Annotated in this window: 47 protein-coding genes (2 of these 47 only partly in view); 17 read left to right on the plus strand and 30 right to left on the minus strand. The window is 63.3% G+C overall.

The features are described from left to right. Positions 1-146 carry the 3' end of a PAS domain-containing sensor histidine kinase gene (locus tag NHH73_23130; GenBank protein USX25447.1) on the plus strand. Its footprint begins 1045 nt before the window's first position, so 146 of the gene's 1191 nt are visible here — the last part of the coding sequence; its start codon lies off the left edge, out of view; it ends in the stop codon at positions 144-146. Here the strand turns inward: NHH73_23130 and NHH73_23135 are convergent. The 3 genes from NHH73_23135 to NHH73_23145 form a co-directional block, all read right to left on the minus strand. Then, the gene (locus NHH73_23135) at positions 143-1207 is read right to left on the minus strand and encodes a porin (GenBank protein ID USX29684.1); all 1065 of its coding nucleotides are present in this window, start codon (positions 1205-1207) and stop codon (positions 143-145) included. The genes NHH73_23130 and NHH73_23135 overlap by 4 nt on opposite strands. 184 nt (positions 1208-1391) lie before the next feature. Next, positions 1392-2045, minus strand: a complete 654-nt coding sequence (locus NHH73_23140) for a class I SAM-dependent methyltransferase (GenBank protein USX25448.1) — start codon at positions 2043-2045, stop codon at positions 1392-1394. Between the two features lie 15 nt (positions 2046-2060). After that, on the minus strand, positions 2061-3002 hold the full coding sequence (locus NHH73_23145) for a CysB family HTH-type transcriptional regulator (protein ID USX25449.1): 942 nt from the start codon (positions 3000-3002) through the stop codon (positions 2061-2063). A 152-nt stretch (positions 3003-3154) separates the two neighbouring features. Here NHH73_23145 and NHH73_23150 point away from each other — a divergent pair, with 152 nt between their 5' ends. Genes NHH73_23150 through NHH73_23185 form a run of 8 tightly spaced genes read left to right on the plus strand, consistent with a single transcriptional unit; the run spans position 3155 to position 10851 of the window. Then, on the plus strand, positions 3155-4855 hold the full coding sequence (locus NHH73_23150; GenBank protein ID USX25450.1) for a nitrite/sulfite reductase: 1701 nt from the start codon (positions 3155-3157) through the stop codon (positions 4853-4855). Beyond that, on the plus strand, positions 4848-5447 hold the full coding sequence (locus NHH73_23155) for a DUF934 domain-containing protein (protein ID USX25451.1): 600 nt from the start codon (positions 4848-4850) through the stop codon (positions 5445-5447). The genes NHH73_23150 and NHH73_23155 overlap by 8 nt, the downstream gene beginning before the upstream one ends. A gap of 19 nt (positions 5448-5466) precedes the next feature. Next, positions 5467-6222 (plus strand): phosphoadenylyl-sulfate reductase, encoded by a 756-nt coding sequence (locus NHH73_23160; GenBank protein ID USX25452.1) that lies wholly within the window; start codon positions 5467-5469, stop codon positions 6220-6222. A 4-nt stretch (positions 6223-6226) separates the two neighbouring features. Continuing rightward, the gene (gene cysD / locus NHH73_23165; GenBank protein ID USX25453.1) at positions 6227-7159 is read left to right on the plus strand and encodes a sulfate adenylyltransferase subunit CysD; all 933 of its coding nucleotides are present in this window, start codon (positions 6227-6229) and stop codon (positions 7157-7159) included. Beyond that, a complete protein-coding gene (locus tag NHH73_23170) occupies positions 7159-8475 on the plus strand; it encodes a GTP-binding protein (GenBank protein ID USX25454.1) in 1317 nt (438 codons plus the stop codon). Before cysD ends, NHH73_23170 begins: the two co-directional genes overlap by 1 nt. Positions 8476-8496: 21 nt before the next feature. Beyond that, positions 8497-9258 (plus strand): uroporphyrinogen-III C-methyltransferase, encoded by a 762-nt coding sequence (cobA, locus tag NHH73_23175; protein ID USX25455.1) that lies wholly within the window; start codon positions 8497-8499, stop codon positions 9256-9258. Between the two features lie 49 nt (positions 9259-9307). Then, a complete protein-coding gene (locus tag NHH73_23180) occupies positions 9308-10036 on the plus strand; it encodes a hypothetical protein (GenBank protein ID USX25456.1) in 729 nt (242 codons plus the stop codon). A gap of 14 nt (positions 10037-10050) precedes the next feature. Beyond that, positions 10051-10851 carry a glutaminyl-peptide cyclotransferase gene (locus NHH73_23185; protein ID USX25457.1) on the plus strand — a complete coding sequence of 267 codons (801 nt, stop codon included), beginning with the start codon at positions 10051-10053 and terminating at the stop codon, positions 10849-10851. Here NHH73_23185 and NHH73_23190 read toward each other — a convergent pair. Genes NHH73_23190 through lptF form a run of 3 tightly spaced genes read right to left on the minus strand, consistent with a single transcriptional unit; the run spans position 10829 to position 13524 of the window. Then, on the minus strand, positions 10829-11230 hold the full coding sequence (locus tag NHH73_23190) for a CbiX/SirB N-terminal domain-containing protein (protein USX25458.1): 402 nt from the start codon (positions 11228-11230) through the stop codon (positions 10829-10831). The genes NHH73_23185 and NHH73_23190 overlap by 23 nt on opposite strands. Before the next feature lie 12 nt (positions 11231-11242). Next, on the minus strand, positions 11243-12412 hold the full coding sequence (gene lptG / locus NHH73_23195) for an LPS export ABC transporter permease LptG (GenBank protein USX25459.1): 1170 nt from the start codon (positions 12410-12412) through the stop codon (positions 11243-11245). Beyond that, positions 12409-13524, minus strand: coding sequence for an LPS export ABC transporter permease LptF (gene lptF / locus NHH73_23200; GenBank protein USX25460.1), 1116 nt, complete (start codon positions 13522-13524; stop codon positions 12409-12411). The genes lptG and lptF overlap by 4 nt, the downstream gene beginning before the upstream one ends. Before the next feature lie 140 nt (positions 13525-13664). On the opposite strand from lptF, the gene NHH73_23205 reads away from it, so the two are divergent. Next, positions 13665-15164 carry a leucyl aminopeptidase gene (locus NHH73_23205; protein USX25461.1) on the plus strand — a complete coding sequence of 500 codons (1500 nt, stop codon included), beginning with the start codon at positions 13665-13667 and terminating at the stop codon, positions 15162-15164. An 86-nt stretch (positions 15165-15250) separates the two neighbouring features. On the opposite strand, the gene NHH73_23210 is transcribed toward NHH73_23205, so the two are convergent. The 3 genes from NHH73_23210 to NHH73_23220 are packed head-to-tail and all read right to left on the minus strand — an operon-like array spanning position 15251 to position 16402. After that, entirely contained in the window at positions 15251-15709 is a 459-nt protein-coding gene (locus NHH73_23210; protein USX25462.1) for a hypothetical protein, read from the minus strand. Positions 15710-15768: 59 nt separating this feature from the next. Further along, positions 15769-15960: a DUF1653 domain-containing protein gene (locus tag NHH73_23215; GenBank protein USX25463.1), complete on the minus strand. Its 192-nt coding sequence runs from the start codon at positions 15958-15960 to the stop codon at positions 15769-15771. A gap of 13 nt (positions 15961-15973) precedes the next feature. Beyond that, positions 15974-16402: a hypothetical protein gene (locus NHH73_23220; GenBank protein USX25464.1), complete on the minus strand. Its 429-nt coding sequence runs from the start codon at positions 16400-16402 to the stop codon at positions 15974-15976. 417 nt (positions 16403-16819) lie between these two features. Here NHH73_23220 and xth point away from each other — a divergent pair, with 417 nt between their 5' ends. Next, positions 16820-17584, plus strand: coding sequence for an exodeoxyribonuclease III (gene xth / locus NHH73_23225; protein ID USX25465.1), 765 nt, complete (start codon positions 16820-16822; stop codon positions 17582-17584). Between the two features lie 26 nt (positions 17585-17610). Here xth and NHH73_23230 read toward each other — a convergent pair whose 3' ends face one another. From NHH73_23230 to prpB, 5 genes are all read right to left on the minus strand, one after another. Next, positions 17611-20883, minus strand: a complete 3273-nt coding sequence (locus NHH73_23230) for an EAL domain-containing protein (GenBank protein ID USX25466.1) — start codon at positions 20881-20883, stop codon at positions 17611-17613. Between the two features lie 189 nt (positions 20884-21072). Beyond that, positions 21073-22269 (minus strand): 2-methylaconitate cis-trans isomerase PrpF, encoded by a 1197-nt coding sequence (gene prpF / locus NHH73_23235; GenBank protein USX25467.1) that lies wholly within the window; start codon positions 22267-22269, stop codon positions 21073-21075. A gap of 2 nt (positions 22270-22271) precedes the next feature. Next, positions 22272-24869 carry a Fe/S-dependent 2-methylisocitrate dehydratase AcnD gene (gene acnD, locus NHH73_23240; GenBank protein USX25468.1) on the minus strand — a complete coding sequence of 866 codons (2598 nt, stop codon included), beginning with the start codon at positions 24867-24869 and terminating at the stop codon, positions 22272-22274. After that, positions 24870-26015: a 2-methylcitrate synthase gene (prpC, locus tag NHH73_23245; protein ID USX25469.1), complete on the minus strand. Its 1146-nt coding sequence runs from the start codon at positions 26013-26015 to the stop codon at positions 24870-24872. It lies immediately after the preceding gene. Positions 26016-26028: 13 nt separating this feature from the next. Continuing rightward, positions 26029-26940: a methylisocitrate lyase gene (prpB, locus tag NHH73_23250; GenBank protein ID USX25470.1), complete on the minus strand. Its 912-nt coding sequence runs from the start codon at positions 26938-26940 to the stop codon at positions 26029-26031. 163 nt (positions 26941-27103) lie between these two features. Between prpB and prpR the strand changes: the two genes are divergently transcribed. Next, positions 27104-28759, plus strand: a complete 1656-nt coding sequence (gene prpR / locus NHH73_23255) for a propionate catabolism operon regulatory protein PrpR (protein ID USX25471.1) — start codon at positions 27104-27106, stop codon at positions 28757-28759. Between the two features lie 271 nt (positions 28760-29030). Here prpR and NHH73_23260 read toward each other — a convergent pair whose 3' ends face one another. The 6 genes from NHH73_23260 to clpS all read right to left on the minus strand — a co-directional run bounded on the left by NHH73_23260 (position 29031) and on the right by clpS (position 43366). Then, a complete protein-coding gene (locus NHH73_23260) occupies positions 29031-31475 on the minus strand; it encodes an ABC transporter permease (GenBank protein USX25472.1) in 2445 nt (814 codons plus the stop codon). 142 nt (positions 31476-31617) lie between these two features. Continuing rightward, a complete protein-coding gene (locus tag NHH73_23265; protein ID USX25473.1) occupies positions 31618-34926 on the minus strand; it encodes a PDZ domain-containing protein in 3309 nt (1102 codons plus the stop codon). A gap of 10 nt (positions 34927-34936) precedes the next feature. After that, positions 34937-38269 (minus strand): S41 family peptidase, encoded by a 3333-nt coding sequence (locus tag NHH73_23270; GenBank protein ID USX25474.1) that lies wholly within the window; start codon positions 38267-38269, stop codon positions 34937-34939. Between the two features lie 144 nt (positions 38270-38413). Beyond that, on the minus strand, positions 38414-40528 hold the full coding sequence (locus NHH73_23275; protein ID USX25475.1) for a M4 family metallopeptidase: 2115 nt from the start codon (positions 40526-40528) through the stop codon (positions 38414-38416). 232 nt (positions 40529-40760) lie between these two features. Then, positions 40761-43067: an ATP-dependent Clp protease ATP-binding subunit ClpA gene (clpA, locus tag NHH73_23280; protein ID USX25476.1), complete on the minus strand. Its 2307-nt coding sequence runs from the start codon at positions 43065-43067 to the stop codon at positions 40761-40763. Next, positions 43064-43366 carry an ATP-dependent Clp protease adapter ClpS gene (clpS, locus tag NHH73_23285; protein USX25477.1) on the minus strand — a complete coding sequence of 101 codons (303 nt, stop codon included), beginning with the start codon at positions 43364-43366 and terminating at the stop codon, positions 43064-43066. The genes clpA and clpS overlap by 4 nt, the downstream gene beginning before the upstream one ends. 324 nt (positions 43367-43690) lie before the next feature. On the opposite strand from clpS, the gene NHH73_23290 reads away from it, so the two are divergent. Both NHH73_23290 and NHH73_23295 read left to right on the plus strand, forming a co-directional pair. Continuing rightward, entirely contained in the window at positions 43691-43894 is a 204-nt protein-coding gene (locus tag NHH73_23290) for a cold-shock protein (GenBank protein USX25478.1), read from the plus strand. A gap of 120 nt (positions 43895-44014) precedes the next feature. Next, positions 44015-45835, plus strand: coding sequence for a beta-lactamase family protein (locus tag NHH73_23295; protein ID USX25479.1), 1821 nt, complete (start codon positions 44015-44017; stop codon positions 45833-45835). A gap of 174 nt (positions 45836-46009) precedes the next feature. Here the strand turns inward: NHH73_23295 and icd are convergent, their stop codons facing one another. Beyond that, positions 46010-47269, minus strand: coding sequence for an NADP-dependent isocitrate dehydrogenase (gene icd, locus NHH73_23300; protein ID USX25480.1), 1260 nt, complete (start codon positions 47267-47269; stop codon positions 46010-46012). Positions 47270-47479: 210 nt separating this feature from the next. Between icd and NHH73_23305 the strand changes: the two genes are divergently transcribed. After that, positions 47480-48043, plus strand: coding sequence for a pseudouridine synthase (locus NHH73_23305; protein ID USX25481.1), 564 nt, complete (start codon positions 47480-47482; stop codon positions 48041-48043). An 89-nt stretch (positions 48044-48132) separates the two neighbouring features. Continuing rightward, on the plus strand, positions 48133-49302 hold the full coding sequence (locus NHH73_23310) for an acyltransferase (protein ID USX25482.1): 1170 nt from the start codon (positions 48133-48135) through the stop codon (positions 49300-49302). Between the two features lie 171 nt (positions 49303-49473). On the opposite strand, the gene rpsT is transcribed toward NHH73_23310, so the two are convergent. Continuing rightward, positions 49474-49740: a 30S ribosomal protein S20 gene (rpsT, locus tag NHH73_23315; GenBank protein ID USX25483.1), complete on the minus strand. Its 267-nt coding sequence runs from the start codon at positions 49738-49740 to the stop codon at positions 49474-49476. A 192-nt stretch (positions 49741-49932) separates the two neighbouring features. On the opposite strand from rpsT, the gene murJ reads away from it, so the two are divergent. Next, the gene (murJ, locus tag NHH73_23320; protein ID USX25484.1) at positions 49933-51477 is read left to right on the plus strand and encodes a murein biosynthesis integral membrane protein MurJ; all 1545 of its coding nucleotides are present in this window, start codon (positions 49933-49935) and stop codon (positions 51475-51477) included. A gap of 90 nt (positions 51478-51567) precedes the next feature. On the opposite strand, the gene NHH73_23325 is transcribed toward murJ, so the two are convergent. The 8 genes in view from NHH73_23325 to NHH73_23360 are tightly spaced (at most 16 nt apart) and all read right to left on the minus strand, a layout consistent with a single transcriptional unit that may run on beyond the window. Next, positions 51568-52275, minus strand: coding sequence for a type II secretion system GspH family protein (locus NHH73_23325; GenBank protein ID USX25485.1), 708 nt, complete (start codon positions 52273-52275; stop codon positions 51568-51570). After that, positions 52275-52655 (minus strand): type II secretion system GspH family protein, encoded by a 381-nt coding sequence (locus NHH73_23330; protein ID USX25486.1) that lies wholly within the window; start codon positions 52653-52655, stop codon positions 52275-52277. The genes NHH73_23325 and NHH73_23330 overlap by 1 nt, the downstream gene beginning before the upstream one ends. After that, a complete protein-coding gene (locus NHH73_23335) occupies positions 52649-53119 on the minus strand; it encodes a type II secretion system GspH family protein (GenBank protein ID USX29685.1) in 471 nt (156 codons plus the stop codon). Before NHH73_23335 ends, NHH73_23330 begins: the two co-directional genes overlap by 7 nt. A gap of 16 nt (positions 53120-53135) precedes the next feature. Then, on the minus strand, positions 53136-55175 hold the full coding sequence (locus NHH73_23340; GenBank protein USX25487.1) for a general secretion pathway protein GspD: 2040 nt from the start codon (positions 55173-55175) through the stop codon (positions 53136-53138). Continuing rightward, positions 55175-55732: a hypothetical protein gene (locus NHH73_23345; GenBank protein ID USX25488.1), complete on the minus strand. Its 558-nt coding sequence runs from the start codon at positions 55730-55732 to the stop codon at positions 55175-55177. Before NHH73_23345 ends, NHH73_23340 begins: the two co-directional genes overlap by 1 nt. Next, the gene (locus tag NHH73_23350; protein ID USX25489.1) at positions 55729-56292 is read right to left on the minus strand and encodes a hypothetical protein; all 564 of its coding nucleotides are present in this window, start codon (positions 56290-56292) and stop codon (positions 55729-55731) included. The genes NHH73_23345 and NHH73_23350 overlap by 4 nt, the downstream gene beginning before the upstream one ends. Next, complete coding sequence (locus tag NHH73_23355) at positions 56277-56828, minus strand: hypothetical protein (GenBank protein USX25490.1); 552 nt, start codon at positions 56826-56828, stop codon at positions 56277-56279. The genes NHH73_23350 and NHH73_23355 overlap by 16 nt, the downstream gene beginning before the upstream one ends. Next, a protein-coding gene (locus NHH73_23360; GenBank protein ID USX25491.1) for a hypothetical protein crosses the window boundary here: on the minus strand, positions 56825-57671 show its 3' portion. It continues 29 nt past the right edge of the window; the window shows 847 of its 876 coding nt (coding positions 30-876); the start codon falls outside the window, past its right edge; its stop codon occupies positions 56825-56827. Before NHH73_23360 ends, NHH73_23355 begins: the two co-directional genes overlap by 4 nt.

A 57671-nucleotide genomic window follows, 5' to 3' on the forward strand; every position in this document is an offset into this window, starting at 1 on the left:
ACAAGGCATCGTCCTTCGGCCTGATCGGGATGCGCGAACGGGTCTGGGCACTGCAAGGCGACATTTCCATCCTCAGCGATGGCGGCACCCGGATCATCATCCGGTTGCCGCTGCGGTCTCAGGAAAGCGCCTTCGATCCTGCTTAGAACGAGTGACGCACGCCAACGTTGAAGGCTTTGTCGCCCGTACCGGCTTCGTTGTTGTTACCCACGGTGTAGCCGGCGCCGTTCTTGTTCTTGATCTTGGCGTAGGCGATGTACGCGCCGGTACGCTTCGACAGCGCATGCAGGTAACCCACGGCCCACTGATCGGCATCCTGGTTGAAGCGGGTCTTGTCGTTCTTGCGGATCGCCGACGCCATGATGGTGCCGCTGCCGACCGGCACTTGTACGCCGATCAGAATGTCGTTGCTGTCCAGGCTGGCGCGTGGCGCGACAGCGTAGCCATAGGCGTTGGCCACCGGCAGCGCGGCGCTGTTCAGGCCCTTGTCGGCGCCGTAGGCGAAGTAAGCCTTGACGACCTGGAAGTCGTAATTGGCGGCGAACAGGGTGTTGCGGCCCGAGTCGCGGTTCGCTGCCGGGGTGGTGCCGACGGCGACGGTGTCGTTGTTACGGTTGTTGTAGACCAGACGCGCGTTCAGCGGGCCTTGTCCGTAGTTCAGGCCCAGGCCGAACTGACGGCCCGCTTCGTTGCTGCCGGCCTGCTCGCCCAGCGCGTACAGCGCTTCGGCGCTGAAGCCCGCGAACACCGGGGTGGCGTAGACGACGGCGTTGCTGACGCGGGTGTTGGCGCCGGCGGCCGGGAACAAGTTCTTGATCGAGCCAGCGTAGCCGGCGCCGAACGGGTCGGCCACCTGGCTCATGGCGTTGTACAGCATGGTGTACTGGCGGCCCAGGGTCAGGGTACCGGCTTCCTTGCTGCGCAGACCGACGAAAGCCTGACGGTTGAACAGTGCGTTGTTGGCATTGTCCAGGGTGCCATCATCGACTTTCAGGCCGGTTTCGATCTGGAAGATCGCCGACAGGCCATTGCCCAGGTCTTCGGTGCCGCGGAAACCCAGACGCGACTGGCTGCCGATACCGCTGGTGACTTTGGTCACGCTGCCGGCCGAGCCGCCGCGCTCGCTGACGATACCGGCATCGACGATACCGTAGATCGTGACGTTCGATTGAGCTTGCGCCTGCGCTGCGAAACCGCCGATGATCATTGCTGCCAGAGTAAGTTTTTTCACTTGATGTTCTCTACTGAAGGTTGAAAGAAAGCTGCACGGGGCGAATCATGCCTATCAATTACTTCAACAATGTGACAACACCAATTTGTTGTAAATCAACATCACTCATGAAAAAAAAGGTAACGCGGCAGCGTTGATCCCCTATCTACCTTCGAACCGCTTATTTCAGCTTGCAGCTCAGCAGGTAGTAGTACTGCAGACGCTCGATGCGGATCTGCTTGGCCGACGCCGCGAAGCGCTTGCGCAGGGTGCTGTCGGTCAGGTAGTTGTGCATCACCTCGTAGCGCTGGCCGTCGTCCGCCGTCAGGATCTGGAAGGTATTGCCTTCCAAGTCGGTGCGGGCGAACACCATCGTATCGCCATCGACATACGATTCGTCGAGCAACACCAGCATCACATCCTTGCCCAGCTTGGCGCGCAGGGTCTTCAGGTATTTCTCCTGGTCTTCGCGCTTGACGTGGGTCCACAGCCCGGCGGCGAACACGGCGGTATATTTTCCTTCCAGGTCGTCGGGCAGATTGAACGCGTCCATCACGCCGAAGGTCACGACGTCCTCGTCCAGGCCGCGCGTCTCGGCCAGCGCGATCATTTCCGGGAGCAGATCCGTGGCGTGGACGGAATCGGCCACCTCGGCGATCAAATCGGTCCAATAGGCGGTGCCGCAGGCCAGTTCCAGCACCTTGTGGCCCTGGAACAGCTCGGCGACCATTTCCTGCAGGTCGTCCAGATCGTCGAAGCGCTCTTCGCGCGCGTAGACCTGGTCGTAGTTGTCGGCATTGACGGCATAAAATTGTGCCAACTGATTGGTAATCATGGTAGTGCTTTCTAGTTACAGTTCGTAGTGCTCTTTTTCACCGCTCATGGCCTGCTCGATCAACTTGCGGTTGAGCGTGGGGGCCAGCAGTTCAATAAAGGTGTATATATAGCTGCGCAGATAGGCGCCCTGCTTGACCGCCACCCGCGACACATTCATGCCGAACAGATGGCCGACAGGGATGGCGCGCAGGTTCTTGTCGCGCTCGGCGTCATAGGCCATACCCGCTATGATACCAATCCCCATGCCCAACTCCACGTAGGTCTTGATCACATCGGCGTCTATGGCTTCCAGCAACACGTCCAGCTTCAGCCCGCGCAGGGAAAACGCGTGGTCTATCTTGCTGCGGCCGGCGAAGGCGCCATCGTACGTGATGATGGGGAATGCGGCAATTTCTTCCAAGGTCACCTGCTTCGATTTAAGCAAAGGATGGTCCGGCGCCACCACCACCACGTGTTCCCATTGATAACAAGGCAACGTTATCAGGCCGGTAATGCCGGCGATGGATTCGGTGGCGATCGCCAGGTCGGCCTGGTCGCGCTGGACCATTTCGGCGATCTGCTGCGGATTGCCTTGCAATAAAGACAAGCGCACCTTCGGAAACTTCAGCATGAAGGCCTGCACCACCTTCGGCAAGGTGTAGCGCGCCTGCGTGTGCGTGGTGGCGATGGTGAAGCTGCCGCTGTCCTGGGCCGCGTATTCCTTGCCGATTCGCTTGAGGCTGTCGATTTCCTGCATAATCAACTCCACCGACTGCAACACCAGCCGTCCCGGCTCGGTCAGGCCGCGGATGCGCTTGCCGTGGCGGGTGAAGATATCGACGCCGAGCTCCTCCTCCAGCTCGATAATCGCCTTCGAGACGCCGGGCTGCGACGTAAACAGGGCCTTGGCGGCGTCGGTCAGGTTGTAGTTCTGGCGTACGGCCTCGCGCACGAAGCGCAATTGGTGAAGGTTCATCTAGTCTTGGCCCATCTTAAAATTATTAGCGTCCATGCTTATGCCCAATCCTTATATAAGCAAATAAAGACTAAGTCGTTTGGAATAAAGACGAAGTTTATTACTATTAGCGCTAGTGTGGGGATTCTAGCAAGCTACTATCTAGGAAGAATATGTATCAATACGACCAGTACGACCATCTTATCGTGCGTGAACGCATCGCACAGTACCGCGACCAGGTACGGCGCCGCCTCTCCGATGAGCTGACGGAAGCCGAATTCGTGCCGCTGCGCCTGCAGAACGGCCTGTACATGCAACGTCACGCCTACATGCTGCGCATCGCCGTGCCCTACGGTTTATTGTCGTCCAAGCAAATGCGCATGTTCGCCCACATTGCCCGCAAGTACGACCGCGGCTATGGCCACTTCACCACCCGCCAGAACATCCAGTTTAACTGGGTCGAGCTGGAACAGACCCCGGACATCCTGAGCGACCTGGCCTCGGTGGAGATGCACGCCATCCAGACCTCGGGCAACTGCATCCGCAACACCACGTCCGATCCGTACGCCGGCGTCGCCGCCGACGAGATCATCGATCCGCGCCCCTACGCGGAAGTGCTGCGCCAGTGGTCGACCTTCCACCCCGAATTCATCGCCCTGCCCCGTAAGTTCAAGGTCGCCATCAACGGCGCCGTCGAAGACCGCGCCGCCATCGCCGTGCACGACATCGGCCTGACCGTGGTGCGCAACGAGGCCGGCGAGATCGGCTTCAAGTTCATGGCCGGCGGCGGCATGGGCCGCACCCCGATTCTGGGCAGCGTGATCCGCGAATTCCTGCCGTGGCAGCACCTGCTGACCTACACCGAAGCCGTGATGCGCGTGTATAACCAGTACGGCCGCCGCGACAACAAGTACAAGGCCCGCATCAAGATCCTGCTGAAAGCCATCGGCGTCGAGGAATTCACGCGCCAGGTCGAAGCCGAATGGGTTGACCTCAAAGACGGTCCGGAAACCTTGACCGTCGACGAGATGCAGCGCGTGATCGACTACTTCCAGCCGCCGGCCTACAAGCAGCTGGACGACAGCGACGTCACCGCCGCACCGGAAGCGGCCGGCAACAAGGCCTTCGCCAACTGGGTCAACCGCAACGTCAAGCCGCACAAGCAGCCCGGCTACGCGGCCGTGGTGCTGTCGCTGAAAAAGACCGGCGTGCCGCCGGGCGACGCCACCGCCGAACAGATCGACTTCATGGCCGACCTGTCGGACAAATACAGCTTCGGCGAACTGCGCGTCACGCACGAGCAGAACATCGTGCTGGCCGACGTCGAGCAGTCGCAGTTGTTCACACTGTGGCAGCAAGTGAAGGCCAAGGGCCTGGCGACGCCGAACATCGGCCTGCTGACCGACATGATCTGCTGCCCCGGCGGCGACTTCTGCTCGCTGGCCAACGCCAAGTCGATCCCGATCGCCGCCGCCATCGCCGAACGCTTCGACGACATCGACTACCAGCACGACATCGGCGAGATCGAGCTGAATATCTCCGGCTGCATCAACGCCTGCGGCCACCACCACGTCGGCAGCATCGGCGTGCTCGGTGTCGACAAGGACGGCAGCGAATGGTATCAGGTGTCGATCGGCGGCTCGCAGGGCAACCACTCGGCCATCGGCAAGATCATCGGGCCGTCGTTCTCTGCGCTGCAAATGCCGGAAGTGATCGCCCGCCTGCTGCAGGTCTATGTGCGCGAGCGCTTCGAGGACGAATCGTTCGCCGCCTGCGCGCAGCGACTGGGCGTCGCACCGTTCAAGGAATTTGTATACGCCACGCCGATCGCCGAAAAGTCGGGTCGCCTGGTTGGAGAGGATGAATATGTCTGACGCTGTTTCTAAAAATCTGATCATCAAGGGCCGTGAAGTCGTGGAAGACGACTGGCTGGTGCTGCGCCTGGCCGAGCCGGTCGAAGGCGCGCCGCAGATCGACCCGGCCACCGTGGAAGTCCCGGCAGGCAAAATGATCGTGCCGCAAAGCCTGTGGCTGGTGCAGCGCGAGCTGCTGGCCGCGCGCGCCGCCGCCGGCGAGATCGGCGTCTGGATCGCCAGCGATGAACGTCCGGAAGCGATCAAGGACGACCTGTCGCAGTTCGCCGTCATCGCAGTCGACTTCCCGAAATTCACCGACGGCCGCGGCTACTCGATCGCCTACAACCTGCGCATCCGCCTGGGCTGGACCGGCGAACTGCGCGCCATCGGCGACGTGCTGCGCGACCAGCTGTTCCAGATGCAGCGCGTTGGCTTCAACGCCTACGCCACGCGTCCGGACCGCAGCATCCACGATGCGCTCAAGGGCCTGTCCGATTTCTCGGAAACCTACCAGGCGTCGGTGGACCAGAAGCTGCCGCTGTACCGCCGCCACGCCCGTACCTCGGGCGCCGCCGCGCCGGCCGCCAACAACGATGGCGCCGGTATCTGATTGCATGATTGGAGTTTGAATGTCTGACCTGAGCAAGCTGATTGCCGACAGCAGCGCCACGCTATCGCGCATCGCCAGCGATTTTTCCCCTGCGGTCTTCGCCTCCAGCCTGGCGGCCGAAGACATGGTGCTGACCGATTTGATCCTGAAATCCAAACTGGATATCGGCATCTTCTCGCTCGAAACCGGCCGCCTGCATGACGAAACACTGGCAATGCTCGACAAGGTGAAGTCGCACTATGACGGCTACGAGATCGCCCTGTACAAGCCGCAGCCGGAAGCGGTCGATGCCTACGTCGCGCAGAATGGCCTCAACGCCTTCTACGACAGCATCGAAATGCGCCGCGAGTGCTGCCGCATCCGCAAGGTCGAGCCGCTGGGCCGCGCCCTGGCCGGCAAAAAAGCCTGGGTGACCGGCCAGCGCCGCGCGCAGTCGGCCACCCGCGCCGAGCTGCACGTGCAGGAGGACGACCCGGCGCACGGCATGACCAAGTTCAATCCGCTGGCCGATTGGTCGGAGGAAGACGTGTGGAACTACATCCGCGACAACGGCGTACCGTACAATGCGCTGCACGATCAGGGCTATCCGTCGATCGGCTGCGCGCCATGCACCCGCGCGGTGGAACCGGGCGAGGACGTGCGGGCCGGCCGCTGGTGGTGGGAAAACCCGGACTCCAAGGAATGCGGCCTGCATATGGTCGATGGTAAGCTCATACGTATTAAATCCGTGGCAGCAGAAGATGACTTCATGCGCGCCACAAAAATAATAGGCTAGTCCAATGAACGCTTTAGTTGAAAACAACAACGTACACGTGAATGCGCGCCACCTCGACGCCCTGGAATCGGAAGCGATCCACATCCTGCGCGAAGTGGCGGCCGAATGCAGCAACCCCGCCCTGCTGTTCTCCGGCGGTAAAGACTCGGTGGTCTTGCTGCGTTTGGCGGAGAAGGCCTTCCGCCCCGGTAAATTCCCGTTCCCGCTGGTGCACGTCGATACCGGCCACAATTTCGCCGAGGTGATCACCTTCCGCGACAAGCGCGTGGCCGAACTGGGCGAGCGACTGATCGTCGGCTCGGTCGAGGACTCGATCAAAAAAGGCACGGTGCGCCTGCGTAATCCGCAAACCGATTCGCGCAACGCCGCGCAAGCGGTCACCCTGCTCGAGACGATCGCCGAACATGGCTTCGACGCCTGCATCGGCGGGGCGCGCCGCGACGAGGAAAAGGCCCGCGCCAAGGAGCGCATCTTCTCCTTCCGCGACGAATTCGGCCAGTGGGACCCGAAATCGCAGCGCCCGGAACTGTGGGACCTGTATAACACCCGCGTGCACCCGGGCGAAAACATGCGCGTATTCCCGATCTCGAATTGGACCGAACTCGATGTGTGGCAGTACATCGCCCGCGAAAAACTGGAACTGCCGCCGATCTACTTCGCCCACGAGCGCCAGGTCATTCCGCGCAACGGCCTGCTGGTGCCGCTGACCGACCTGACCCCGCCGCGCGAAGGCGAGACCGTCGAGACCCAGGTGGTGCGCTTCCGCACCGTGGGCGACATTTCCTGCACCTGCCCCGTATCGTCGGACGCGGCGACGGTCGAGGCGATCATCGCCGAAACCGCCATCACCCAGATCACCGAGCGCGGCGCCACCCGGATGGACGACCAGACCTCCGAGGCTTCGATGGAAAAACGTAAAAAAGCAGGATACTTCTGATGAACGCTAGCACCACCAATGTAGAAACCCAGACCGAGCGCGGACTTTTACGCTTCATCACCGCCGGTTCCGTCGACGACGGCAAATCCACGCTGATCGGCCGCCTGCTGTTCGACAGCAAAGGCATCTTCGCCGACCAGCTGGACGCGATGTCGCGCTCCAAGCACAAGCGCACCGTCGGCGACGCCGTCGACCTGTCGCTGCTGACCGACGGGCTGGAAGCCGAACGCGAACAAGGCATCACCATCGACGTGGCCTACCGCTACTTCGCCACGCCGAAGCGCAAGTTCATCATCGCCGACACCCCGGGCCACGAGCAGTACACCCGCAACATGGTGACGGGCGCCTCGACCGCCGATGCCGTCATCATCCTGATCGACGTCTCGAAAGTGAAGCTGCACGAGGACGGCGGCGTCGATCTTCTGATCCAGACCAAGCGCCACTCGACCATCGCCCACCTGCTGCAGATCGAGCACGTGGTCGTCGCCGTCAACAAGATGGACCTGGTGAACTACGACCAGGCGATCTACGACCGCATCGTCAAGGCCTACGGCGAATTCGCCGCCACCCTGGGCCTGAAGGACATCACGCCGATTCCGCTGTCGGCCCTGAGCGGCGACAACGTCGTCGACGCCAGCGAAAAACTGAGCTGGTACAAAGGCCCTACCCTGATCCAGCTGCTCGAATCGCTGTCGGTTTACGATGAATCGCACAACGCGCCGTTCCGCTTCCCGGTGCAGCTGGTGGCGCGCCACAACGGCCACGAAGCCAACGACTTCCGCGGCTACATGGGCCGCATCGAGGCGGGCAAGGTCAGCGTCGGCGACAAGCTGGTGGTGCAGCCATCCGGCCAGAGCGCCACCGTCAAGGACATCGTCACCCTGGAAGGCTCGCACCAGTCGGCGGTGGTTGGCCAGTCGATCACCTTGCTGCTGAACGAGTACCTGGACATCTCGCGCGGCGACCTGCTGGCCAATGTCGAACAGCCGGCGACCCTGCTCAAGACCTTGAAGGCGGACGTCTGCTGGATGTCCGACGAGCCGCTCGACCAACGCCGCAAGTACTGGATCAAACACGGCACCAAGCAGACCTCAGCCAAGATCACCGGCATCGAGTCGCTGTTGGACATCAACACCCAGCAGCGCCATGACGCCGATGGCCTAAAGCTGAACGACATCGCCCGCATCGGCCTGACCGTCCAGCAGCCGCTGGCGGCGGATGCCTACGCAGACATCCGTGCCACCGGCGCCTTTATCCTGATCGACGAAGTGACCCACCAGACCGTCGCGGCGGGTATGATTCGCCTTTCGGAATAAAGCGGTAATAACGGTATGGCAATGGCATCTCTCGGAAAAGTCTATTTGATCGGCGCCGGCCCAGGCGCCCAGGACCTGATCACCATGCGCGGCGCGCGTCTGCTGGCGCAAGCCGACGTCGTACTGCACGACGCGCTGGTGACCCCTGAGATGCTGGAGCTATGCCCGCAGGCCGAGAAAATCTCGGTCGGCAAACGCAGTGGCCAGCGCTCCACCGCGCAGCAGGTCATCAACCAACAGTTGGTCGACAACGCGCAACGCCATGCGCTGGTGGTACGCCTCAAAGGCGGCGATCCGATGCTGTTCGGCCGCGCCGACGAGGAATTGCGCGCGCTGGAGGAAGCCGGCATCGAGGTCGAAATCGTCCCCGGCATCACCACCGCCGTCGCCGCTGCCGCCGCCAGCAAGCAACCGCTGACCAAGCGCGGCGTGGCCCGCAGCGTGGCCTTTTTCACCTCGTCGACGGCGCCCGACGAAGCGCACCACGACGCCATCCCCGACACCGACACCCTGGTGCAGTACATGGGCGGGCGCGAAGCCATCGCCACCGCCGAACGCCTGCTGGCGCACGGACACCGTCCCGACACCCCGGTCGTCGTCATCGAAAACTGCAGCCGTCCGGACCAGCGCATCCGCCGCCTGACCATCGCCGCGCTGGCCCTGGGCCTGGGCGAAGCCCACGGTCCGGTGCTGGTGATGCTGGGCGATGCCATGCAAAGCCGCTCGCACCAACGCCTCGAAGCGGAGATCAGCGGCGCAATAGCCCCCCAGCTTGGCGCCTGATTCCCCGAAATCCGTAATAGAATGTCCATTCATCTCATAAGAGGTAGTAATGGATAATGTTCATGAAGTTCTGGAGCGCGCCTGGGGTGCCCATTCCGCCGGCGAGTTCGATGCGGCCCTGAAGGACTATATCTGGCTGTTCGACGCCACGTCCGTGCGCGATACGGAAGTAGCTCCGCTGCGGCTGTCCTATGTGCTGAGCGCCTGGGCCAAACTGGCCGAGGAACACCTGCCGGCGCGGCAAGCGCTGGTCGAACTGCGCCAGCGCCTCACGGACCGCCTGTTGGCCGACGGCGGCGACGCCATCCTCTTCAACGACATCCGCGCCATCAACGACAAGCTGGGTGACTTGCAAAATACCTGGCTGCTGTTCAAGCAGCTGCCGGCCGAATTGGCGGCGGAATGCGCCAACTCGGCGCTGACATCGATGATGGCCTGCGGCGACTATCCGCTGGCGCGCAGCTATCTGCCCGAACCGGAAAAGCACCTCGCGGCCTACGCGGGCGAAGTCAACGCCCACGTCGCCCAGCTCCAGCTGCTCACCGACGAAGGCATGTCCGACCTGCTGGCGACGGTCTACAACTACATGGCCGAAGTGCGCCTGCTGCTCGAACTGCTGGCCGGTTGCGGCGAAGTGGATGCGGCGGAAGCCATGCGCCGCAACGCGGTCGACATGATCGTCTCGCCGGAGGCGCGCGCCTGCGTCGAGGCGGAATTCGCAACGCCCGGCACCACCCTCGACGCGATGGTCGAATTACAGAGTTCAACGGTAGCCTGATAGTGAAACCAATTGTGCAAATAAACAGTATTAAAACGCCGCTCCTGCTTTCCCTGCTGCTTTCCCTGCTGCTTTCCCTGGTGCCGGCCGCCGGCGCGCTAGCCGCGCCCTCGATACCGACCTATGACTTTAAGGTCGTGCACAGCTATCCTCACGACCCGCAGGCGTTTACCCAAGGCCTGCTGTACCGCGACGGTTTTCTGTATGAGAGTACGGGCCTGAACGGCAAATCATCGATCCGCAAGGTGAATCTGGAGACCGGCAAGGTCCTGCAAAGCAAGGACATCCCGCCGCAGTACTTCGGCGAAGGCCTGACCGTCTGGAAGGACACGCTGGTCGGCATCACCTGGCAATCGCAGACCGGCTTCGTGTTCGACCTCGCCACCTTCGACCTGCGCAACCAGTTCGCCTATCCGGGCGAAGGCTGGGGCCTGGCGCAAAACGGCAAGGAGCTGGTGCTCAGCGACGGCAGCGCGACGCTACGCTTCCTCGATCCGAAGACCTTCCTCGAAGTGCGCCGCGTGAAGGTGACGGCCGACGGCATCGCGGTCGACCAGATCAACGAGCTGGAAGTGGTGGGCGACGAGATTTTCGCCAATATCTGGCATACCAACACCATCGCCCGCATCGATCAACAGACCGGCAAGATCGTCGGCTGGATCGATCTGGGCAAGCTGTATCCGGACGCGGGCAGAGGCCCCAACAACGAAAACGTCTTGAACGGCATCGCCTGGGACGGCGACAAGAAACGTCTGTTCGTCACCGGCAAACTGTGGCCCAAACTTTACGAGATCAAGCTGGTGCCGAGGAAGTAGAAGGTGGCGTTGCCAGCGACGCCACGCAGTAATCGGACAGCGCGTTGAGCACCGCCGCGTTCTCGCCGGCCGCTTCGACCACGTTGATCGTGATTTGCGGATAATCGATGCGCAATTGATCGACCATCAGCGGCAAGTCTCGCAGCACATGGCCGCCCTGCCCCAAAAACACCGGCACCACCGTGATGTGCGTAACGCCGCTTGCCGTCAGCGCCGCGACCTGCTCCGGCAGGCGCGGCTCCATCAACTCCAGAAACGCCAACGACACCGGTACATCCGGCATGCGCGCCTGCGTCAGGTCGCGCAGGCGCTCGAACGGCGCCGCCCAAGACGCTGCACGGGCGCCGTGCGCGAAGAGGACGAGGGCTCGTTTATTCACAATACTATTCATCTAATGTCGCTCCACCCACCACAAGGCACTCAGCGCCAGCAGCAGGAAAATTAAACTTGGGGCGATCGCCGTCAGGGCCGCCGGCCAGGTGCTCAACACACCGAGGTGCGAGAACAGCGTATTGACGAGCAGGTAGCTGACGCCGATCATGATGCCAACGAAAATCTTCAGACTGACGCCGCCGCTGCGGGTGTGCAGGTAGCCGAACGGCAGCGCCAATGCCATCAGCACGAAGATCGCCAGCGGATCGAACAGTTTTTTCCAGAACGCGATCTTGAAGCGCTCCGTCTCCTGCTTGTTTTCCTGCAGGTGGCGGGTGTACAGCGCCAGCTCGCTGGCCGACATGCGCTCCGGGTCCGAGCGCGACACCGACAGGATGCGCGGCGTGATCTCGGAGATCAGCTCCCGGGTGGCGCTGGTGCGCGTCTCGATCATGCTGCTGCCTTGGGCATAGTTATTCGCCAGATTGGCTTCGCTGCCCGGCTTGACCAGCGCCGGATTGGTGAAGATGTTCTCCTTCACATCCGACAGCATCCATTTGTTCGTGCCCTGGTACGTGCCGGTCTTGGCGACCGTGATGGAGCGCAGGCGGAAGTTGTTATCGAATTCGTACAGCTTGACGTCGACCAGTTTGCCGTCCGGGCGCACCTCGCGCACGTTGAAGAAGCGCGACCCGATCACCTCTCCGCTCATGCCTTCGGACTTGACGATATCCTTGGTCCACAAGCCGGAGCGGAACTCGGTCGAAATTGTCGTGCCGCGTCCACTGAGTTTGATTTTTTCGGCCAGCGGCGCGGTGCGCGGCGTGATCAGCTCACCGAAGATGAAGGTGATAATCACCAGCACGACGCCGATCTTGGCCAACATCCACGCCACCATGCCGGTGGTCATGCTGGAAGCACGCATGATAGTGAACTCGGACGTCGACGCAAACTGCGCCATCGTATAAATGGTGCCGATCAGCGCAGCGAGCGGCATCACCTCGTACACGTGCCCCGGCAGCTTGACCGCCACAAACAGCAGCACATACTGGATCGCGTAGCCGTTCTTGCCGACGCGCGGCAGTTCGCCGGTGAGGTCCATGAAGGCTTGCAGCGCCAGGAAGGCGACCAGCACGAAGGCCACCGCCTGGAAAATGGTGACGGCGAAGTAGCGTTGCAGGATCTTCATGGCGCCACCGCCTTCTTGTTTGCCGCATTTGCGCTACGCGAACGCTTCATCGCCGCCAGCACTGCCAGCGGGTGGTAACGGTGATTCAGATTGAGCCTCCATGCGAACAGGCCGAGCACCGTCAGCGCCGCCATCAGGTGCAGCGGCCACCACGACAGCGCGAACGAGAACTTGCCCAGCCTGACGCTGCCCTCGACCAGCTTGACCGCGTTGGTGTACGAGAAAAAGATCAGCAGCGCGATAATCAGGTTGGCCGAACTGCCGGCGCGCGGATTGACGAAGCCCAGCGGGATCGCCAGCAGCACCAGCACCAGGCAGGTCAGCGGCGACGCGATCCGCCACAGCAGCTCGGCGCGGCCGGAATTGGTGGTGTCGGTCAGCAGCGTCATGGTCGGCACGGAATCGGTGTCACGCTCCGTGTCGAGGTCCTGGGCCTGGCTGGTCACGCGCATGCTGTAGGTGTCGAACTCCATGGTCTGGAAGTCGGACTGCCCCGGCATGCCCTGGTAGCGGCGGCCGTTCTTGAGCACCAGATAGCGCTCGCCTTTGGGTCCGTTGCTGATCACACCCTCGCGCGCGACGATGACCGCCGTGCCGTTTTTATCGACCGTGTTGACGAACACGTTCTGCACCACCGAGGTGTCGCCGGCGACGCCTTCGACGAAGAAGATGCGGTTGGCCGACGACGATTCGCGGAACTGGCCGGGCGATACCTTCTGCAGGTCTTCGCGTTTGGCGAAGCGCTCGACGTATTCCGCGCTCTTTTCCTTGGCCCACGGCGCGGCGACGAAGCTCAGGCCCGCCGTCAGCAGCACCATCGGCAAGCCGAAGCTCAGCACCGGCGCGATCCAGCGGGTCAGGCTCAAGCCGGAAGCGAACCACACCACCATCTCGGAATCGCGGTAGCTGCGCGTGACCACCATCAGCACCGAAATAAAGCTGGTGAGGATGAGGATAGTTGGCAGATAATTCACCGTTGCGAAAAGGATCAGCGCGACCACGTCGCTGGAGGCGACCTTGCCGCCGGCGGCCTTGCCGAGGATGCCGATCAAGGTCCAGGTAACGCAAACGCTGAACAGAATCGTGAAGCTGGCGAAGGCGGTGCTGGCCATTTCACGTCGTAGGGTGCGTTGAAAGATCATTCGAAAGTTATAATTCGGTAGTTAAGGGCTCGTCACAGGGCCACAAGTTAATAACAGCCCGGCCAATCAGGCCACGGGGCTGGCAATTCGTACACGACACGGAGAATCAAATGGACTTTAGCATAAAAGCATTCGACACAAAAAACACCATCAACTCGGCCAAAACGGGCGTCGTCGCCGTGGCGGTGTTCGAGAATAAAAAGCTGTCGCAAGCTGCCAAAGCACTGGACGGTTCCGGTGACATCACGGCCGCGCTCAAGTCCGGCGACATCAGCGGCAAAGCCGGCAGCACCTTGCTGCTGCGCGGCGTCAAGGGCGCCAGCGCCGAGCGGGTGCTGCTGGTCGGCCTGGGCAGCGACGACGCCGTCAGCGAGAAAAGCTTCGCCAGCGGCGTTTCCGCGGCATTGAAGGCTTTCTCGGCCCTGGGCACGAGCGACGCTATTATCGCACTGCCGATGACCGAAGTGAAAGAGCGCGACGTCAATTGGGCGATCCGCTGCGTGGTGCAAAGCGCCCACGAAGCCGCGTTCCGCACCGACGGCCAGAAAAGCAAGAAGGATCCGGCACCGGCCGGCGTCAAGAAGATCGCCCTGGCGGTGCCGAACACGCCCGCCACCAAGCTGGCGCTGGCGCAAGCCGTGTCCATCGCCAACGGCATGGACCTGACCAAGGAACTGGGCAACCTGTCGGCCAACGTCTGCACCCCGACCTACCTGGCCAACACCGCCAAGAAGCTGGCCAAGGACTACAAGTTCGACGTCGAGATCCTGGACCGCAAACAGCTCGAAGCGCTGAAGATGAACAGCTTCCTGTCGGTCACCAACGGCAGCGAGCAGCCGCCGAAGTTCATCATCCTCAAGCACATGGGCGGCAAGTCCAAGGATGCGCCGGTGGTGTTGGTCGGTAAGGGCATCACCTTCGACACCGGCGGCATCTCGCTCAAGGCGGGTCCGGGCATGGACGAAATGAAGTACGACATGGGCGGCGCCGCCTCGGTGCTGGGCACCTTCCGCGCCATCGGCGAGATGGATTTGAAATTGAACGTGATCGGCGTGATCGCCAGCTGCGAGAACATGCCGTCGGGCCGCGCCACCAAGCCGGGCGACATCGTCACGTCGATGAACGGCTTGACCATCGAGATCCTCAACACCGACGCCGAAGGCCGCCTGGTGCTGTGCGACGCGCTGACCTACGCAGAACGCTTCAACCCGGCCGCCGTGATCGACATTGCCACCCTGACGGGCGCCTGCATCGTCGCGCTGGGCCACCACAAGAGCGGTTTGTTCACGCGCGACGACGACGTCCACAACCAGCTGGCCGACGAGATCATGGCCGCCGGCAAAGCCTCGAGCGACACCGCGTGGCGCCTGCCGATCGGCGAGGAGTACAACGAGCAGCTGAAGTCCAACTTCGCCGACCTGGCCAACATCGGCACGCCGGGCGGCGCCTCGTGCACGGCGGCGGCGTTCCTGGAGAACTTCACGCGCAAGTACACCTGGGCGCATCTGGACATCGCCGGCACCGCATGGAAATCGGGCGGCGCGAAGGGCGCGACCGGCCGTCCGGTGCCGCTGCTGTCTAACTTCCTGATCAACCGCGCCGGTTCGTAAGCGCACAACGCAAAGGGCGGATAGTCGGGTCCCGCCCGGCTATCCGCCCTTTGTCGTTCAACATGCATTCAGCGGCGCCCGCCGCCTCAATACAAGGTCACGCCGGCCGCTGGCGGCGGCCCCTCGTCCCTGCCCTCGGCCGGACGCATCACCACCGTCAACGTCGACGGATAATCATAGCCGGCGCCGGTGTTGCGGTCGATGACATAGCCGACACCCGCCGTCAACATCACATTGCCCCACAAATTGCCGTTGGCCTTCGGATCGACCTTCTCGTACGCCCAGGCCGCGCCCTCCTTCTGGCAATCGATGCGCAGCGGGGCCGCGCTCTTGCGCAGGGTCACGCGGGCCGGCGTGGTGACGAACCACTTGCCGACATCGTTATACAACACGCAGCCAACGCCGCCGATCTCGCGGTGATCGAGCACGGTCTGCACCAGCACATTCTGTTGGGTCGATTCAGTCAGGGACGCGCAGCCGGCGCTTGCCAGCATGGCCAGCAAGACCGGCAGTGCGCGGCACGCGGCGACGGGACGGAGAAACATGGTCTGCCTCTAAAGTAGATACAGACGCAGTGTAGCAAGCCGGGCGCGGATTGATTCGCTCAATCAAGAGGCGTAAAGCGTTGCACTTTTACGCCATCGAGCTCGATGAGTTGAAAAAACACGTCTTTCGGCCGCGCCCAGATGGACCCGTCGGGCGCGCGGTAAACGATCATGGTGCTCAGGTCGGACTCCAGGGTGGCCTCGCACACCAACTCGTAGAGGCCGCCCTTGTAGTGCCGGAAGCGGGTCATCGCAGCCTTGGCGTCAGGCGTTCTGACGAACTTGCGCCGACTGGGCCACACGTTCCTCGACTTTGTCCTTGCCCTGTTCCTGCTCCAGCTGCTTCTTCTTCAAGCCCTGCACCACTTTCAGGATGTCATCCATGCCGCGCTCGCCACCAAGGGTGGAGAAAGCGTCGAGGACTTCGTTCAACACCTGATTGCGCACCGCGGCTTCGTCGGAATTAATAACCGGGGGACGTTGCAGCGCTTCGGCTGCGCGCTTTTCGGCGGCGGCTGCCTCCTTTTGCGCGGCGGTCTTGCGACCGCCCGGCGTTTTGCCATGTTCCAGTGCCGCTTGCCAGATTACCCAGCGGCGCTGCGTTTCAAAGACCAGATACTCTTCTGGCTTATCTTCACGGCGGCGAACGATATGTCCGTCGCGCTGTGCCCATGCCTCAAATGCAGTTCGCATTTCAATTCCTTTGTAAATGCGCTACGCGCAATTCACTGTTAAAACTACAAGTTATTTCCGTATAGTATCACTTATTGCGGCATCACAATGATTAATATACACGGCTCTTGCTATTTTGTGGTTGCTGATAGGAAACACTAGTTTTCCCACTAATTTGCATCAGTATATTTCTCTTTTGCCATTCTGTCTCCTAGTGAAGTACAATTCTGACAACTATGAGACAAAAGTAGCAATTAAATTTTTATTTCACACTTTTTGCAACATTTTATGCCTTACCACCACACTTGCGAAGTTCTATTTCGTGTTTTTTTATAAAACACGACAAATCGACAAGCTCATCTGTTAAATGAAGTTACGGTAAGATGCGTTTCATAGGCGTATCGCCTCCACCAAACCCGCAAGGACACTGATCCCCCGATGAAACTAGCCACATGGAATGTTAACTCACTGAACGTAAGACTGCCGCACGTTATGAATTGGCTGGTGGAAAATCCAACAGACGTGCTCTGTCTGCAAGAAACAAAATTAACCGATGACAAGTTTCCGGCTAGTATTATTGAAGCCGCTGGCTATCATGTCGTGTACAGCGGGCAAAAAACTTACAACGGCGTCGCGATTATTTCCAAGTTGCCGATCAGCGACGTGGTCAAAAACAACCCGCTTTTGGATGACCCACAGCAACGTATCCTCGCTGCAACCATCGACGGCGTACGGGTCGTCTGCGCCTACGTGCCCAACGGCCAGAGCGTTGGCTCTGAGAAATACGAATACAAAATGGGCTGGCTGTCGGCCTTTCACGACTGGATCAAGCAGGAAGCCGCCCTCCATCCCCAACTGGCCGTGGTCGGCGATTACAACATCGCCCCCGAGGACCGCGACGTCCACGACCCGGCCGCCTGGGAAGGCATGGTGCATGTTTCCGAAAAGGAACGCGCCGCGCTCACCCGCCTGCTCGACATCGGCCTCACCGATGCCTACCGCCTGTTTGAGCAACCGGAAAAATCGTTCAGCTGGTGGGACTACCGTGGCCTCGGCTTCCGCCTGAACAAAGGCCTGCGCATCGACCACATCCTGCTGTCGCCGGCATTGGTGGCACGCTGCAGCGCCTGCGTCATCGACCGCGCGCCGCGCAAGCTGGAGCAGCCGTCCGACCACGCGCCGGTGATCGCCACACTCGACTGATCCGCCACCCCGGCTCTCTGCTCCGTCTAAACGGCCACGATCGGAGGCCGCGGCAGCAGCAGCTGCGCGGTCGCATGCGGCACCGGCGGCGAAAACAGATAGCCCTGCGCGAACTGGCACCCGTTGCGCTGCAGGAGCGCGTACTGGCCCTCCGTCTCCACCCCCTCCGCCACCACCGACAGCTGCAGGCTGTCCGACAGCGCGATGATCGCCGCCACGATGGCGCGGTCCTCGGCGCTATCCTCCAGATCCTTGATGAAGGCGCGGTCGATCTTGATCTTCTTGACCGGGAAGCGCTTCAGGTAGGCCAGGCTGGAATAACCGGTGCCGAAATCGTCGATCGACAGGCGAATGCCCATCGCGTTGATCTGCCCCAGGACGTCCAGCGTATGCTCGCCGTGCTGCATCAGCGCCGTCTCGGTGATCTCGAATTCCAGCAGCGCCGGATCGATGCCGGTTTCGTCGAGGATGCGCCGTATCGATTCGACCAGCCCCCGGTGCATGAACTGGCGCGGCGACAGGTTCACCGCCAGCGGCACCGGGACCAGGCCTTCACGCTGCCATGTCATGCTCTGCACGCACGCCTGGCGGATCACCCATTCGCCGACCGGCACGATCAAGCCGTTTTCCTCGATCAGCGGAATGAAACTGTCCGGCATCACCAGTTCCTCGTTGTCGCGGCGCCAGCGCAGCAGCACCTCCATCGCATGCAGGCGGCGCGTGCCGATATCCATGATCGGCTGGAAGTGCAGGGTGAATTCGTCCAGCGCCAGCGCGCTGCGCAGGCTCGACTCCAGCTCGAAGTGGCGCGCCGCCGACTGGTTCATCGCCTCCTTGAAATACTGGTAATTATTCCTGCCGCTCGCCTTGGCGTGATACATGGCCGCGTCGGCGTGGCGCATCAGGGTCGCCACGTCGGCGCCGTCGTCCGGGTACACACAGATGCCGATGGACGGCGTGATGTGCAGGTTGCGCCCTTCCAGCGGAAAGCCTTCGGACAGCGCCAGGATGATCTTCTCGGCCACCTGGCTGGCCTCGTCGGCGCTGGAGATGCCCGGCACCAGCACCACGAACTCGTCGCCGCCCAAACGGGCCACGGTATCGCTGGCGCGCACCGCGCGGCACAAGCGGCTCGCCACTTCCTTCAGCAGCTGGTCGCCGGTCATGTGGCCCAGCGAATCGTTGATGGTCTTGAAGCGGTCAAGGTCGATGAACATCACCGCCAGCTGGCGCTGCGAACGCCGCGCCGCCAGCATGGCGCGGTCCAGCCGGTCCGACAGCAAGGCGCGGTTCGGCAAGCCGGTCAGGCTGTCGTGGTAGGCCATGTGATGCACGCGCGCCTCGGCCTGGCGGCGCTCGACGATCTCGCCTTGCAGCAGCGCGTTGGCGCCCGCCAGTTCGGCCGTGCGTTCGAGCACGCGCACTTCCAGCTCGTCGCGCGCGCGGCTGACCGCTTCGGCCGCCTCGCGCCGCGCGGTGATGTCGTCCACCAGCCACACCGAGCGCCCGTAGGGCTGCGCCAGGTCGAACGGCCGGCCCGATAGGCGCGCCCAGAACCGGCTGCCGTCCTTGCGCACCAGTTGATACTCGGCGACGTTGACGCGGCCGGTGCGGAAATCCTGCGCCGTCGCCGCGCGCGCCTCCCGCCACGCGGCCTTGTCGGCATAAAAAGCCTGCACGCTGAGGTGGTTCATCTCGCCGGGCGCGTAGCCGAACAATTCCTCCATCTTGGTATTGCAGCGCAGGTTGAGCCCCTGCTCCACAACCGAGATGCCCAATACCGCGCTGTCGAGGATGGCCTGGTTTTCCAGCAGCGCGTTGCGCAGCGCCTCCTCGGCGCGTTTTTGCTCGGTGCGGTCCTCGATCACCCAAATCGTGCCCTGGCCCGGATCGGCCGGATTGACCACGTAGCCGATCAGTTGCGCCCACAGGCGCGTATCGTCGGCGCGGCGCATTTCTATCTCGGTCTGGAAAGGCTTTGCCACCGACAGATAGGGCGCGGCCTCTGCGCCCAGCCGCTCGTAGGCTTCCTGCGACGGATACAGCGCGCGGCCCGGGACACCCAGGCCGGTGTCGCCGGGATAGCCGAACATGTCGCCGAAGCCCCGGTTGTAGCGCGTGATGATGCGGTTTTTGGTGAACAGGATGCTCATCGAGGCGTTGGTCATGATCGCCTCCACTTCCATCTGCGTCTGGCGCGTGGTGGTCACGTCCTCGATGATCCAGATGGCGCCGCCCTCGGTGTTCACCTCATTCATCGCGTTGGCGCGCACGCGGCACCAGATCACGGTGCCGTCCTTGCGTTTGAATTCGAACGCGGAGCTTTCGTAAGGCTTGCCGTTGTCGAGCCGTGCCCGCGCCTCCAGCGCGAAGACCTGATACTTTTCCTGCGACGGGAACATGTCGGACGCCGGCATGCCGACCATGTCCTCGACGGCGTAGCCGAACATCTCCGCCATGCGCCGGTTGCAGTTGCGGACGACCTGGCCTTTACTAAACAGGATGCCGATCGACGCGTTGTCCAGGATCGCCTTCTGCTCGATCAGCGCGCGGCGCAGCTTTTCCTCGTCGATGCGGTGCTCGTTGATGTCTTCGACGATCCACACCGTGCCTTCGCTGGTGTGGATGGTATCGATGGCGCGGCCGAACAGCCGCGCCCAGAATGTGCTGCCATCCTTGCGCCGCAAGACCAGTTCCGTCTTGAACGGCAAGCCTTGCGCCAGCGGCGGCCCGGCCTCGCGTCCCAGCTCGAGGAAATCCTGCTCGCTGGGATAGACGATCACGCTGGGCGCGCCCTCGAGCTCCTCGCGGCTGTAGCCCAGCATCTCGGCGCAGCGGATATTACATTCGGCGATGCGGCCATCCTTGCCGAACAGGATGCCGACGGCGGCGTTCTCCAGGATGGCCTGCTGTTCGAGCAGCGTTTTACGCAACGCGCGCTGCGAGCGCTGTACATCGCTGATATCGTGGAAGACGATGGTGCCGCCATCTGTTTCGGCGCCGGCCGGCAGCGGTTTGGTCCAGGCCTGCACGGCGATGTACTTGCCGCTGGCCGAAGCGAGGCAGCTGTCCCAGGACTGCACCGTCTGCGCGTCGTTCAGGCGCGCGACGCTGGCGGCGCGCAGATGGCGCGCGAACAGACTCGCCACGGTTTGGCCGCAGGGATCGGATTCGAGCAGGGAGATCAACTCCGCGTTTGCGGCCAGCACCAGGCCCTCGGCGCTGTACGCGCACGCGGGTACGCCGATCAGCGCCAGGGCGTCCGCGACGAAATCAGTATGGGATGAAACGCGATTCATGAACACCAGGAGCACCCGAAAAAAATGCCGCCTTGATCGTTACATATTGGCAGCATTGTTGGCAGATGATAAACCACATTGGTATCATTAGCCATCCGCCTGCCGATTTCGCGTTCTTAAAAACGACACTGCGCGGTGTCCCAAGACGCCGCGCAGCCGGGCCGCGCACTGACTCGCATCATGCCAGCGTCACGCGGCGGGGGTCCTCACCCAGCCTTCCATCAGCACGCGCGCGCTGCGGCTCATGACAGCCTTGGTCACCCGCCACTCGCCGTTTTGTTGTGTCGCCTGCGCGCCGACGCGCAAGGTGCCGGATGGGTGGCCGAAGCGCACCGCGTCCAGCGCACCGCCGCCCGCGGCCAGGTTGACCAGCGTGCCGGGAATGGCGGCGGCGGTGCCGATCGCCACGGCGGCCGTGCCCATCATCGCGTGATGCAGCTTGCCCATCGAGAGCGCGCGCACCAGCAGGTCGATATCGCCGGCGTGAATGCGCTTGCCGCTGGAGGCGATGTAGCTCGAAGGCTTCGCCACAAACGCCACCTTCGGCGTGTGCTGGCGCTGCGCCGCCTCGTCCAGGTGCTTGATGAGACCCATGCGTAGCGCGCCATGCGCGCGGATCGACTCGAACATCGCCAGCGCGGCCACGTCGCCATTCACCGCGTCCTGCAGTTCAATGCCGGTGTAGCCGATGGCATCGGCGTCGACGAAAATGGTCGGGATGCCGGCGTTGATCATGGTCGCCTTGAGCGTGCCGATGCCCGGCACCTCAAGGTCGTCGATCAGTTGGCCGGTCGGGAACATCGAGCCGCCGCCGCCCTCCTCGTCCGCCGCCGGGTCCATGAATTCAAGCTGCACTTCGGCCGCCGGGAAAGTGACGCCGTCAAGTTCGAAGTCGCCGGTCTCCTGCACTTCGCCATTCGTCATCGGCACGTGGGCGATGATGGTTTTGCCGATATTGGCCTGCCACACGCGCACCACGGCCATGCCGTTTTGTGGAACGCGCGCCGGGTCCAGCAGGCCGGCGCTGATGGCGAACGCGCCGACGGCGGCCGACAGGTTGCCGCAATTGCCGCTCCAATCGACAAACGCCTTGTCGATGGAGACCTGACCGAACAAATAATCAATATCGTGATCGGGTTTGTCGCTTTTGGAGACGATCACCGTCTTGCTGGTGCTGGACGAGCCGCCGCCCATGCCGTCGATTTGCTTGCCGTAGGGGTCGGGGCTACCGATCACGCGCAGCAGCAGCGCGTCGCGCGCGGCGCCCGGCGTCTGCGCGGCCTCCGGCAAATCGCCCAGCCGGAAGAAAACGCCCTTGCTGGTGCCGCCGCGCATATACACGGCGGGGATCTTGATTTGCGGCGGGTGGATGGTGTAGTTCGTCATGGTCAGGCCGCCTTCACGGATTCGAGGAAATCCTGGGCGAAGCGCTGCAGCACGCCGCCCGCCTCGTAGATCGACACTTCTTCCGCCGTATCGAGACGGCAGATCACCGGCACCTCCACCTGCGCGCCGCTGAGGCGATTGATCACCAGGGTCAGCGTCGAACGCGGGGTGCGCGCGCCGATCACGTCATAGGTCTCGGTGCCGTCCAGCGCCAAGGTCAAACGGTTCACGCCGGGCATGAACTCCAGCGGCAGCACGCCCATGCCGACCAGATTGGTGCGGTGGATGCGCTCGAAGCCCTCGGCCACGATCGCCTCCACGCCGGCCAGCCGCACGCCCTTGGCCGCCCAGTCGCGCGACGAGCCTTGGCCGTAGTCGGCGCCGGCGATCACGATCAGCGGCTGCTTGCGCTCCATATAGGTCTCGATGGCTTCCCACATGCGCGTGACGCGCCCTTCCGGCTCGATGCGCGCCAGCGAACCGGCCATCACCTTGCCGTCCTGCCCGCGCACCATCTCGTTCTTCAGGGTCGGATTGGCGAAGGTCGCGCGCTGCGCGGTCAGGTGGTCGCCACGGTGCGTGGCATAGGAGTTGAAGTCCTCCTCCGGCAGGCCCATTTTGGCCAGGTACTCGCCGGCCGCGCTGTCGAGCATGATGGCGTTCGACGGCGACAGATGATCGGTGGTGATGTTATCGCCCAGCAGCGCCAGCGGACGCATGCCCTTCAGCGGCCGGGCGCCTGCCAGCGCGCCTTCCCAGTATGGCGGACGGCGGATATAGGTGGTCTGCGGACGCCAGTCGTACAACGGGCTCACTTTCAGGCCGTCGTCGGCCTGTTTGGCGAACATCGGGATGTAGACCTTGCGGAACTGCTCCGGCTTGACGCTGGCGGCGACAATGCGGTCGATCTCCTCGTCGGACGGCCAGATATCCTTCAGGGTGACCGGCTGGCCATTGGCGTCGTGGCCCAGCACATCCTTTTCGATGTCGAAGCGGATGGTGCCGGCGATCGCGTACGCCACCACCAGCGGCGGCGACGCCAGGAAGGCCTGCTTCGCATACGGGTGGATGCGGCCATCGAAATTACGGTTGCCCGACAGGACGGCGGTCGCATACAAGTCACGCTCCACCACCTCTTTTTGTATCGCCGGATCGAGCGCGCCGGACATGCCGTTGCACGACGTGCAGGCATAGGCGACCACGCCGAAGCCGAGCTTCTCCAGCTCCGGCATCAGCCCCGCCTCCTCCAGATACAGGGTGACGGTCTTGGAGCCGGGGGCGAGCGAGCTTTTCACCCACGGCTTGCGGGTCAGGCCGCGCGCGTTGGCGTTGCGCGCCAGCAGACCGGCGGCGATCATGTTGCGCGGGTTGTTGGTATTGGTGCAGCTGGTGATGGCGGCGATGATGCAGGCGCCATCCGGCATCAGGCCAGGCTCGTTTTCCACCACGCCGCTGATGCCGCGCGCGGCCAGCTCGGAAGTCGGCACGCGGCTGTGCGGATTGGACGGCCCGGCGATATTGCGCACCACCGACGACAGGTCGAACGTCAATACGCGCTCGTATTCGGCGGTTTTGAGCGCGTCGGCCCACAGGCCGGTTTCTTTCGCGTAAAGCTCCACCAGCTTGACCAGTTCATCATCGCGGCCGGTCAGCTTCAGGTACTTGATGGTTTGCTCGTCGATGTAGAACATGGCGGCGGTGGAGCCGTATTCCGGCGCCATGTTGGAGATGGTCGCGCGGTCGCCCAGGGTCAGGTGGGCCGCGCCCTCGCCGAAGAACTCCAGATACGACGACACGACCTTTTGCTTGCGCAGGAATTCGGTCAGCGCCAGCACCGTGTCGGTGGCGGTGATGCCCTCTTGCGGTTTGCCGGTCAACTCGACGCCGATGATATCCGGCAGCCGCATCCATGATGCGCGGCCCAGCATCACGCTCTCCGCTTCCAGTCCGCCGACGCCGATGGCGATCACGCCCAGCGCGTCGACCATCGGCGTGTGCGAGTCGGTGCCGACCAGCGTATCCGGGAAGGCCACGCCATCCACGGTCTGGATCACCGGCGACATGCGCTCCAGATTAATCTGATGCAGGATGCCGTTCCCCGGCGGGATCACGTCGACATTCTTGAACGCCTTCTTGGTCCAGTTGATGAAATCGAAGCGGTCCTCATTGCGGCGGTCCTCGATTACGCGGTTCTTGTCGAAGGCGTCGGGATCGAAGCCGCCGCATTCGACCGCCAGCGAATGGTCGACCACCAGTTGCGTCGGTACCACGGGGTTGACCAGCGCCGGATCGCCGCCCTGCAAGGCAATGGCGTCGCGCAGGCCGGCCAGGTCAACCAGCGCCGTCTGGCCCAGGATGTCGTGGCACACCACGCGCGCCGGGAACCATGGGAAATCCAGGTCGCGGCGGCGTTCGATGAATTGGCTAAGCGAAGCGTTCAAGGTCGCCGGGTCGCAGCGGCGCACCAGGTTCTCCGCCAGTACGCGCGAGGTGTACGGCAGTTTGGCCCAGGCGCCGGGCTGGATCGCGTCGACGGCGGCACGCGCGTCGAAGTAGTCCAGCTGGGTGCCCGGCAAGGGTTTGCGGAATAAGGTATTCATTTATTTCCTGTCCTTGATCGGCACGAATTGCAGGTCCTCCGGGCCGACGTAGTTCGCGCTCGGACGAATGATCTTGTTGTCGATGCGCTGCTCGATGATGTGCGCGGCCCAGCCGGAGGTGCGCGAAATGACGAACAACGGCGTGAACATCGCCGTCGGCACGCCCATCATGTGGTACGACACGGCCGAGAACCAGTCCAGGTTGGGGAACATCTTCTTGGCGTCCCACATCACCGTCTCCAGGCGTTCGGCGATGTCGAACATCTTCATCGAGCCACCCTCGCGAGACAGCTTGCGTGCCACCTCCTTGATGACGACGTTGCGCGGATCGGAGATCGTGTACACCGGGTGGCCGAAACCGATCACCACTTCCTTGTTGGCGACGCGGTTGCGGATGTCCGCTTCCGCCTCGTCCGGATTTTCGTAGCGCTTCTGGATCTCGAACGCGAATTCGTTGGCGCCGCCGTGTTTCGGACCGCGCAGCGCGCCGATCGCGCCGGTGATGGCCGAGTGGATGTCGGACCCCGTGCCGGCGATCACGCGGCCTGCGAAGGTGGACGCGTTGAATTCGTGTTCCGCATACAGGATCAGCGACGTGTGCATCGCCTGCACCCAGCTCTCGGACGGCTTGAAACCGTGCAGCAGGTGCAGGAAATGGCCGCCGATCGAGTCGTCGTCGGTTTCGACGTCGATGCGCTTGCCATTGTGGCTGAAGTGATACCAGTACAGCAGCATTGAACCGAAGGACGCCATCAGGCGGTCGGCGATGTCGCGCGCGCCCGGCACGTTGTGATCGTCCTTCTCGGGCAGCACGCAGCCCAGCACCGAGACGCCGGTGCGCATCACGTCCATCGGGTGCGCCGACGCCGGCAGCGCCTCAAGCGCCGACTTGAGCGCCTGCGGCAGGCCGCGCAGGGAGCGCAGCTTGGCCTTGTAGCCGCGCAGCTCCGCCTCGTTGGGCAGTTTGCCGTGCACCAGCAGATAGGCGATTTCCTCGAACTCGCAGGAGTTGGCCACGTCCAGGATGTCGTAACCACGGTAATGCAGGTCGTTGCCGGTTTTGCCGACGGAGCACAGCCCCGTGTTACCGGCGGTGACGCCCGACAGTGCGACGGATTTTTTTGGTTTGAAGGTGGTCTCGGTCATGTCTGGTCTCCTGTTATTTTTTGTGTACAGCGTTTTGAGCGGAATTTTGTGCCGCAAACAAGGCGTCGAGCTTTTGTTCGAAGCTGTGATAGTTGATGCGTTCATACAGCTCGGCGCGGGTCTGCATCGACTCGAGCACGTTCTGCTGCGTGCCGTCGCGGCGGATCGCGCCGTAGACGTTTTCGGCGGCCTTGTTCATGGCGCGGAAAGCGGACAGCGGATACAGCACCAGGCCGACATCGGCGCCGCGCAGTTCATCGACGGTGAACAGCGGCGTCGAACCGAATTCGGTGATATTGGCCAGCACCGGCACTTTGACGGCGGCCGCGAACTGTTTATACATATCGAGGCTGATCATCGCCTCCGGGAAGATCATGTCGGCGCCCGCCTCCACGCAGGCGACGGCGCGTTCGATGGCCGCATCCAGTCCCTCGACGGCCAGCGCGTCGGTGCGCGCCATGATGACGAAGTTCTCGTCGGTGCGCGCGTCGACTGCGGCGCTGATGCGGTCGACCATCTCCTGCTTCGAGACGATCTCCTTGCCCGGACGGTGGCCGCAGCGCTTGGCGCCGACCTGGTCTTCGATATGCATGGCGGCGGCGCCGAACTTGATCATCGATTTGACGGTACGCGCCACATTGAACGCGGAGGCGCCGAACCCCGTGTCCACGTCGACCAGCAGCGGCAAATCGCAAACGTCGGTGATGCGGCGCACGTCGGTCAGCACGTCGTCGAGATTCGAGATGCCCAGGTCCGGCAGCCCGAGCGAACCCGCCGACACGCCGCCGCCCGACAAATAAATCGCCTTGAAGCCGGCGCGCTTGGCCAGCAAGGCGTGGTTGGCGTTGATCGCGCCGACCACCTGCAACGGGGATTCTTCCTGAACAGCTTTGCGGAAGGCGGCGCCTGCGGAATATTGACTCATGTCCTGACCTTTCAGTATTGCATTGAAGTTGCAATGGTATTGCAAGGTGCATGCCACCCGCTCACGCTATAGAAATCAAACACTTAGCTTTTACAAACGTTTCACTATTGTTTCATTTTGAAACATCGAAACGCACATGCAACGAGTACGCTACAATTGAACCATGCGCCATTCCATGCCCCTGCCGTTCGATCCCGACGATAAACCGGTCATATGGACCGTTTCCGTGTCGCGCCTCTACGACCTGTTCCGCGACATCACGCTCGAATATGACAATCTCGCCACGATAGAACCGATCAACCTCGGTTTCGACGAGGCGGCGCGCCACATCCGCGAGCGCATGGCTACCGAGCGTTGCGACGCCGTCATCGCCGCCGGCTCAAACGCCGCGTATCTGAAAGGTCGCCTGTCGGTGCCGGTGGTGATCGCAAAATTCAGCGGCTTCGACGTGATGCAGGCGCTGGCCCGCGCGCGACGGGTATCGGACAGAATCGGGGTCATCACGTATCAGGAGCGTTTGCCGGAACTGGCGGAATTCGCCGGCACCTTCGGCTTCGATGTTGCGCAACGCACCTACGCCACCGAGGAAGACGCGCGGGCGCAGATCAACGACCTGAAAGCGGCAGGCATCAAGGCCATCGTCGGCGCGGGCCTGATCACCGACCTGGCCGAGGAAGCGGGACTGACCGGGGTGTTCGTCTACTCGGCCGCCTCGATCCGCCACGCCTTCGACGATGCGCTGGAAATGGCGCGCCTGACGCAGCTGGAATCGAACCGCGCACGCACGCGCGGCGCGGTGGTGACCGATACTCTGCGCGCCAGGCATGGGCTCAACGATCTGCGCGGCGAATCGGCTGCGATGGAGACGCTGCGGCAGTCGGTCGTGCTGTACGCGAAATCGCCGGCCACGGTACTGATACAAGGGGAAACCGGCACCGGCAAGGAGCTGGTGGCGCAAGCGATCCATCGCGAGAGTCCGCGCAGCCTGGGACAAAACCGGCCATTCGTCGCCGTCAACTGCGGCGCGATCGCCGAATCGCTGCTGGAATCCGAACTTTTCGGCCACGAGGAAGGCGCGTTCACCGGCGCCCGGCGCGGAGGCCATGCCGGCTTGTTTGAAGCGGCCAATCGCGGCACGCTCTTCCTCGACGAAATCGGCGAGATGCCGCTGGCGCTGCAAACCCGCCTGCTGCGGGTTCTGGAGGAACGGGAAGTGGTGCGCGTGGGCGGCACGCGGCCGATTCCGGTCAACGTACGCATCGTCAGCGCCACCCACTGCGACCTGGAACAGCGCGTGCGCGAAGGCCGCTTCCGCGCCGACCTGTTTTATCGGCTGGCGGTGCTGCGGCTTTCGCTGCCGCCGTTGCGCGCCCGCCCGGACGATGTCATGACGCTGGCCGAGTGGTCGCTGAAAAACGCGCTGGCGTCGCTGGGCGCCCGCCCGCACCCGAACCTGCATGCGGAGATGAACGCCTGCGCAGCGCTGCTGCGCCGCTACAACTGGCCGGGGAACGTGCGCGAGCTGCGCAACCTGACGGAGCGTTTGGCGCTGTATCTTGCGGCCGAGCCGTTGCAGGCATTAACGCCAGCCTTTGTTCTTAGCGTAGCGCCGGAATTGGGCGTCGAGACGGTAACTGCGGCGACGATGACAGATCCAGCCGGGCCCACGTCCCCAGCCGGCACACAGCATATCGAAACGGCAACCGAAGCACTGGCCCGGTTTGGCGGACGCCGCGATGCAGCCGCCGCCTACCTGGGAATCAGCCGCACCACCCTGTGGCGGCGGCTGAAGGAAGAGACTGATTCCACAGGACAATGACAGAAGTCATAAACAATTCGAATATCGAATATCGGAATTTAAAATTATATTTATATCTGGAGAGCGGCTAGACTGTAGTTATTGCAAAAACGCCGTACAAAGGAGTTTATATGATTACCTACATCGCCACCCCACAGACCATGACCTCGCCGGCAGCTAAAGGCCGTGACTGGAAAGCGCTGATCCGCCGCGCATTTGAATTGGCAGGCGCCCCGTACGCCAACAGCCCGTACCAGCCACTGTAAGCCATCGCCGGGTAGAGGCGGCGCGCTCACATGCGCAATGCCCGCACCGGCACCATGCGCATCGCGATCCAGGTATGGCGCGCGATCGCGATCAGCGCAATCGCCCACGTCAGCGAAAGCGCCAGCACCAACGTCCAGTACCCGATCGGCGCGTGTTCGGCATAACCGGCCAGATAGCGGTTGATCGCCACCGCCGCGATGGGCAGCGCCAGCACGGCCGCCGCCAGCAGCAATGCCCCGACCTCCCGCAGCACCAGCATGCCGATGTCGGTTCGGCGCGCGCCGTGCAGCCTTCGCAGCACAATCTCGCGCGCCCGCCGCTGCACGGTGTTCGCCGACAAGACGTAGGTCCCGAATGCCGCGATCACCAACGCGATGCCCGTGGCGACCGCCAGCAACCGCGCCAGGCGCGCATCCTCTTCATAATTGACGGCCAGGATGTCGGCCGCGCGATAGGTGCGCGGAATCGCATCGGGAAAATAGCTCGGCCAGAGCTCACGCGCCGCGCGTTCGATATCGGCCGGCTTACCGGACGCGCGCAAACTCAGCACCGTTCCGGTGGTCCCGAGGTCATACGCGACAGCGTTCGGCTTGTCCCGCAGTGAACGGAAACGCAGCTCCGGCGCAATGCCGACAATACGCTTCGTCGTCACGACGTTGTCGAAACCGGTGAATATCACCGACTGCCCCACCGCCTCCTCCGCGCTGGCGAAGCCAAGTTCGCGCGCTGCGACGGCGTTCAGCACCACCGGCACGCTGTCGTTCTCGGCGTCGATGCCTTCCTTGAACAGCCGCCCCGCCCTTGGCGCGATGCCGTGCACCTCGAAGAAATTCGCGCTGACCGATTTCATCTCCATCGTCGCCGCCTGTCCGCCGGGTCGCTTGAGCGCCCGCGTCCATATGTAGTCGAGCCGCCCCACCGGGTCTTCGGAGATCACCACTGCGGCCACGCCGGGCTGCGCTTTCAACGCCGAGTAAAAGCGCCGTGCCTTCTCGCTTTCCTTGACGCGCTCCGGCATATCCACGATCACCATCGGCGCGGGATCGAAACCGGGAGACGCGTGCATCGCGAAGTCGGTTTGCCATGCCACGGCGATGGTGACGCTGGCGAAGCCCATGGCGACCGCGACCTGCAACACGGTCAGCGCGCGGCGCCATTGCATGCTGCCGACCGACTCCGTATCCGGCCGCCCCTCTAGCGCCTGGCGCGGTGGCACCCGCAGCGCGATCCAGACCGGATACGCGGCGGTGGCCAATCCCAACAGCGCCCCGATGCCGAATGCGGCGGCGACGTTTTGCAGCGAGAACAAGCCTTCCAGCTGGCGGTTGACCAGGTGGGAAAATGCCGGCAACGCCAGCCACGCCAACAGCAAGGCAAGTACGGTCGCCACCATCGTCACCAGCAGCGATTCGAGTACGAACTGCAGCGCGATGCGCCGCGCGCCGGCGCCCAACACCTTGCGCATCGCGACCTCGCGCTGCCGGCGCAGTACGCGCACCATCGCCAGGTTGACATAGTTGATCCCGGCCAGCAGCAGGATCAGTACCGCGATCGCTGCCAGGCCGGCGGTGACAACGGGGCTGGCCCGGTCGCCGGGCAGCGCGATAAAGCTGTTCTTTATCGTGTGGTCGAAGTAAGCGTCGCGCAGCGGCGACATCGACAATTCAATCGCCTTGCGCTTGCCGAGCCGTTCGCGCACCTCCGGCGGCCATTGATTCACGCTGGGCGTGACATCCACCACTTGCTGCAAGCGGCTGACGATTTCGGGGACCGAGGCGCCCGGCTTCACACGCAGCAGCATCTTGGTCATCCAGCCGCCTTCGCCGGTCAGCATTTCGTGCCGAATGGCTTTTTCCACCACGCCCGCGTGAACGCCGAACAGGACCTCGAACGGAATCGTGGTATTGGCCGGCGGCGCCGGCACGACGGCGCCTACCTGCATGGTCGCGCCTTCGGACAGCATGGTCCGCCCCAACGCGTTGCGCGTGCCGAACATGCGCAGCGCCGCCGTTTCGGTGACGACAAACAGGTCGGGCCGCTCCAGCGCCTGCGCCAGATCACCCTGCACCGCCCGCAGGCCGAGCATCGACGGGAAACCGGGCAGCACGATCAGGCCTCGCACCGTCATCAGGTTGCGGTCGACGCGCACCGTCAGCGGCGTGATCTCCGGGCGTGCCGGAATATAGCTGGTGGCGTCGACGACGCCGGGGATCTTGAGCGCGGTCTCACGCAGGAACATCGGCGCCAGATCGAACAGCGGCGACGATTGTTCGACATTGAAGTGGTGTTTAACGACGTAGATTTGATCCGCGTCGGGCAGGTGCGTGTCGTACTCCATCGAATAGCGTACGTAACCAAGCAGCAGCAGGCAGGCGGCCAAGCCCATGCCGAGACCCAGCACGGAGGCCAGGCTGTATGCAGGCTCCTGGATCAGGGTGCGCCAACCGATGCGCAAGTCGCGTAGCTTCATTGGGTAAGTCCGTGGATGGAAGATAAAGGAGCATTGCAACTACCATGCCACGGCTTTTTACACCCTGTTTTCACCCTGCCGCGCGCGGAATCGACGATATTTGTTCGGAAGTGGACGTTGGCGCTGTTCACTTCCGAACACTTTACTTCGACTTCACCGGGAAGGCCGGACGCGGAGGACGCACCGGCGGATTCTTCGCCAGTTCCGCCTTGATGACCTCAATCGCCTTTTCCAGCTGCGGATCACGTCCGGCGATGACGTCCGCCGGCGTTTGATCGACCTCGATGTCCGGCGCCACGCCCTCGTTTTCCACGCCCCAGCCGCCCTCGCGCGTCCAGAAGGCCAGGTTCGGCGCGGTGATCGTGCCGCCATCGAGCAGCACCGGGAAGCCAAGCACGCCCACCAATCCGCCCCAGGTTCGCTTGCCGATCAACGGCCCCATTTGGTTTTTGCGGAACATCCACGGCAGCAGGTCCCCGCCCGAGCCGGCCGTCTCGTCGATCAGCATCGCGCGCGGTCCCTGGATCGAGGCCGATGGCGTTTTCATGTCCGCGCCGTAGCGCATGGTCCACCAAGCGATTTCCTTCTTCTGCAAAATTTCCAGATAGTAGTCGGCCACGCTGCCACCGCCATTGAAGCGTTCATCGATGATGACGGCATCCTTGTCGGCCTGCGGGAAGAAGTAGCGCTTGAAATAGGTATGCCCCAAACCTGCGGTGTTCGGCACGTACACATAGGCTACCTTGCCGCCGGTGGCCGCGTTGACCTTGCGGATATTCCCCTCGATCCAGTCGCGGTTGCGCAGCGCGTCCTCGGTCGGCACCGGCACCACGGTGATGGTGCGCGACTTGCTGCCGTCCGCGTTCGGGCCGACGGTGATGTCGATCGCCTTGTTGGCGGTGTTTTCGAAGGCGCTATACAGATTGGTCGGCGCCACCAGTTGGCGGCCATCGACCGCCAGCAAATACTCGCCGGCCTTGACGTTCAGCCCCGGCTCCGTCAGCGGCGCGCGCAGCGCCGGATTCCAGTTCAAGCCGCCGTACACTTTCTTGAAGCGGTAACGGCCATCGCTGATCTCGTAGTCCGCGCCCAGCAGGCCGCCCGGCACCGCTTTGCTGTCGGTGAAGAAGTCGCCGCCGCCGCCGCGATGATGGCCGACACCCAGCTCGCTGCACAGCCACTGGATCAGGCGATTCAGATCGGCGCGCGATGACAGCTCCGGCAGGAACTGCGCATACTTCTCGCGCATCTTGTTCCAGTTCGCGCCGTGCATGCCGGGATCGTAGAAGAAGTCGCGATTGATGCGCCACGCCTCATTGAAAATCTGCGTCCACTCGGCGCGCGGTTCGGCGCGCACTTCGATCGCCTCGACCTTGATCTTGCCTTCGCCCGGCGTCAATGTCTTGGCGCTGGCGCTGCCCATGGCCCACGCCTCCTTGAGGCGGTAGACGATCTTTTTGCCATCGGAAGACACCTCGAATTCATCAGCCTCCGCCAGCAGCGTTTCGGCCTTGCGGTCCTTCAGGTCGAAGCGCTGGATCGCTTTCTTGCCGTCGTTCTCGCGCAGGAAGAATATCTGCCCGTCCTGCCCCGCTTCCAGGTCCGACAGCGATGCCGCCGGTATCGGCAAATCGACGATGCGCGTTTCGATGCCCTCGAAATCGATAGCCATCGGCGCGACCGGCGCCACCGTGACCTTCGGATCGTCGCGCCCCGTCTTCGGATCGATCTTCGGCGTCTCCGGCTTGGCCGGTTCCTTCTTCTCCGACACCGGTGGCGTGGCCGGGGCTGCTTTTTCCTCGTCGCTCTCCTTGATCAGCGGCGACGGCAGGTCGCGCCGCAGCACCGCCATCCAGACCGTGCGCGTGACGCGGTTGTCCTCGTTCTGCTGGGAGAACCAGTTATTGCTAGGTCCCGCGTTGGTGGAGGCGAAGAAGTACAGATACTTGCCGCTCTTGTCGAAGACCGGATTGACCACATCCGACAGGCCGTCCGTCACCGGCCATGATTTTTTCTGCTCCAGCGAATAAATGTAGGCGCTGCGCGTGTAGGTCATCGAATTGAGCGCGTAGGCGATCCAGCGCGAATCCGGCGCCCATGCCGCGCGCAAGGTCTTGTTCACGCCATACAGCGGTTCGGACGCGATCTTGCTGATCGTGCCTGAGGCGACATCCATCACGTACAAGGTCCAGGAGTTGTCGGTGTAGGCGATCTTCTTGCTGTCCGGCGACCAGACGGGGTTGTCGTAGAAGCCGGAACCGGTCAGCTTGAACTTGCGCGGTTCGCCCTTACCGTCCTGCGCGCGGATATGCAGCGCATACTCTCCCGATTCATCCGAGAAGTAGGCGACCGAGCGGCCATCCGGCGACCATGCGGGCGAGCGCTCGTTGGCGGCCGTGGTCTGCGTCAGGTTGCGCACATCGCCTTTGTCGGCGGGGATGGTGACGATCTCGCCACGGAATTCATACGCCACCCGCGCACCCGACGGCGACACCGAGAAATTGCGGATGTACTTGGCGCCGCTGAGCCAGCGCGGACGCGACATCCCCAGGTCGCTGCTAACGCCGATGGTCAGCTTGCGCGCCTGGCCGCTGCCCAGGTCCAGCGCGTGCAGATAGCCGGCCTGCTCGTAGACGATGCCGTTGCCCGACGCGGAAGCGTTCAGCACCGGGAAGTCGGTATGCTTCGTCAGCGCGCGCACGGCCTTGGACTTCACATCGTAGGCATACAGATTGAATTCGCCGTCGCGGTCGGAGCGGAAGTAGACGGTGTCGCCGATCCATATCGGATCGACGTCGTTCGAATGCGTGGCCGGCTGCGGTATCTTGACCACCGATTTGTCGCCCCGGTTGAACAGCCACAGAATCGAGTTGGTGCCGCCCCGGTAGTGCTTCCACTGCAGGAAGGCTGGCGAGAACGGGTTGTAGACGATGCTCTTGCCATCGGGCGACCAGGCGGCGCGCGCGGCGTTCGGCACTTCCAGCTGCGTCTCCACGCCGCCGGTCACCGGCACGGTGAACAGTTTGCGATAGCGGTTGTTGAACGCCGCGCGCGGCGAAGTAAACATCACCGACTTTCCGTCGGGCGCAAAGCCCTGCACCACGTCGGCGCCAGGATGATACGTCAACCGCTTCGGCACCCCGCCCTCGATCGGCAGCAGATAGACGTCGGTGTTGCCGTCGACTTGCGCGCTGTAGGCGATCAGTTTGCCGTCCGGCGAGAATTGCGGATTCGATTTCTCGCCCGGGTCGGACGTCAGGCGACGCGGTGCGCCACCGTCCGGATTCGCCAGCCACACATCGCCCGCATAGATGAAGGCCAGGTGGGTGGCCGATAACGCCGGCTCGGTCAGCATGCGGGTATCGCTGGTGCTGGGCAGTGCCTGCGCGGATTGGGCCATGGTGATGGCCGCACCGGCGACGGCGACGGATACGAGGCGCTTCAAGTGCATCAAGGTCTCCTTATTTCAACGCGGGGATCACCTGCGGTTGATATGGTTTGATCGGATTGTCCTTCAACTTTTTGTCCAGCAGTTCCAACGCCACTTCCAGCTGCCGGTCCTGTCCCATGAAGGTCGCATGCGGCAGGTTGTCCACTTCCACATCCGGCGTCACGCCCACGCCTTCGATCAGCCAATGGCCGTCGACGGTGTTGAACTGGCCGTTCTCGGCGACGCGCGCCATGCCGTTGTCGCTCAGGCGGTTGTTATCGCTCAGCCAGACGCCGGCGCCGGCGGTGCGCTTGCCGACCAGCGGCGCCAGCCCCAGGGCCTTGACGCCGGCCGCAAAGGTTTCGCCGTCCGAATAGGTCAGTTCATCGACCAGCACCACCAGATGCCCGCGGAAGGTGTTCTGCATGTTCGGCGCCGGCTGCGCGCCCGGGGACGACCAGAAGGCCCAAGCCTTGCGCAGCAGTTTTTCGATGATCCAGCTATCGATGTTGCCGCCGTTATTGCGGCGCACGTCGATGATCAGGCCTTCGCGGTTGACGTTGGCGTAGAAGTCGCGCGCGAACGAGGCGATGTCGCGCGGTCCCATGGCGCGCAGGTGCAGGTAACCGATGCGTCCCTTCGACGCCGTCTCCACCTGGCGCGCGCGGCTCTGCTCCCAGTCGCTGTAGCGCAGGCCGGCCTGCTTGAACATATTCACCGGCATCACGATCACGGGACCGGCGCCGCCGGCCTTGCGCTTGATCTGCAGCAGCACCTGCCGGTCGGCCTGGTTCAGCAGCAGGTCGGCGATGTCGCGCGACTCCAGCACCGGCTTGCCGTTGACGGCGGTGATGATGTCGCCCTCCTTCACGTTGACGTCCGCCTGCGCCAGCGGTCCGCGCTCGGACGGCAGCTCCGGCTCGCTGCGGTAGATGTGATCGACGCGGTAGCCTTCGGCGGTGCGCGTGAGCAGCGCGCCCAGCCCCGCCGGCACGCCCTCCGGAGCGGAGCGGCGAATGTCGCCGGGCGCGATCTGCGAGTGCAGCGCGCCGACCTCGCTGATCATCATGCCCAGGATGTCGTTGAGCTCCGCGCGGTCGGTCACGCGTTCGACCAGCGGCGTGTATTTATCGCGCACGGCGGTCCAGTCCACGCCGCGCATCTTGGCGTCGTACAGGAAGTCGCGGTGCATGCGCCAGGCGTCGTTGAACATCTGCTTCCACTCCAGGCGCGGATTGGAGGTGAAGCTCCAGTCGTCGACCTTGACCCTGGACTTGGAGATGTCGCCCGGCGCCTTGGCGGCCGCGTCGACGATGATCATGTCGCCCGGCCCGCCGCTGAAGGTGCGGTAATAAATGTGCTTCTTGTCGGCGGCCAGGTCGAATTCGCGCACGCCGGCGGCGAAGGTTTCCGGCTGCGGACCGTTGGAGGCGATCGCCAACGTTTTCAGATTCGCCTTGCCATCGCCGGACTCCACATCCAGGAAGTACAGTCGCTTGTCGTCCATGTTCAGGCCACGGTAGTTACCGGGCGCCAGCGGCACTTCGTACAGGCGGTCCTGCAGGCCGGCGAAGACGATCTCCGGCAGCGACTTGTCCGATTTCTTGACCGGCGGCGCAGTTTTGGTGACGGCTTTTTCGACCGCTTTAGCGACTGCTTTCTCAGCCGCCTTCTCCGCCGCCTGTTCGACCGCCTTGTCGGCCGTGCCCTCGGCCACCTTCTCGCCCGGCTTGCCCAGTTCATCGTCCGGCTTGAACGGGAAGCGGTTGCCCGGCTGGAGCGCCAGCGCATAGACGCCGGTGCGCTTGTCGAACACCGGTCCCATATTGCGGTCGCCCCACGGCGAACCGTTCGCCAGCTGGAAGTTGCGGGCAGAGAGGAAGTACAGCCATTTTCCGTCCGGCGAAAACACCGGCGCGCGCGAGGTGTAACGGTCGCTGGTAACGAAGGCCAGCTGCTTCGACGCCAGGTTGTACAAGCCGATTTGCTCGCGCTGCTCGGTGGTTGCGGAGCGCACCAGCGCTAGATTCTTGCTGTCGCCCGACCACAGGATTTCGTCGTGCTTGTCGACGCCGGCCTTGCCCGCGTCGTCGATGACGATATTCGATTTGGTGGCCAGGTCCAGCAGCCAGAAACGGCCCTTCTTGTCCGTGTGCCCCAGCCAGCGGCCGTCCGGCGATGGATACAGCTGCCAGCGGTGGCTGATGCCGTCGCGGGTCAGCTGCTGGCCGGGGCCGGAGCCGTCGGCGGCGAACTTCCAGATTTCGTTTTCGCCCGTGGTGTCGACGATCGCGTAGACCCACTTGTCGTCTGGGCTGAAGACCGCCTCGCGCGCCCGCGCGCCTTCCGGCACCGCGATCTCGACGCGGCGCTGGGCGCCGGTGCCGGCCAGGCTGACGCGCCCGCGCGCCGTCAACACCAGCCGCTCGGACTTGGCGGACAGCTGCACATTCGTCAACTGATCCAGCGGCGAGCGAATTTGACGCGCGCGTTGCTGGTCGAAGTCCGAGACCAGGCCGATCGACAGCTGGCGGTCGGCCGACGCGGCCAGGTCGAACACGCGTAGGTCCGCGCCCAGTTGGTAGACGACGCGGCCGTCGCCCATCGCCGCATTGCGCACATCCCAGTCGTTATGTTTGGTGAGCTGGCGCGGATCGCTGCCATCGGGCGCCATCGACCACAGGTTGTCGGAGCCGCCACGGTCGCTGATGAAGTAAATCCGGCCCTGCCACCACATCGGACGCTTGTTGTTGCCGGCATCGTCGGCCAGCAGCGGCCTGGCTTCCGCCCCGGCGCCCGCGTTCAAGTCGTAGCGCCACAGCTGCGCGTGGGCGCCGCCGCGATAATTTTTAACGTTGTCGTTGGTCAGGGCCAGGCCGTAGCGCGTGAAGTACAGGGTCTTGCCGGCGTCGTCGAGCACCGCATCGTTGGCGTCGGCGACGGCGAACACGCGGCGCTGCAAGGTCGATGGCTGCACGGCGGCGACGATGCGGTGCGCCGACGGCCCCTTCGAATCCTGAGTGCTGACCAGCACCTCGCCCTGCGCCGTCCAGCCCAGCACCGTGACGGCGCCGTTCTCGAACGTCAACCGCTTCGGCAGGCCGCCGGCGACCGGCATGACATAGGCTTCCTGCGCGCCCTCGTAGGAAGCGGAGAACGCGATCCATTTGCCGTCGTACGAAATGGCGGCGTTGGTTTCGGCGGCAGGGTGCGTGGTCAGGCGCTGCGCCTGCCCGCCCTGGGCGCCGGTGCGCCACAAGTCGCCTTCGGCGGTGAAGACGACGGCGTCGCCACGGATGGCGGGGAAACGGTAGTAGGATTCGGCGGCGGAAGCCGCCTGGCCGGCCAACAGGCCGGCGGACATCAGGATCAAGGCAACGGGGCGTAGGCGGAAGCGAAGGCGGAGCGGTGACATGGACAGGCTTTGCGAGTTGTCGATAGGAACGACGATTCTGTCATACCTTGACCGCTTGACGCAAAGAAAAACTGCCCCGCAGCCGCGCCACTGTTACTCCGTTTTCAAGCTGACATTGTCCAACATGAACCAGCTTGACTGATCGCCATCCGAGCTGGACGCGAACCGCAGCCGCACCGTCTTGCCGCGAAACGCGCTCAAGTCGAAGCTGTGGGTGACAAAGCCGGGCGCCGCGTCCAGGTTGCTGAACGCCTTGACCAGCGCGAGCGGTTGGTTGAACAGGCCGCGCACCTCGACCCGGAAGTGATCCTGCGCCACGGCCGCATTGCCGGTGGTGCTCACGCTCAGCGCGAACGACAGCTTGGCGGTGGCGGTGTTAGCCGGGATTGTCAGCGCCTGGTAGATCGCCGCGCCGGCGCCGGTTTCATAGTTGCCGAACCACGCCATGTACTTGCCCGCTTGGGCCGGGTACTGGATCCAGGTGCTGATCTTGTTCAGATGGCCAGCCCAGTCCAGTTCGCCATCCTCGAAGCCGCCGTTGGCGATGCGTTCGTACAAGGTGCCAGGCGGGTTGATGCTCAGCACGGCCGTCTGGCTGGCGGCCGTGGTCGGCAGGTTGGCGCTGTCGGTCACGCGCACGGTGATCCTGGCGCCGGCGTCGGCCGCCGTCGCGATGAAGCTGTAGGCCGGACCCGTGACGTTGCGCACCCGCGCGCCGTTCTTGTACCAGGCGTAGAAATACGGCGCCGTGCCGGCCTCCGCGTAGGCCGTGAAAACCGCCGGCCGACCGATGGTAACGCCGGTGCTGGCGGGCTGGGTCAGCAAGGCCACCGGCGATTTGTAACCAGGCTCGTCGATGTCGTAGCCGACGTTGATGGCGGCGTAGGCGCGCTGCACGGCGATCGCCTCGGCGCTATCGTCGCCGTACAGCTGGCGCGCCACGTCGATCATGTGCTGGCGCGCCGCCGCATAGTTGGTGCCGGCGGCAAACTTGGTGGTGTTGGCGGTGAACCAGATGCGGTAGGCCTTGTCGTTGCCGATGCCGGTCATGGCCCTGGGCGTGCGCTTGAGGTAGCCGCTGTAGCCCTCCGCGCCGGCCTTGGCGTCCGAACCCTGCGACAGGAAGTAGAACATGCGGTTGTTGGCGCCGCTGCTGTAGTGCGGATCGAGCTTGCCGATGTCGGCACTCCAGGCATCGCGGCTCTTGCCGTCCCTGGACGGCTTGCGCAGATAGCGCAGCGCCTGGCCGGGAAACCATGCCTCCTTGGCCATCATCCAGTCGTTGCCCGCCGGGACCGTCTTGCCGACGCCGCCATTGTGCGCGTAGGCCTCGGCCATCTCGCCGTTGATGTCCGCGCCCGATTCGTTCAGGCCGCCCGCCTCGCCGTACATCGGCAGCTTGGAGGTGCGCGCCGTGACGCCGTGGCCCATCTCGTGGCCGAGCACATCGACCACGCCCAGATTTTTATAGTCGACGCCGTTGCTGTCGCCCACCCGGATGCAGCGGCAGTCCTCGCCGTAGTAAGCGTTGGTGTGGGCCTGTCCATAGTGCACGGTGGCGTAGGTGGCGGTATTGTTACCATCCAGGCTATGCCAGCCCATGACGTTTTTCATCATGTCGTACGTGCTTGCCAGCCCGAACATGGCGTTGACGGCGGCGGTCTGGCCGTTGACGCCGGTGGTGCTGGCGCCGGCGATGTATTGCAAGCCGTCGCCCCACTGGTTGTCGGCGTCGGTGTAGAGCGTGCCGGTGGGGATGTAGTCGTTATTGGCGTTGGTGACCGCCAACCCGCCGAACTTGCCGCCGGCGCCGCGGCTGGTGTCTTTCATCTGGTACAGCGCGCCACTCTTGGTCGTGTTGAGCTTGACGACGCCGTTGTACTGGCTGTGGCCGGTGCCGGCGACGTCGGTGCGGGCGTTGTGGCGGTCGATCAGGTGGCCGTCCTCGGCGCTGACGATGTGATCCCAGAACTGCAAGTCGTTGCGGATCAGCATGCGCGTCCTGACCACATAGGCAAGGCGGTAGTCGGTCACCACGTCGTCCACGTCGAGCGCGTTCAGTTGCGCCAGCGGCTTGCCCTCGCCGGTGCGGGCGCGGGTTCTTGCCATCAACGGATAGACGACCAGCTCGGCGGTGGTCTCCTCCAGCGGCCGCGCGCCGCGCTCGATACCGGCGAGCACCAGGTTAATCGCTTCCTGCGCGCTCACCGGCGGACGCTCCGGTAGCGCATTGGCGCCCTCTTCCGTCGCCGTCGCCAGCGCGCCGCGCCGGTCGCTCAGGGTTTCGCCGATGACGGCGCCAGTATCAGTTAAAAGCCAGAAAGTGTCAAATTGTATTTTTATTTTTACATGATTGCGGGTGCGCTTGCGGACGAAAAAAACCCCGCCGGCGCAAAGCGGGCGGGGTTTTCGATACTGCGATCTAGCTGGCCTGGCCGACTTAGTCGACTTCCACAGTCTCCGGCGGCGTGGTTGGCGCCGCATCCGGCGGTTCCGGGAACTCCAGCTTGACGACATCCTTCTCGTCCAGATCCACGGTCACGCGGCCACCGGTCACCAGACGGCCGAACAGCAGCTCGTCGGCCAGCGCCTTGCGGATCATGTCCTGGATCAGGCGTGACATCGGCCGTGCGCCCATCAGCGGATCGAAACCTTTCTTCGCGAGGAACTTGCGCAGTTTCTCGGTGAAGATCGCCTCGACCTTTTTCTCGTGCAGCTGCTCTTCCAGCTGCATCAGGAACTTGTCGACCACGCGCAGGATGATTTCCTCGTCCAGCGCGCGGAAGCTGATGGTCGCGTCGATACGGTTGCGGAACTCCGGCGTGAACATGCGCTTGATGTCGGCCATCTCGTCGCCTGCCTGCTTGGAATTCGTAAAGCCGATCGACGACTTCTGCAAGCTTTCGGCGCCCGCGTTGGTGGTCATGATGATGATCACGTTGCGGAAGTCGGCCTTGCGTCCGTTGTTGTCGGTCAGCGTGCCATGGTCCATCACCTGCAGCAGGATGTTGAAAATGTCCGGATGGGCTTTTTCAATCTCATCGAGCAACAGCACCGCGTGCGGCTTCTTGGTGATGGCTTCGGTCAGCAAACCGCCCTGGTCGAAACCGACGTAACCCGGCGGCGCGCCGATCAGGCGCGACACGGCGTGACGCTCCATGTACTCGGACATGTCGAAACGAATCAGTTCGATGCCCAGGATGAAGGCCAGCTGTTTCGCCACCTCGGTCTTGCCGACGCCGGTAGGACCGGAGAACAGGAAGGAGCCGATCGGCTTGTCGGTCTTGCCCAGACCGGCACGCGCCATCTTGATCGCCGACGCCAGCGCTTCGATCGCAGGATCCTGGCCGAACACCACGTTGCGCAGATCGCGGTCGATGGTCTGCAGCTTGCTGCGGTCGTCCTGGTTGACGGTCTGCGGCGGGATACGGGCGATCTTGGCGATGATGTCCTCGATCTCGGTCTTGCCGATGGTTTTCTTCTGCTTCGACTTCGGCAGGATGCGCTGCGCAGCACCGGCCTCGTCGATGACGTCGATCGCCTTGTCGGGCAGATGGCGGTCGTTGATGAAGCGCGCTGCCAGTTCGGCGGCGGTCGACAGCGCCGACGACGAATACTTCACGCCATGGTGCTCTTCGAAGCGCGACTTCAGGCCGCGCAGGATCTGCACGGTCTGCTCGACGGTCGGCTCGTTGACGTCCACTTTCTGGAAGCGGCGGGAGAGCGCGTGATCCTTCTCGAACACGCCACGGAATTCCGTGTAGGTGGTCGCGCCGATGCACTTGAGCTGGCCGTTGGCCAACGCAGGCTTCAGCAGGTTCGATGCGTCCAGGGTGCCGCCCGAGGCTGAACCGGCGCCGATGATCGTATGGATCTCGTCGATGAACAGGATGCCGTTCGGGTTGTCCTTCAATTGCTTGAGGACGGCCTTGAGGCGCTGTTCGAAGTCACCGCGGTACTTGGTGCCGGCCAGCAGCGCGCCCATGTCGAGCGAATACACGACGGCGTTTTGCAGGATTTCCGGCACATCGCTTTGCGTGATGCGGTAGGCCAGGCCTTCGGCGATCGCGGTCTTGCCCACGCCGGCCTCGCCGACCAGCAACGGATTGTTTTTGCGGCGACGGCACAGGATCTGGATCACGCGGTCGACCTCGTCTTCGCGGCCGATCAGCGGATCGATCTTGCCTTCGGCGGCGGACTTGTTCAGATTCTGCGTGAACTGGTCCAGCGGGCTTTCCTTGGTCTGGCCTTCGCCGCCCGGAGCGCCCTCTTCCACGCCTTCCGATGCCTTGGCGGCATCGGTCTGCTGGTCCTTGCGCACGCCGTGCGAAATGAAGTTGACCACGTCCAGACGCGTCACGCCCTGCTGATGCAGGTAGTAGACCGCGTGCGAATCCTTTTCGCCGAAGATCGCCACCAGCACGTTGGCGCCGGTCACTTCCTTCTTGCCATTGGACGCCGACTGCACGTGCATGATGGCGCGCTGGATCACGCGTTGGAAACCGAGCGTCGGCTGGGTATCGACCTCACCGGTGCCTGGCACGGTCGGCGTGTTATCGCCGATGAAATTGGTCAGGGTTTTGCGCAGATCTTCAATGTTGACGGCGCATGCGCGCAACACTTCGGCAGCCGAAGGGTTGTCCAGCAAGGCCAGCAGCAAGTGCTCCACCGTGATGAATTCGTGCCGGGCCTGTCGCGCTTCGACAAACGCCATGTGCAAACTTACTTCTAATTCCTGCGCAATCATACTTCCTCCATCACGCACTGCAGGGGATGACCTGCCTTGCGCGCATGCGTTAAAACGAACTCCACTTTGGTACAGGCTATATCTTTAGAGAACACGCCGCACACTCCTTTGCCGTAGCGATGAACACTGAGCATTATTTGCGTGGCTGTTTCACGGTCTTTGTTGAAATACTCCTGGATGATAGCGACTACAAATTCCATCGGTGTGTAGTCATCGTTGAGCAACGCCACCTGGTACAACGGTGGCGGCTTCAGCGCTTGCCGCTCCAAAAGGGTTTCGGTGTCATGCTTGGTTGCCATACGCTTATATTCTAATGCTTTCGGGGTTGATGCAATGTGCATTTCACTATGCACATCCAATTGTTTTCCATCTTACGCGTTTTCTTAACATGGCGCAGATGGCGACCCATTTGTTAAAATCAAGAGTTGCTTTTTCGCCAAGCAGATCAAAAGTAGCAAAATGCATACAAATCTGCTTGACTTTAAAAATCGGTCCGCTAACAATGCGTTATCGGCTTCGTGCAGAAATGTACATGTTGATAAGAAGTGAGGCGTGAGGAGGGGGCAAGAAGCTTCTTGCTTTTATGGCTCGTGTGATCCGTTTTAATTTTGAAAGTTCTTTTTATGGCAACAGGTACAGTTAAGTGGTTCAATGATTCCAAAGGTTTTGGCTTCATCACTCCAGATGACGGCGGCGAGGATTTGTTCGCTCACTTCTCCGCAATCAACATGAACGGTTTCAAGACCCTCAAAGAAGGTCAAAAAGTTCAATTCGAAGTCACGCAAGGCCCTAAAGGCAAGCAAGCTTCCAACATCCAAGCTGCCTAAGTTACACGGCACAGATGTGAAAAACCCCGTCTGCGGGGTTTTTTTTCGTCCAGCGGCCGGCCCGGGCCACGGATAGCCAAACGAAAGTGTTGTAGAAGTCCGACGTTCCCCTCTCCCCCTATGACTCATCTGATAACGCTGGCGATGGCTGCCCTGGTGGTGCTGTCGATCCCGATGCCGGGCCGCGCCGCGCCGTCGCTGGCGACGGAAATACAACGCACTCTGCAGCAAGAACAACTGACCGGCGCCGTTTGGGTCACCGTCACGCCCGAGGCCGGCGCGCTGGCCGGCGCCGCCGGGCTGGCCAACGCCGCCAGCGGCGCCGTGATGCGCGCCGACAACCGCGTGCAGGTCGGCTCGGTCGCCAAGGTGGCGGTGGCCGCTGGCGTGCTGCGCCTGATCACCGAAGGCAAGCTGTCGCTCGACACGCCGGTCGCCACGTTGCTGCCGGCATTGTCGTTCACCAACCACTGGCAGGACACCGACCCGATCCGCGTGCGGCATTTGCTCTCGCACACGGCGGGGCTGGAAAACTTCCGGCTGTGGCACATCTTCAGCCTGTCGGCCCGGGCCGACACGCCGCTCGGCGCCGCCTTCGCCAACGCATCCGATCCCGCGCTGCTGACCGTGCAAGCGCGGCCGGGCAGCCGCTTCGCCTATTCCAACATCGGCTACGCGCTGCTCGGCATGATCATCGAAACGGTCAGCGGCCAGCGCTACGACCGCTATCTGGACGCGCAATTGCTGCAACCGTTGGGGATGCGCGACAGCACCTTTGGCTTCGTCACCCAGACCGGGCCGGAGGCGGACCCGCGTTTGGCGATGGGCCACTTCGAGCGCGGCGTCACGCAGCCCGCCGTGCGCGGCTACCTGCCCTCGGCTGATCGGCTCACCACCACCGCCGCCGACATGGCGCGTTTCGCCGTCTTCCTGATGGGCGACGGCGCCATCGACGGCCGCCCCTTCATCGACCCCAAGCTGATGGCGCAACTGGGCACGCCCAGCGGCACCGAGGCCGTGCGGGCCGGCTTGACGACCGGCCACGGCCACGCGCTGGTCGGCCGCGACCGCCATGGCCAGCTTGGCTACTGCCATCCCGGCACCTCGGTGGGCTTCAACGCCATGCTGTGCGTCTATCCGGCGCAGCGCAAGGCGTTCTTTGTTGCCATGAACACGGACAGCGAAACGGCGAACTACGACCGCTTCAATAAATTGCTGATCTACAAGCTGCATCTCCAGCCGGCCGCGCCTGCGGTCAAGCCCGCCACGCCAGCCGGCGACATCGGCGACTGGCTGGGAATTTACGTGCCGGCGATGCACAGGGTCAGCAACCTGGCCTGGACCGACATCGTCTTCAACTTCGTGCGGGTGGGCCGGGAGGGTGGCGTCGTGCGGCTGGCGCCGTTCCAGGGCGAGCCGACGGTATTGACGCCGACCGGCGGCCACTTGTTCACGCAGGCCGGCCGCCTGGACAACACGCACGCGATGCTGGTTGGCGACGACGGCCGGCGCATCGTCACCGACGGCATCCGCAACTACGCCAAGGCCGACATGGTGCTGTTCACAGGCCTGTGGCTGAGCCTGGGGATCGGTCTGCCGGGGCTGGCCTATATTGTGACTGTCGGTTGCTGGCGGCTGCTGCGACGGCGGCTGCGGACCCGCGATCCGTTGTTCGCGCCGTTGATGGGTGTGCTTGCGCTGGCGCTGCCCGCGCCGCTGTTTTACATGCAGTCGTTCTTGCGGATGGGGGAATTGACGATGGCCAGCGGCATGCTGGCGGTGGTCACGGCGGCGTTGCCGCTAACGTTGATGGCGGGACTGGCGATGCAGTGGCGCGGTGGGCAGCGACATGTCGGCGATACGCTGGCGCTGATCGCAAGCCTGCAATGCATGCTGGTGCTGGCCGCGTGGGGCATGCTGCCCTTCATGCTCTGGAAATAAACCAAAAGCAACTCCGGGGTCAGGTCCACCATTTCTACACGTGCTGATCTATTTGGTGAAAATCGTTTCCCGAAAAGCAGATTTGGGCGATACGCGCATGTGAAATAGCCGTCGCCCACGCCCCAAGGTCGGGCCCGTGTAGAAATGGTGGACCTGACCCCGGAGTATTACAGACTAGTCCTGCATCTGCTCGATCATCACTTCGCCGAAGCCGGAGCACGATACCTGCGTCGCGCCTTCCATCAGGCGCGCGAAGTCGTAGGTGACCTTCTTCGAGTCGATGGCTTTTTCCATCGACTTGATGATCAAGTCGGCCGCTTCGGTCCAGCCCATGTGGCGCAGCATCATCTCGGCCGACAGGATCAGCGAACCCGGATTCACATAGTCCTTGCCCGCATATTTAGGCGCTGTGCCGTGCGTCGCTTCGAACATCGCCACCGAATCCGACAGGTTGGCGCCCGGCGCGATGCCGATGCCGCCCACCTGGGCCGCCAGCGCGTCCGAGATGTAGTCGCCGTTGAGGTTCAACGTGGCGATCACGCTGTATTCCGCCGGACGCAGCAAGATCTGCTGCAGGAAGGCGTCGGCGATCGAATCCTTGATCGTGATGTCGCGCCCGGTCTTCGGATTCTTCACCTTGCACCAAGGGCCGCCGTCGATCAGCTCCGCGCCGAATTCCTTCAGCGCCAGCTCGTACGCCCAGTCACGGAAGCCACCCTCGGTGTACTTCATAATGTTGCCTTTGTGGACGATGGTCACCGACGGCTTGTCGTTGTCGATCGCGTACTGGATCGCCTTGCGCACCAGGCGCTGCGTGCCTTCGATCGACACCGGCTTGATGCCCAGGCCCGACGTTTCCGGGAAGCGGATCTTGGTCACGCCCATTTCCTTGACCAGGAAGTCCAGCAGTTTCTTGGCGCCTTCCGAACCCTGCTGGTATTCGATACCGGCATAGATGTCTTCCGAGTTCTCGCGGAAGATGACCATGTTGGTTTTCTCAGGCTCTTTGACCGGCGACGGCACGCCGGTGAAGTAACGCACCGGGCGCAGGCAAACGTACAGGTCCAACTGCTGGCGCAGCGCCACGTTGAGCGAGCGGATGCCGCCGCCGACCGGCGTCGTCAGCGGGCCCTTGATCGACACCACGTACTCCTTCACCGCCGCCAGGGTCTCCTCCGGCAGCCACACGTCGGGGCCGTACACGGTGGTCGACTTTTCGCCGGCAAAAATTTCCATCCAGTTGATCTTGCGCTTGCCGCCGTAGGACTTGGCCACCGCCGCATCGACCACCTTGAGCATGACCGGGGTGATGTCCGCGCCGGTGCCGTCGCCTTCGATGTAGGGCACGATCGGGTTATCTGGTACATTCAGGGAAAAATCGGCGTTGACGGTGATTTTCTGGCCGTCGGCGGGTACGTTGATATGTTGGTACATCGTGTTCTCCGAAATGGACGCTCGGCAAGCGGCATACAATACTGCTACCGGGGCAAGGATTCTTTGTTTTATTGCCAAGTTAGTACAAATACCTAGGTCTTCTATAAGACATAAGACAGGCGTTTTGCATTATGCACCAGTATTTTAGTGGGCGCTACGATTTTACGACACCGGCCTTCAAGCCTACACCAATTCCATCCTCACACAAGCATGCCCCTCATTCTATTTAATAAACCTTTCCAGGTGCTGTGCCAGTTCTCGCCGCAGGACGACAAGGCCACCCTGGCCGACTATCTGAAGATCCCCAACATCTACCCGGCCGGCCGCCTCGACGCCGACAGCGAAGGCTTGATGCTGCTGACCGACGACGGCAAGCTGCAGCACCAGATTGCCCATCCGGACCACAAGGAGGCCAAGGTGTACCTGGTGCAGGTCGAAGGCGTGGCCGACGCCGGCAGCCTGGCCAAGTTGCAGGCGCCGATCGACCTGGGCGATTTCGTCACCAAACCCTGCAAGGCGGTCCGGATCGCCGAGCCGGAGTGGCTGTGGCCGCGCACTCCGCCGATCCGCGAACGCGCCGGACAGCCGACCAGCTGGCTGGCGATCACGTTACAAGAGGGAAAGAACCGCCAGGTCAGGCGCATGACGGCGGCGGTCGGGCTGCCGACCTTGCGGCTGGTGCGCACCGCCATCGGCGCCATCTCGCTGGCGAGCCACCCGCTGATGCCAGGCGAATCGATGCCGGTGCAGCCATCGGAGCTGACCAACGACTGAGTGAACGGAACGGCGAAAATGATGTAAAAGTGATATGCTGTGTAGGCGGAAGGTTGTGCCTTCCACAAACATAGTCAATAGGTAACTAAATGATCAACCAATCCGCCCTGGCCACAGGGCAAAACCAGGGCAACTTGCCTTGGCTGGACGGCTTGCGCGGGTTGGCCGCCATGTGGGTCCTGCTGTCCCACATTCAAATCCTCACCGGCCTGCGCGACATCCCGCTACTGTCATGGGGCGAACTGGCCGTCGACCTGTTCATGCTGCTGTCCGGTTTTTTGATGGCGCATAACTATATCGCCCGCAAGCAGACCGAACCTTGGGAATCGTCGCGCACCATCGGACAATTCTGGGTGCGCCGCTTCTTCCGCATCGCGCCGCTGTATTACATCGTATTGGTGGTGGCGCTGGTGGTCGGTCCGCAGATGGGTCATTTCCGCGAGTCCATCGCACTAGTGTGGCCGTCGACCACCACCGCGCCGGAACGCTATTTCGACCAGAGCTTCACCAACATCGTCATGCACCTGAGCTTCCTGTTCGGGTTCTCGCCGACCTATGCGTTCCGCACGGCGTTGCCGGACTGGTCGATCGGCCTGGAAATGCAGTTCTACCTGTTTTTCCCGTTCATCATGATCGTCATGGCGCGCCTGTCGCCGATCATCGCCAGCGGCCTGCTGATCGGCATCTGCCTGGCCATCCGCCTGTTCTTCCGCGATTACTTCCACTCTTTCCCGATGCCGGCCTTCCTCGCCATCAAGTTTTACGTGTTCCTGATCGGCATGTGGATCGCGCAGGCGCGCGCCGAACGCACCATGCATATCGGCTTGCTGGCCGGGGTCGGCCTGGCGATGATGTGGCTTTACCTCGAACGCAGCCAGGTTGCCGTGGCCCGCGTGGTCCTGGTCGTCGGCATGTTCTATCTGATGAATAACGGCACCCTCCCCGGCAGCAACGCACTGGCCGGCGCCACCATCGGCCTGCGCAAGCTGCTGTCCAACCGCGTCGCCATGTTCCTCGGCGAGACCTCGTACAGCGTCTACCTGGTGCATTTGCTGGTTGTGCTGCCGGTGGCCGGCGTGCTGGCACGCCAGGCCGCCTATGTGCAACTGCCGGGCGTGGTGCGCTTCGGCATCGTCATCGCGATCGCCCTGCCGATCAGCTATGCGATCGGCTGGATGCTGTTCAATTCGGTGGAAAAGAAGGGCATACAGATGGGCAAACAAGTGCTGCTTCGGTTTAAGCCGAAGCTGGCCGCCTGAGTCTTCGCAGCGGGCAAACGCCCGCGTCCGCCGGCCTGGTCCGGCGGACCTCGCTACCCGCCCCCCCATCCCGTCATCATCCAGTCCCCAGCTATTCCCTCGCCACAAACGAAAAAACCCGCGCCGACCGAAGTCAGCGCGGGTTTCTGCTTGGACTCCCGGTGAGGGGAATTAAGCGGACAGTGCCTTCAGGGCAGCTGCCAGACGGCTCTTGTGACGAGCTGCCTTGTTTTTGTGGATGATCTTCTTGTCCGCAATGCTGTCGATTTTCGACACGGACGATTGGAAGATTGCGGTCGCAGCAGCTTTGTCGCCGCCCTGGATCGCCTTACGCACTGCTTTGATAGCGGTGCGCAGGGTCGAGCGCTGGGACGAGTTGTGAGCGTTTTGCTTGACTGCTTGACGAGCACGTTTGCGCGCTTGTGCGGTATTTGCCATGGAATTTCCTAAATCAGGGTAAAGGTGCGTTTGCAAACATTATTGTTTGTCAAACAGGTGCGTTCAGTAGCGTCTGCCGAACCATGTGAGTCAAACTGCTGCCTGCCAAACATTAGTGTCTGCGTAACAGAATTCTGTACAGCCTGCGATTATAGCGATCTTTTTCGGCGGGAGCAACTATAATCATGCCCCATGAACTTGCTAAAAACTCTAGCCGCCCTGAGCAGCATGACCATGCTGTCCCGTATCACCGGATTATTGCGCGAAATCCTCATCGCCCGGGCCTTCGGCGCCGGGGGCATGACCGATGCCTACAACGTCGCCTTCCGCATCCCCAACCTGTTGCGCCGGCTGTTTGCCGAGGGCGCGTTCTCGCAAGCGTTCGTGCCCATTTTATCCGAATACAAGAACAAGCAGACCGGGGAAGACACGCGCAATCTGGCCGACCATGTCGGCACCACCCTGGTCTGGGCCACCGTCGTCATCAGCGCGCTGGGCATCATCGGCGCCCCGCTGCTGTTGATGCTGGTCGCCAGCGGCCTGCAGCCGGACGATTTCGACGCCGCCGTGTGGATGACGCGTTTGATGTTCCCGTATATCGCCTTCATGTCGTTCGTGGCGCTGGCCGGCGGTATCTTGAATACCTGGAGCCAGTTCAAGATTCCGGCCTTCACGCCAGTGTTGCTCAATATCGCGTCCATCCTGGCGTCGCTGTTTTTGCAGCAGCACCTCGAGCGGCCCATCTACGCGATGGCGATCGCGGTTTTCGTCGGCGGCCTGCTGCAGGTCGCGATCCAGATCCCGGCGCTGCTGAAGATCCGCATGCTGCCGCGCATCTCGCTCAATCCGCTGTCGGGACTGCGCGACGAGGGCGTGCGCCGCGTGCTGAAAAAAATGGGGCCGGCGGTGTTCGCCGTCGCCGCCGCGCAAATCAGCCTGCTGATCAATACCAGCATCGCCTCCAACCTGGCCGAAGGCAGCATCTCCTTCCTGACCTACGCCGACCGCCTGATGGAATTCCCGACCGCCATGCTGGGTGTGGCCCTGGGAACGATTTTGCTGCCCAGCCTGTCCAAGGCAAACGTCGGCGGCGACACGGAGGAATATTCATCGCTGCTCGATTGGGGCTTGCGGCTGACCTTTTTGCTGGCGATGCCGGCCGCCGTGGGCTTGGCCACCCTGGCCGTGCCGCTGATTTCCACCCTGTTCCAGAACGGCGCCTTCACGGCGGCGGCGGCGCACGCGTCGGCCCAGCCGCTGATCGCCTACAGCGTCGGCCTGCTCGGCATCATCCTGGTCAAGATCCTGGCGCCGGCCTTCTTCGCGCGGCAGGACATCCGCACGCCGGTGCGCATCGCGGTCGGCGTGCTGGTTGCCACGCAGCTGATGAACATGGTTTTCGTACCGCGGCTGGCAGTGGCGGGACTGGCGCTGTCGATCAGCCTGGGCGCCTGCCTGAACGCGGGCTTGCTGTTTACCGGCCTGCGCCGGCGCGGCATCTACACGCCCAAGCCGGGCTGGCTGCTGTTTTTCGCCAAGCTGGTGATCGCCTGCGCGCTGATGGGGGCGACGGCGTGGTACAGCGCGGCGCAGGTCGATTGGACGGGGATGGCGCATCAGACGCTGTTGCGCATCGCTGCGCTGTTCGCGGTGATTGGCGTGTCGGCGCTGGTGTATTTCGGCGCGCTGATGGCGATGGGGTTCCGGTTCCGGGATTTCAAACGCACGGCGCGCTAGGCGCGAACCCGCACGGCCAACCGGGGTCGGACCCCGCCGGGTCCGACCCTTGGTGGTGACGCCGGCGTTTCGCCAAAAGGGTGCGTGGGGTCAGCGCTGCGCCGGCTCGACCGGCGGCTCCGGCTGCGGCTCCATTGCAGGCTTTTCCTCCGCCGGCTCTGGCGAAGGCTCTGGCGGCGGAGCCGGTTCGGGCTCCGGCTGCGGTGGCTGCGCCGGAGGAGCTGGCGGCGCCGGCGGAATCGGGGTGAGCAGGCCTCCGGGCATGGGCGTGCCGGGTTTCACTTCCACCGCGCCGGGCTGCTGGTTCTGTCCCGGCACCGGCAGCGTGCCGCCGGTCGCGGCGAAGCGCCACTCCGAGATTTTCTGCTTGCCGGCCAGGCCCTGGAACCGCTGCGGGAAGTTACCGATCTTGACCGGCTTCGCATCCGACAAACTGTACACCGCCAGCACGCCGGCCTTGTCGCCCAGGTAGGTGATGCCCCATTCCGCCTTGCCCGTCATCGGATCGACAAACACCTTGCGCAGGTGGCGCCGCACGGTCGGAAAGCGCGGGTCCTTGAGCAGCTCCTTCAACGACGGCGGCTGCGGCGGAAAGCCGGCGGGCGTGGCGTTGGCATAGCTTTGCAGCGCGTCGCTGAAGGCGGCGCCGATATCGAGCAGTTCCTGCTCGGCCCTGCTCCGCTGCAGCACCGATCCCAGTTTCAGCGCCGACGCGGACACCAAACCGATGATCGCCACCAGGATGATCAGGCTCAGATAAGTGAAGCCGCCGTTGCGGCGCTTGACCGGCCGCCGCATCACCAGTCGGCGTAAGGCTTGCCGCTACGGTCGTTGCCGGGCGCGCCGCTCTTGATGTTGTAGACGCCGCCCTTGGCGCCGTCTTCCGGCGGAATGATGACCCATGTCGTTTCGCTGTCGGTGACCGGATCGACCGGCAACGCGCGCAGGTATTTTTTCTCCACCAGCTGCTCCAGCGAGTCGGGATAGCGGCCCGTGTCGCCGTAGTACTGGTCGATCACGTTGCGCACATTGCGCAGGTTATCGGCCAACACCACTTCCTTCGACTTGTCGATGCTGGGGAAGTAGCGCGGCACCGCGAGCGTCAGCATCAGGGCGACGATGCCCAGCACCACCAACAGCTCGATCAGCGTAAAACCTTTGGTCTTCATGGTCACCATTTATTGTACGGAACGCCATTCAGGCCGCTCTTCTCGCTCGTGCTGAACACATCGTAGACATCCTCGCCCTCTTTCGGCTGGTCCGCTTCGCTGGCGTAACTGCGCTTGCCCCAGGATTGCGACTCGCTCAGCGTGGTGTCGGAATTGAACGGATCGCGCGGGACGCGGCGCAGGAAGTAGATCTTCGCCTGCTTGGGATTTTGCAGATCCGGCACGCCCTCGACCAGCAGCTCCAGCGTCTTCGGATAACCGGTCGAGGTTAGCGACTTGGTGATGCGGCCCTGGTCGTAAGCCAGCTTGTAGGCGTCGATGCCCTGGCGGATCTGATGCAGCGCCTCGCGCAGGTCCTGCTCTTGGCGGCGCTGCACCACCACCTGCGCGGTCGGTATCACCAGTACGCTGAGCAGGCCGAGGATGGTCAAGGTCACCAGCAACTCGATCAGCGTGAAACCGCGCGCGCGCATCATTGCCACCCTGGCGTCACTGCTGCGGCGACGGCGAGATTTCGACCGCCGGTTGTACCGGTTGCGGCTGCACCCCTTGCGTCGGCGGCAGCGGCGCCGGCTGGCCGGTCGACAGCGGCATGGCCTGCACCGGCGGCGGCAGGATCGCCTGTGTGGTCGCGCCCTGCGCTTCGGCCGGCGCCGGCGCGTTGGCCGGGTTGGTTGGCGCGGCGGGCGCAGCTGGCGCCGGTGGCGCCGACGATGCGCCCGGCGGGGCCGGCAACTGCACCGGCGTGCGCACGGTCAGGTCCGGACGGCGGCGGAAGCTGGCCTCCGTGCCGGCCGAGAATTCGGAAGCGCTGGCCTCCGGCCGCTGCACGTTGCGGATCAGGCGCGGCGTGATCGACAGCACGATCTCGGTCTTCTGGTTGTCGTCACGCTTGCTACCGAACAGACGACCGATGATCGGCAGGTCGCCGGCGCCGGGCAGCTTGCTGGCGGTGCCGCGCTCCTCGTTGTTGATCAGGCCCGCCAGCACCTGGTTCTCGCCATCCTTCAACTGCAGCATGGTGGTGGCCTGGCGCGTGCCGATCTGGTAGGCGGTGCCGCCGTTGCGGGTGGTGATGGTGTTGGTCAGGTTGCTCACTTCCAGCTGCACGCGGATCGCCACCTCGTTATTCAAATAGATGGTCGGTTCGACGTTGAGCGTCAGGCCGACATCGACGTAGGTGACGTTGTCGCTGGCGAAGCCGCCGATGCCCGACGATACCGTCGCCGTGATCACCGGCAGCTTGTCGCCGATGACGATCTTGGCCTTTTCCTTGTTGCGCACGCGGATGCGCGGATTGGCCAGCAGGTTGGAATCGGTATCGGTCTTGTTGGCGTTGATGGCGGCGGAAATGCCGCTCACTCCGATGGTGTCCGAATTCAGGCGGCGCAGGTCGCGCAAGGTGATGCCGGTGCCGCCGGCGGTCGACAGCGGCGTCAATCCCACGCTGGTCGGCCACTCCACGCCGAGGTTCATCAGCGTGCCGCGCTTGACCTCCAGGATCTCCACCTCCAGCATCACCTCCGCCTCGGGCGCGTCCTGCACCGCGATCAGGCGTTCGGCCAGGCGGATCGCCTCCGGGTTGTCGCGCACGATCAGCAGATTGAGTTTTTCATCAACCACCACGTCGCGCGACTTGAGGATGGTCTTGAGCGTATTGGCCACCAGCTTGGCTTCGGCATTCGCCAGGAAGAAGGTCTTGACCGTCATCTCCTGGTATTCCTTCAGCTTGGCCGCCACGTTCGGGTAGATCAGGATCGTGTTGGCGTCCATGACCTGCTGCTCCAGCTGATTGGTCAGCAGCAGGAAGTAGATCGCCGATTCGACGGTGCTGTTCTTCAGCATGACGGTGGTGCGCTGGTCGGTCTTGACGTCCTTGTCGAACACGAAGTTCAGGCCGGAGCGGCGCGCGATCACCTCGAACACCTGCTTCAGCGGGGCGTCGCGGAACTCGATCGTGATCGGCTGCTTGTACGACTTCGCCAACCCCGACTCCACCACCGGCTGCGCGCTTTTCTCGGTCACTTCGCGCAGCAGCAGCCGCGCCTTCTCGTTCGACGGCGTCTCGGTCAGCAGCGCGTTGAGGCGCAGCTTGGCCAGATCGTATTCCTTCTTGTTCGCGTGCTCGATGGCGGCGGCCAGCAGTTTGTCCTGGCGGCTGTCGCGTTCTATCGCGCGCAGGCCGCTGCGCGCGCGCTCGTTCATCTGGTCCAATCCCAGCACGCGGCGGAAGCCCTGCTCCGCCAGATCGGGACGGCCTTCCGACAACTGGCGCTCGGACTGCTCCAGCAGGCGCTGGGCGGCGCGGTCGCGCGCCATCAGATAGGCGGTGCGGTACTCGGCGTTGCCCGGTTCGGCCCGAACCGCCTCCTGGTACTTGAGCAGGCCCGCTTCCACCTGGTCCTTGGCGACCAGCTGGTTGGCTTCGCGGAAGGCCATTTGTCCGGCGCAGCCGCTCACGCCGACGGCGATCGCCAGCATGGCGGGCAGCGCGGCGCGGCGGCGCCATGTGTTCAGATGACTAGCCATCAGTCGAATGCTCCAATATTAATCTGTTGTACCTGGTTCAAAGGCAGATAGGTCACGGTCATCAGCGGCGGCGCGATCCGGTCGACGCGGTAGGCGCCATCGATCACGGTCTTGTTGCGCACCACATAGGTCTTGTCGCCGCGCGCCAGATAGACTTCCCACTGGCCGTCGGCGACGGCTTTGCCGAAGTAATTAAAGGGAACGGGGGGCGCCATCGGCGGCGGTGGCGGCGCGTTCGATTGCGACTGCGACGGCGGTGGCGGCGGTGGCGGATTCCAGTTCTGGCCCAGGAACACACCCTCGCCGGCGCCGAAGCTGGCGTCGGCCGAATCGCCGACCAACGCCGCGCGGGGCACCAGCCGCAGGATCATCGCGTCCGCCGCGGCCTTACCGTCCTTGCCGGAGCGCTCGACGGGTGCCGCGGCCACCGCGCCCGGCGCCTTGGCGGAGCGCGCAACCGGCTCGGCGATGTCCGACGCCGGCGTGTTATCGCCGAAGATCACCAGTGCGGCGGCACCGGCCAGCGCCACGCCCATCGCGATGTGATAAGGCTTCATGGTTCGCCGTCCTTGAGGTACAGCGTGAAGCGCAGACGCGCCTCCACCGTCGCCTCGGCGATGGTATCGCGGCGGAAGCCGATTTCGTCCAGCGAGGCAAACGGCATCTCGCGCAACCCCTGCATGGCGAACTGCCAGATCGCCTGGTACGGCCCCTTGACCGGCAGGATAATCTGATAGGTGCTGACGCGGCTAGCCTTGTCGTAGGCCGATTTATACTCGCCCTGGCTCAGCACCAAATTGGATTTCGCGGCCAGGTCGAACAGCACCTTGACCTGCTGCTCCGCGTATCGCTTCTCGCCCAGCACCTGGTAGAAATCGGCCAGGTTCTGGTTGGCCGATGGCGGCGGCGGCGCGGTCACCAGCGACGACGGCGCCGGCAACGGCTTGGCCATCACCTTCGCCTGCGCCGCGCGCTGCGGCAGCAGCCACGCCCACGCCGCCACGCCGGCCGCGCACAAGGCGATGGCCACGCAAGCCGGCGCGCCGAGACGCAGCAGGGCCAGACGCGCGCGCAGCGCCAGCACGCGGATGCTCGCAGCGTTCAACGTGTGATCCATGTGGCCTCCAGCTGGAAGCGCAAGGGCCGCAACGGGTCCTGGTCGTTGATCTCGTGGCGCGTCAGCACCACGCCGCTGAAGGTTTCCTGCTGCTTGAGTTCCGCCACGTAGGCCACCATATCGTCGCTGGTCCTGGTTTCTGCGGTGATCTTGAGCACCTGCTTGCGCGGGTCCGGCTCCATCGCCACCAGCGCCACGTTGCGCGGCGTGGCGGCGGCCACGGCGTCCTGCAGCTCGCGCCATGGCAGGTTCAATTGCAGGATGGCGCCGTTGACGAAGGCAGCCTGCCCTTCCGGTATCACCACCCGCGCCACCTCCACCGGGCGCGCCGACATGGCCGCCGCGCGCTGCTGGATATGGCGCAGTTGCTGTTCGCGCTCGCGCTGTTGCCCGACCAGCTTCCAGCCGCCGAGGGCCGCGCCCACGCACAGCAGCAGTCCGGCGGCGCCCAGCGCCAGCAGCGCCGGGTGCGTGTGGAACAAGGTGCGGCGCAGGCTGCGCGGCGCGAAGTCGATGTGCATCGCGTTCTTGGTCATGCCACGCTCCCGCCGCGCGCCAGCAGCGCCGCCGTCGACAGCCCGGCGCCGCCGGCCTGCTGCGCCTGATCGAGCGCCTCGCATGGAATCTGCGAGGCGCTGGCGGCGGCGCGCGTCCACGCGGCGACGCCGGCCGTGCTGGCCGCGCTGGCCGATGCTGCGCCGCACAGCTGCAGCAGTTCCGGCGGCGGCATATCGAGCAGCAGCGCCTCGCGCTTCAAGGTCTGCGTCAGCCATGCCGCATCGGCGCCGGGCGGCACCGGCAGCGCGCGGATCGCGCGCATCGCCTGCGGCCCTTTGCCGTTGCCGGTTTCGATCGCCGCCAACGTCAGCAGATTGTCGTGCAGCAGGCCAAACCAGGCGCCCCGCTTGATGCCGCGCCGCCAACGGTTCCACGCGCTGACGAAATGCGGCTCGACACCGACGATGGACAGTTTGAATTCCGTCGCCACCAGCTCCAGCACCGCCAGCAGCGCGCGCGGCATGGCGGCGGCGAAGAACGGCTCGGTGGTGTTCCAGTCGGCCGCTATCTTCCAGGCCGACGGCGCCTCGCCGTACAGCGACTGGAAGCGCAGGCCGGCCGCCGCCTCCATGTCGTCCAGGCGCGTGGCGCCGGGCGGCGGCGTGACGCGCCACATGCGCGTCAATTCCTCGGCCAGCACGATGCTGGCGGGCCAGCCGCCCACGTCCTGCTCGCCCAAAAGCGCGCGCAAGGCGTTGGCGATGGCGTCGAACGGATGCGCGGCCGATGGCGCGAACGCGTGCTCCGCCAGCACGGTAAATCGCTCTCCGCGCCAGCGGCTCACGCGCACCAGGCTGACGGCGTGGCCGGCCACGCCGATG

The organism is Oxalobacteraceae bacterium OTU3CINTB1 (assembly GCA_024123955.1).
Lineage (GTDB): Bacteria > Pseudomonadota > Gammaproteobacteria > Burkholderiales > Burkholderiaceae_D > Rugamonas.

Bases quoted from the DNA above. Each gene is read 5' to 3' on its own strand.
- rpsT (USX25483.1), bottom strand. From the start codon at position 49,740: ATGGCAAATACCGCACAAGCGCGCAAACGTGCTCGTCAAGCAGTCAAG.
- NHH73_23335 (USX29685.1), bottom strand. From the start codon at position 53,119: ATGCGCGCGCGCGGTTTCACGCTGATCGAGTTGCTGGTGACCTTGACC.
- NHH73_23145 (USX25449.1), bottom strand. From the start codon at position 3,002: ATGAACCTTCACCAATTGCGCTTCGTGCGCGAGGCCGTACGCCAGAAC.
- NHH73_23160 (USX25452.1), top strand. From the start codon at position 5,467: ATGTCTGACCTGAGCAAGCTGATTGCCGACAGCAGCGCCACGCTATCG.
- clpA (USX25476.1), bottom strand. From the start codon at position 43,067: ATGATTGCGCAGGAATTAGAAGTAAGTTTGCACATGGCGTTTGTCGAA.
- NHH73_23340 (USX25487.1), bottom strand. From the start codon at position 55,175: ATGGCTAGTCATCTGAACACATGGCGCCGCCGCGCCGCGCTGCCCGCC.
- lptG (USX25459.1), bottom strand. From the start codon at position 12,412: ATGAAGATCCTGCAACGCTACTTCGCCGTCACCATTTTCCAGGCGGTG.
- NHH73_23355 (USX25490.1), bottom strand. From the start codon at position 56,828: ATGACCAAGAACGCGATGCACATCGACTTCGCGCCGCGCAGCCTGCGC.
- prpC (USX25469.1), bottom strand. From the start codon at position 26,015: ATGACCGAGACCACCTTCAAACCAAAAAAATCCGTCGCACTGTCGGGC.
- NHH73_23290 (USX25478.1), top strand. From the start codon at position 43,691: ATGGCAACAGGTACAGTTAAGTGGTTCAATGATTCCAAAGGTTTTGGC.
- NHH73_23305 (USX25481.1), top strand. From the start codon at position 47,480: ATGCCCCTCATTCTATTTAATAAACCTTTCCAGGTGCTGTGCCAGTTC.
- NHH73_23210 (USX25462.1), bottom strand. From the start codon at position 15,709: ATGTTTCTCCGTCCCGTCGCCGCGTGCCGCGCACTGCCGGTCTTGCTG.
- NHH73_23325 (USX25485.1), bottom strand. From the start codon at position 52,275: ATGCGGCGGCCGGTCAAGCGCCGCAACGGCGGCTTCACTTATCTGAGC.
- NHH73_23220 (USX25464.1), bottom strand. From the start codon at position 16,402: ATGCGAACTGCATTTGAGGCATGGGCACAGCGCGACGGACATATCGTT.
- NHH73_23205 (USX25461.1), top strand. From the start codon at position 13,665: ATGGACTTTAGCATAAAAGCATTCGACACAAAAAACACCATCAACTCG.
- clpS (USX25477.1), bottom strand. From the start codon at position 43,366: ATGGCAACCAAGCATGACACCGAAACCCTTTTGGAGCGGCAAGCGCTG.
- NHH73_23295 (USX25479.1), top strand. From the start codon at position 44,015: ATGACTCATCTGATAACGCTGGCGATGGCTGCCCTGGTGGTGCTGTCG.
- murJ (USX25484.1), top strand. From the start codon at position 49,933: ATGAACTTGCTAAAAACTCTAGCCGCCCTGAGCAGCATGACCATGCTG.
- NHH73_23215 (USX25463.1), bottom strand. From the start codon at position 15,960: ATGACCCGCTTCCGGCACTACAAGGGCGGCCTCTACGAGTTGGTGTGC.
- NHH73_23150 (USX25450.1), top strand. From the start codon at position 3,155: ATGTATCAATACGACCAGTACGACCATCTTATCGTGCGTGAACGCATC.
- prpB (USX25470.1), bottom strand. From the start codon at position 26,940: ATGAGTCAATATTCCGCAGGCGCCGCCTTCCGCAAAGCTGTTCAGGAA.
- NHH73_23155 (USX25451.1), top strand. From the start codon at position 4,848: ATGTCTGACGCTGTTTCTAAAAATCTGATCATCAAGGGCCGTGAAGTC.
- cobA (USX25455.1), top strand. From the start codon at position 8,497: ATGGCATCTCTCGGAAAAGTCTATTTGATCGGCGCCGGCCCAGGCGCC.
- NHH73_23310 (USX25482.1), top strand. From the start codon at position 48,133: ATGATCAACCAATCCGCCCTGGCCACAGGGCAAAACCAGGGCAACTTG.
- acnD (USX25468.1), bottom strand. From the start codon at position 24,869: ATGAATACCTTATTCCGCAAACCCTTGCCGGGCACCCAGCTGGACTAC.
- NHH73_23260 (USX25472.1), bottom strand. From the start codon at position 31,475: ATGAAGCTACGCGACTTGCGCATCGGTTGGCGCACCCTGATCCAGGAG.
- NHH73_23270 (USX25474.1), bottom strand. From the start codon at position 38,269: ATGTCCGCCGGCCTGTTGGCCGGCCAGGCGGCTTCCGCCGCCGAATCC.
- NHH73_23135 (USX29684.1), bottom strand. From the start codon at position 1,207: ATGATCATCGGCGGTTTCGCAGCGCAGGCGCAAGCTCAATCGAACGTC.
- NHH73_23180 (USX25456.1), top strand. From the start codon at position 9,308: ATGGATAATGTTCATGAAGTTCTGGAGCGCGCCTGGGGTGCCCATTCC.
- icd (USX25480.1), bottom strand. From the start codon at position 47,269: ATGTACCAACATATCAACGTACCCGCCGACGGCCAGAAAATCACCGTC.
- cysD (USX25453.1), top strand. From the start codon at position 6,227: ATGAACGCTTTAGTTGAAAACAACAACGTACACGTGAATGCGCGCCAC.
- NHH73_23345 (USX25488.1), bottom strand. From the start codon at position 55,732: ATGAAGCCTTATCACATCGCGATGGGCGTGGCGCTGGCCGGTGCCGCC.
- NHH73_23265 (USX25473.1), bottom strand. From the start codon at position 34,926: ATGCACTTGAAGCGCCTCGTATCCGTCGCCGTCGCCGGTGCGGCCATC.
- NHH73_23330 (USX25486.1), bottom strand. From the start codon at position 52,655: ATGGTGACCATGAAGACCAAAGGTTTTACGCTGATCGAGCTGTTGGTG.
- NHH73_23170 (USX25454.1), top strand. From the start codon at position 7,159: ATGAACGCTAGCACCACCAATGTAGAAACCCAGACCGAGCGCGGACTT.
- prpR (USX25471.1), top strand. From the start codon at position 27,104: ATGCGCCATTCCATGCCCCTGCCGTTCGATCCCGACGATAAACCGGTC.
- NHH73_23140 (USX25448.1), bottom strand. From the start codon at position 2,045: ATGATTACCAATCAGTTGGCACAATTTTATGCCGTCAATGCCGACAAC.
- NHH73_23230 (USX25466.1), bottom strand. From the start codon at position 20,883: ATGAATCGCGTTTCATCCCATACTGATTTCGTCGCGGACGCCCTGGCG.
- prpF (USX25467.1), bottom strand. From the start codon at position 22,269: ATGACGAACTACACCATCCACCCGCCGCAAATCAAGATCCCCGCCGTG.
- xth (USX25465.1), top strand. From the start codon at position 16,820: ATGAAACTAGCCACATGGAATGTTAACTCACTGAACGTAAGACTGCCG.
- NHH73_23350 (USX25489.1), bottom strand. From the start codon at position 56,292: ATGGATCACACGTTGAACGCTGCGAGCATCCGCGTGCTGGCGCTGCGC.
- lptF (USX25460.1), bottom strand. From the start codon at position 13,524: ATGGCCAGCACCGCCTTCGCCAGCTTCACGATTCTGTTCAGCGTTTGC.